Below are 57,671 nucleotides of genomic sequence, written 5' to 3'. Positions count from 1 at the left end.
CTGGCCGAGACCGCCGCCTACATCGGCACGGCGACCAACAACGTCGCCGAGTACCGGGGCCTGATCGCCGGACTGCGCGCCGCCCACGCCCTGGCGCCCGACGCGGCGGTGCGGGTGCGGATGGACTCCAAGCTGGTGGTCGAGCAGATGTCGGGCCGCTGGCGGATCAAGCACCCCGACATGAAGCCGCTGGCCCTGGAGGCCCAGAAGATCTACCCGCCGGGCGCGGTGCGCTTCGAGTGGATCCCCCGGGAGCGCAACAAGCACGCCGACCGGCTCGCCAACGAGGCGATGGACGCCGGCCGCCGGGGCGAGGAGTGGCGTCCGGGCGAGCCGTCCCCGGCCGCCGAGGCCACCGCCGAGCCGCCGTCCCAGGAGCCGGACACCGCCTCGACGGCCCGCGGCTGGGGCCCCTCGACGGGCACCCCGACCACCCTGCTGCTGCTGCGCCACGGCGAGACGGCGTTCACCGCGGAGAAGCGGTTCTCCGGCAGCGGTGGGCCCGACCCCGAGCTGACCGACGTCGGCCACGCCCAGGCCGCCTCGGCCGCCGCCGCCCTGGAGGGCGTCGGCCTCGGCGCCGTCGTCACCTCACCGCTGCGGCGCTGCCGGCAGACGGCGGCGGCCGTCGCCGAACGCCTCGGGCTCGACGTGCGCGTCGAGGAGGGGCTGCGGGAGACGGACTTCGGTGCCTGGGAGGGGCTGACGTTCGAGGAGGTCAGGCAGCGCCACCCGGAGGAGCTGCGGGCCTGGCTCGAGTCGGCCGACGCCTATCCGACGGGCGGCGGCGAGAGCTTCGCGAAGGTGGCCCGCAGGGTCGCCGTCGCCAGGGACAAGACGCTCGCCCGCTTCGCCGGCCGCACCGTGCTGGCGGTGACCCACGTCACGCCGGTCAAGACGCTGCTGCGGCTCGCGCTGGGCGCGCCGCCGGCCGCGATGTTCCGCATGGAGCTGTCACCGGCCGCCCTGAGCGAGATCGGCTACTACCCGGACGGCAACGCGACGGTGCGCCGGTTCAACGACACGGCGCACCTCGGCGTCACACCTCGCTGACCACCACGTCCAGCCGGCCGGGCGCGGCGTCGTCGGCCTCCACCCGGTAGCCGAGCTCCCGCAGCGCGTCGGCGACCCGGTCGGCCCGGCGCGGCAGCGGGCCGGCCTCCAACAGGTCGCGGACCAGCCGGCCCTTGGTGGCCTTGTTGAAGTGGCTCACCACCGAACGCTTCGGCACGCCGCCCACCAGCCGTTCCTGGAGCACCCGCACGGTCAGCGTGCGCGCCGCCAGCTCGCCCGAGGGGCGCCACAGCGCCGCGTAGGCGGCGGACCGCAGGTCCAACACGGGCCCGGAGCCCGCCACTTCAGGCAGGGCCTCGCCCAGGGGTCCCTTCCAGTGGCCGGCCAGCGGGCCGATCCCCGGCAGCCGCACGCCGCCGGAGCAGCGGTAGGCGGGGATCCGGTCGTTGATCCGCAGCACGCCCCACAGCCCGGAGAAGACCAGCAACGCCTTCCCCGCGCGCCGCTTCGCCGCCGGGCTCAACGTGGCCAGGCCGAGCGCGTCGTAGAGCACCCCGGTGTAGACGGCCCCCGCGGGGGCGGTGGGCGCTGTCCGCAGCGCGGCGTTCCTGGCGACCTCGGCGGACTGGCCCTCGCTGAGGCCCAGCACCTCCCTGGCCTTCACCGGGTCGCCCGCGCACAGCTCGACCAACTCGTCCACGACCCGGGCCCTGGCCTCGTCCAACTCCGGCAGCGCGAGCGACCCCCACGCCAGCGGCCGGCCCCTGAGCCCGTCGGCCTTGCCCTCCGAGGGCGGCAACAGCACCAACATGCCCCGCAGCGTACGCGGTCGGGGGACGGAGGCCGGCCGAGGTAGGGTTGTCCACACGGCGGACGAGCCGGCCGGGCGGTCGCGTTGGTGCCCCTACCAGGGCCCCACCGAGGAACGTCCGGGCTCCACAGGGCAGGGTGGTAGGTAACGCCTACCTGGGGTGACCCACGGGACAGTGCCACAGAAAGCAGACCGCCGGGACCGCGCGAGCGGGACCCGGTAAGGGTGAAACGGTGGTGTAAGAGACCACCAGCGCCCAGGGTGACCTGGGCGGCTCGGTAAACCCCACCCGGAGCAAGGTCAAGAAGGGACCGTCCTCGGACGGCCCCGCGTGAACGCCTGAGGGCTGCCCGCCCGAGGTTCACGGGTAGACCGCTTGAGGGTGATGGCGACATCACCCCTAGATGGATGACCGCCACCCGGCGCGCACCCACGGGCACGCACCGGGAACAGGACCCGGCGTACAGGCCGACTCGTCCGCCGCCTCCCTCTTCCCCCAGGTGGGACGCGGCGCGCCTGCGGCGTAGCGCGGCTCCACCCGGCGCATCGCCATGTGGTCCGCCCGCGGCGGGTACGCGAGCGGATTCGCGCGGCAGCTGACGCGCAGTCAGAGAGCCGCGCAAACATGACATAGATCACTCAGTGGATACTTCCCGTGTTCGCCCTTTGTCTCGAATGCCCGTTCGTCTCACCCTGTTCGGATCGCGCTGCGTCGCCTTAGGGTGACCGCTGGTCACGCGTGTGTGTGACTTGTGGAGGGGGTTCGAAAGTTGCGCAGGAGGGGGAACCCGTGTGTGTCACGACGCGTGACACGGGGCGGGGTAGCTCAGCTCGTCATCGGCGTCATGGTGGCCGGTCTGCTGCCGGCCACGGTGCTCGCGGTCGCGACGGAGGCGGCGGCCGAGCCGGCCGCTACGGAGACCGGGGAATCCGATCCGACCGTTCCGGAGGCGTCCGCCGAGGCGTTGGCACTGGCCGAGGCCCGGGAGTCTGGCGAGAGCGTCGAGGTGGAGTCGCTGCGGGGCGAAACCAGCGAGGTGTTCGCCACGCCTGAGGGGGACCTGGAGGCGCTGGAGTACCTGAGGCCGGTGTGGGCGCGTGTCGCTGGTGAATGGCAGCCGGTGGACACGGAGTTGGTGCTGCGTGACGACGGTTCCGTCGGTCCTCGGGCGGCCACCGCGCAGTTGACGTTCTCCGGTGGCGGCGCCGGTCCCCTGGTCGAGTTGGAACGCGGTGGACGGGCGCTGGCGCTGAGCTGGTCGGGAGAGTTGCCGGCCCCCGAGCTGTCGGGGGACACGGCGGTCTACCACGACGTGCTGCCGGACGTGGACCTTCGACTGGCCGCCCAGGCCGACGGGTTCAGCCAGCTGATCGTGGTCAACTCCGCCGAGGCGGCCGCCGATCCGGCGTTGGAGGAGCTGCGGCTGAGGCTGCGCGCCACGAACGTGGTAGTCGAGGTGACGGAGGAGGGCGGAGTCCAGGCGCTGGACGCGAACGCCGACACCCCCGTCTTCGAGGCACCCGTACCGCTGATGTGGGACTCCAGCTCCGGCGGCGGGGACACCGAGGGGCGCGTCGAGGCGGACGAGGACGAGGCAGCGGCCGTCGGCCCGCCGGGGGCGGGCGAGTCCAGCAACCTCGGCCACGTGGGCGCCGAGGTCGACAACGTGGAGGAGACGCTCACGTTGACCCCCGACGAGGAGGTGCTGCGGGGAGAGGAGACCGTCTACCCGGTCTACATCGACCCGCAGTGGCACAGCCCCCGTTCCTCGGCGTGGACGATGGTCTCGCGGTACTGGGCCGGCTCGCCGCAGTGGAAGTTCAACGGGGACTCCAACGCGGGGATGGGGTACTGCGGTTGGGCCACCTGTATGCCGCAGGACGTCAAGCGGTTGATGTACCGCCTTCCCACCTCGAAGTTCGCCGGTACCCGCATCACGTCCGCCGAGTTCGTGGTCCGCAACGTGCACTCCGCGTCCTGCACCCCGCAGAACGTGGAGCTGTGGCGTACCCGGGGCATCAGCGCCAACACCACCTGGAACAGCCAGAACAACAGCTCCTTCTGGGCGGAGCGCATGCGTACGGAATCCTTCTCCTACGGCTATCAGGGGTGCGCGGCGGCCGACGCCGAGTTCGACGTACGGTCTGCCGTGCAGTCCGCGGCGGACAACGGCACCGCGTCGCTGACCTTCGGGCTGCGGGCCGCCAACGAGTCGGAGCGGCTCACCTGGAAACGCTTCTCCGACCGGGCCCACCTGCGGGTGCTCTACAACCGCGTCCCGCCCCGGATCAAGCCGTCCCAGCTGGTCATGGAGTACGGCGGTGCTTGCAAGCCGGCGGACCGCGCGGCCGACGTGCGCACGCTGGGGCAGATACACGCCAACAACGTGACCGACCCCGACGGCGACCAGGTCGCGGTGGAGTTCGCCGCCCGATGGGACAGCGGCGACGGCCAGGGCAACGCGGTGCGTTGGGAGTCGGGGTTGAGCACGGCGAAACGCTCGGGCTCCGCCTTCTCGGCGCGGTTGCCCGGCAGCGTCCCTTCGGACGTTCCCGTCCAGTGGTTGGCGCGTTCGTACGACGGCTCCGCCTACAGCCCCTGGTCGAGCAGCGGCGGCGGGCACGCCTGCCACTTCGTCCACAACGTGTCGGTGCCGCAGGGGCCCGCCGTCTCCTCCCCGTTCTATCCGGCCTCCGACCCGTCCGACCCCTCGGACCCCTGGCACCGGGGCACGGGCCACTACGGCGAGTTCACCCTCGACGCCGTCGATGACGACGTGGACCGCTACTGGTACGGACTGAACGGCGACCCGCTGCCCCAGAACGAGGTGGCGACGACCGACGGCGGCCCTCGGATCGTGGACCTGGTCCCCGAGCGCCCCGGGCTGCACTTCGTCACCGCACAGGCGGTCGACCGGGCGGGGAACATCTCGGAGATCACCTCCTACCAGTTCCGGGTCCAGGCCGGCGGTCCACCGAGAGCGAGTTGGCCGCTCGACGACGCCACCGGCGCGGAGGAGGCAGCCGGTGCGGTGCCCGACCGGTGGGCGACGGTTCACGGCGGGGCGACGCTGGGAGGTGAGGGGGCCGTCGGGACGGCGTTGGAGCTGGACGGCGACACCGGCTATCTGTCGACGGACGGGCCGATCCTCGACACCAACCGCGCCTTCTCCGTCTCCGCCTGGGTGAAGCTCGATCGGAAGCCTACGAGTGCGGCGGTGATCGCGACCCAGGCCGGCACGCACCGACCGGGATTCGAGCTGTACTACTCGGCGGCGCAGGACAGTTGGGCGTTCAACCAGTACCGGGCCGACGCTCCGGACGACAACCGCACCGCCCGGGTGCTGGCCGCGGACGTGGAGGTGGTGGCCGGCGAGTGGACTCACCTGGTCGGCTCCTACGACCCCGGGGGCGGACAACTGCGGCTGTTCGTGAACGGCGAGTTGGCCGGCGCCACGGCCTACTCCGCCGCGTGGAACGCCCGGGGCCCGGTGCAGATCGGCGCGGGACGCTCGGACGACCAGATCAGGTCCCCGTTCCCGGGCGCGATCGACGAGGTCCAGATCTTCGACCTCTACATGGCGTCCCCCACCTCGCACGTGGCCCGGCTCTTCAACAAGGAGCGCCTCCACACCAGCGGTCGCCCGGCTGTGGCGCTGCTCGCGCTGGACGAGGCCGCCGGTGAGCGGCGGGTTTCGGCGGGCTCCGACGTGCTGGGCGCCGCGACGCGAGGCGGGGTCGAGTTCGGGGTACCGGGTGTGCACGGCCAGGCGGTGCGGTTCGACGGCACCAGCGGTTTCGGCGCCACCGGCACCGCGATGGTCAACACCGGCCGCAACTTCGCCGTATCCGCCTGGGCGCGGCTCGACCGGCTGCCGGACGGCGACGCCGTGGTGGCCACCCAGACCGGCACGGAGAAGCCCGGCTTCGAGCTGTACTACTCGGGGGCGCACGGGCGTTGGGGCTTCAACCAGTACAGCGACAACGCGGCCGACGCGACTCCGGTCGCCGTTCTCCAGCCGGACGGTGAGTCGGCGACGGCCGAGGAATGGGTCCATCTGGTGGGGGTGCACGACTCCTACGAGGGGACGCTGACGCTCTACGTCAACGGCGAGCCGGCGGGCAGCGTCCCCTGGGAGACCCCGTTCCACGCCAATCAGCGCGTCCAGATCGGCGCGGGGCAGCAGGGCGGGACCGTGGGCTCGTTCTTTCCGGGGGCGATCGACGACGTGCGGCTCTTCGACCGGGTGCTGACCGCGTACGAGGCGTGGCAGCTCTACCATCAGGCGCCGATCGTCCGTGCTCGTTGGCAGCTGGACCAGTTGGAGGCGGGGGACGCGGTGTCCTCGCCCGACGCCACGCCGTTCGGAAACGACCTGTTTCTGTGGGGCGGCGCGGGGGTGAGCCCCGGTTTCGTCGACGACGCCTCGCTCTATGTGGACGGCGGCGGCGGTTACGCCTACGTGCCGGAGGTGCCGATCGACACCTCGCTGAGCTTCACCGTGAGTGGTTTCGCCCGCGCCGCGTCGCCGCCGCGGGGCGCGGCCTCGGTGCTCAGCGCCGTCGGCCAGCGGGAGAGCGCCTTCGCCGTGCGATGGGTGCCCGATGGAGAACAGGAGGGATTCGGGCGCTGGGAGGTCAGCCTGGCCGACCGGGACCAGGCCGGCGCCGTGCAGACGAGGGTGTCCCACCAGCGCCTGTACGACGTGCGCGACTGGCGCCATCTGGCGCTGGTCTACGACGGGTTCGCCGCCGAGGCGCGCCTGTACGTGGACGGGGAGTTGGAGGAGCTGACCTGCTCCGACGACGCGGCGGAGAGTTGCGTGCCCGGAGAGTCCTGGGCACCCAACGTCTTCCCCTTCGAGGCGGGCAGCACTCTGCACGTCGGCCGGTCCCTCTCCGGCGGGGTGTGGCGCGAGGCGTGGCCCGGCGCGATCGATGACGTGTGGGCCGTGCAGGGTGCGTTGGCGCCCGAGCAGATACGTGAGTTGAGCCTGGGCCGACGCGACGCTCCGAGCGTCGTGCCGCCGCTCGCGGCTCCCGAGGAGTGACAGCACCACCCCGAAGGCTGCCCGGCGCGAGCCGGGCAGCCCTCCGTACTGCCTCATCCCGTGTTGTGAGTCGTCGAGGAGATGCTCAGGTGAAGGGCTTTGCGAGGTCGCGGCGTGGCAGCGGCTCCCCGTCTCGGCAGGTGTCGCTGTCGCTGGCGCTGCTGATGGTGGCGTCGCTGCTCCAGGCCGCGGCCATGCCGACCGCGGCCGCCCAGACCGGCGGTGCGCCCCCGGTCCCGGACGCGGAGGAGGCGGTGCCGGGGACCGACGGCCTGTCCGTCCTGCCGAGGCCGGAGAATCACGAGATACCGCCGCCGCCCGACCCGTCGGCGGACCGGCCGGAGCCCTCCGTGGTCGAGGTGCCACTGCCCGGCGGATCGGGGGAGGCGTTCTCCCTGCCCGTCGAGGAGTCGGCGGTGCGGCTGACGGCGCCTACGGTGGCCGCGCTGCCCCGGGAAGCTGGGCGGGCGGCGCCGACCGCCACGGTCGAGACCTTCGACGACGACGCGGCCGAGGCGGCCGGCGTCGACGGCGTCCTGCTCGGCGTGACGATTCCCGACGAGAGCGGCGGCGAGTGGGGGGCCAGCCCGTTGGCACCGGAAGCCCTCGGGCAGATCGGCGTCGAGCTGGACTACGCCGCGTTCGCCGACGCCTACGGCGGCAACTACGGCTCCCGGCTGACGTTCGTCCGACTCCCGGCCTGTGCCCTGGAGGAGCCCGAGAAGGCGGAGTGCCGGGAGCGGCAGCCGGTCCGCTCGGTCAACGACACCGAACAGCGGACGTTGACCGCCCCCGACATGGCCCCGGAGCCGGGGGAGCCCCTGGTGCTCGCGGCGGTGGCGGCGGACGAGGGCGAGCAGGGCGACCACACGGCGTCCCCGCTTTCGCCGTCGGCGAGTTGGGAGGTCGGTCTCAACACGGGTGACTTCACCTGGTCGTATCCGCTGTCGGCCCCCGACGTACCGGGCGGCCTGGTGCCCGAGCTGTCCCTCGACTACGCGGCGGTGGCCGTCGACGGTCGCACCGGCGGCACCAACAACCAGGGCTCCTGGGCGGGCGACGGCTTCGACTTCGGGGCCGGGTTCATCGAGCGCCGCTACATCCCCTGCGCAGAGGAGGGCGTGGAGAACGAGGACGGGTTCGAGGTCGGCGACCTGTGCTGGGACTACGACAACGCGGTCCTCTCACTGGGCGGCGGTGCCAGTGAACTGGTCCCCGACGGCACCGACACCTGGCGGCTGCCGCAGGACGACGGCACCGTCGTCGAGCGGCTGACCGGCACCAGCCGTGGCAACGGAGCCCGCGACGACGAGCACTGGCGGGTCACCGACCCGGAGGGGACCGAGTACTACTTCGGCTACCACCGGCTGCCCGGCTGGAGCAGCGGCGACGCGACCACCGACTCCACCTGGACCGTTCCCGTCTACGGCGACGATGCCGGTGACCCCTGCTACCAGTCGGCGACCGAGGACGCCTGGTGCCAGCAGGCGTGGCGTTGGAACCTCGACTACGTCGTCGACGCGCGTGGCAACGCCATGGCCTACTTCTACGACGAGGAGGAGAACTCCTACGGCCGGTTCCTCGACGAGACCAACAACACCCGCTACACCCGCGGTGGTGTGCTCGACCGCATCGAGTACGGCCACGACGGCGACGACCTCTACGCCGGCCAGCCGATGGGCCGGGTCAGGTTCACCAACGAGGAGCGCTGCCTGCCCGGCGGCGGCGCCGACTGCTCGGACATCGACGCCAATCCGCAGTACTGGTACGACACCCCCTGGGACCTGAACTGCGACACCGCCGAGGACTGCGACGCCGGCCGGCTGTCCCCCACCTTCTGGACCACCAAGCGGCTCGCCCGGGTCACCACCGAGATCCACACCGGCGGCGCGTGGAGGTCCGTGGACTCCTGGGAGTTGACCCACCGTTGGGGAACGGCGGACGTCGACTACCAGTTGCTGCTGGCCAGCGTGCAACGCACGGGTCACACCGCCGCCGAGCCCGTGTCGCTGCCGCCGGTGACCTTCGGCTACACCCAGCTGGTCAACCGGCTGGACGAAACGGGCGACGGCCGCGCCCCGTTCGTCAAGGGGCGGCTCTCCTCGATCGCCGACGAGGCCGGCGGCCAGATCGACGTCGGATACTCCGACCCGGTCTGCGAAACGGACGCGCTCCCCACCCCGCACACCAACACCACCCGCTGCTTCCCCCAGTACCTCGGCAACGGGCCCGACCAGGACCCGGACCTGGAGTGGTTCCACAAATACGTCACCACCGACGTGACACTCACCGACCGCACGGGTGGCGCACCCGACCAGGTCACCACCTACGACTACCGGGGCGGCGCGGCCTGGCACTACAACGATGACGGCCTCGTTCCGGACGACGAGAAGACCTGGTCCCAGTGGCGCGGCTACGGGCACGTCCGCGTCCAGACGGGCGGCCAGACCGAGAAGTCCAGCCAATCCGACTCCTACTTCCTGCGCGGGATGCACGGCGACCGCGCCGCTCCCTCCGGCGGCACCCGCACGGTCTCCGTCGAACTGGAGGCGGGGGAGGGCGACCCGATCACCGACCACGAGTCGGCGGCCGGCTTCCTCTACCGCACCGTGGACTTCGACGGGCCGGACGGGAAGGTGCTGGCCAAGACCGTCTCCCGCCCCTGGCACCACGAGACCGCCAGCGAGAGCCACGCGTGGGGCGATCTGACCGCCCATCACACCGGTATCGCTCGCGAGACGACGTTCGTCTCGCTCGACCAGGGCGCGGGAGAGGAGTGGCGCACCAGCCGGCGTGACCACACCTACGACACCGTGGCGGGGCGTCTCACCCGGACTCACGACCACGGTGATCTCGCGGACGACGCGGACGACCGCTGCACCCGCGTCGAGTTCCCGCCGGGCGATCTGCTGACCCTGCCCAGTCGTGTGGAGACCGTCGCCGTCGGCTGCTCCGCGACCCCCGACCGCGCGACCCAGGTGATCTCCGACGACCGACGCGCCTACGACGGCCTCGACTACGGCCAGGCTCCCACCGTCGGCGACGCCACCGCCCGGGCGGAACTCACGGGGCACGACGGCACCACGGCCACCTACCGCGAAAGCGGAGCCACCTTCGACTCCTACGGCCGGCCGCTGACCGTTACCGACCTGGCCGCCGACGTCACCGCCACCGGCTCCACCCTCACCCGCACGGCGCGGGACGACGGCCGCACGGTCACCACCGCCTACGAGCCGTCCACGGGCATCCCCGCCACTCTCACCGAGACCTCACCTCCGGCCGACCCGGACGACCCCGACACCGCACAGACCAGCGTCACCCGAGTCGACCCGCTCCGCGGCCTGCCGGTGCGGACCACCGACACCAACGACCGGGAGACCGTCCTCGCGCACGACGCGTTGGGCCGTTCCAGCCATGTCTGGCTGCCCGACCGCGACCCGGAGGACACACCGTCCCTTCAGTTCGACTACCGCTTCGCGGACGGCTCCCCGGTCGCGGTGCGTACCCGCACCATCGGCGTGGACGGCGGACAGGACTCCTCCTACGTCCTGTACGACGGCTTCCTTCGCGAGCGCCAGACCCAGAACCCGGGCCCCGAGGACGGGCGGCTGCTCACGGACACCTTCTACGACGAACGCGGTCTGGTCCGCCAGACGTTCGCCTCCTACTACACCCTCGGCGCTCCCCACCACCAGATATTCCAGCCCGACGACGCCGTGGGCGTGGAGACCCAGACCCGCCACCTCCACGACGGGTTGGGCCGGGAGACCGAACGACGACTCATGGCCGGCAGCGGAGACGGTGGTGAGGTACTCGGGGTCACCGAGACCCACTACTTCGGGGATCGCACCACCGTCATCCCGCCCGAGGGCGACACGGCCACCACCACGCTCTTCGACGCCAGGGAACGCACCACCGAGCTGCGCCAGCACCACGAGCGCGCCCTGGACGCCGCGTTCGACGCCACCCGCTACGCCTACACCGCGCGCGGAGAACTGGCCCGCGTCACCGACCCCGCCGGGAACGAATGGTCCTACGACTACGACCAGTTGGGGCGCCGCACCCACACCCACGACCCGGACGCCGGCACCACCATCTCCACCTATGACGACCGCGACCAACTCACCACCCGCACCGACGCCCGCGAAGCGACGCTCACTTACCGCTATGACGGTCTCGGTCGCCGCACCGCGCTCCTCGACGGCCAGGGCGAAATGCTCGCCGACTGGGAGTACGACACCCTGCCCCGCGCCCAAGGGCAGCTGGCCGCGGCCACCCGCTATCACGACGGCGAGGCGTACACCTCCCGCGTCCTGGAATACGACGCGCTCTACCGGACGCTCCGCAGCGAGATGACCATCCCGGACTCTGAGGGCGCCCTCGCCGGCTCCTACGAGACCGCCACCGCCTACGCCGCATCGGGCCTGCCCGAGTCCCACAGCTACCCGGCGGCCGGCGGCCTGGGCGCGTTGACCCTGGAACCCCGCTACGAGGAGGGGACGCGCCGCCAGATCGGGCTGGACGGTTCGCAGGGGCTCTCCACCCAGACGACCTACAGCCTCACCGGCAAGCCCCTGCAGTTCGCGTTGAAGCACCACCGTGCCTTCGACGAGGCCGTCTGGGCCACCAACACCTACGAGTGGGGCACCCAGCGCCTCAAGACCGCCCGCATCGACCGGTTCGCGATGTCCGGGGTCGACCGTTTCGAGACGTATTCCTACGACCAGGCGGGCAACGTCCTGTCCGTCAACGACACCTCGCGCGACGGCACCGACAACCAGTGCTTCCAGTACGACCATCTGCGTCGGTTGACCGAGGCGTGGACACAGGACACGGCGGAGTGCGCCGGTGATCCGGCGGACGCCACGATCGCCGGCACCGAGCCCTACCACCACTCCTACACCTACGACCTGGCCGGCAACCGGCTGACCGAGACCCTCCACGAGCAGGACACCACCCGCACCTACGCCTACCCGGAGGCGGGCGGGCCCCAGCCGCACACCCTCACCTCCGTCGTGGACGAGGCGCCCGGCGTGCGTTCGCTGGAGGAATACGGCTACGACGCGGCCGGCAACACGGTCAGCCGACAGGTCGGCGGCGACACCCAGGAGTTGACCTGGAACGACGAGGGACGCCTGACGGAGGTGACCGACGCCGACGGCGCGAGAACGGAGTACGTCTACGACGCCGACGGCAGCCGCCTCATCGGCCGCACGCCCACGGAGACCACCCTCTACCTCGGCCACACCGAGGTCGTCCTCCCGACCGGAGCCTCCGCCGCCCAGGCGACCCGCTACGTGGACGCCGGCGGTGGACACATGGTCATCTTCGAGAACAACGGCGACCTCTCCTACACCCTGGCGGACCACCACGGCACCGGCCAGATAGCCGTCGACGCCCGATCGTTGGCCATGGAACAGCGCCGGACCCTGCCGTTCGGCGCCATCCGCGGCCCCACCCCGAACGACTGGCCCGGCACCAGGGGCTTCGTCGGCGGCACCTCCGACACCTCCACCGGGCTGACACATCTGGGCGCCAGGGAGTACGACCCGGCGACCGGCCGTTTCATCTCCCTCGACCCGGTCATGGACCTCACCGACCCACAGCAGATCCACGGCTACACCTACGCCAACAACAACCCGCTGACGTACTCGGACCCGACCGGCCTGTTCTTCGGGGACCTTGTCCGCGGCATCAAGAACGCGGTCCACAAGGTCGTCAAGGGGGCCCGAAGCAGCGCCAGCCGTGCTCTTTGGAGTCCGCGTAGCGCCTCCAACGCCTCATACAGCTCAAGCTCCTGGCACGCGTCACACAGTGGCTCAGCCACCTCAGGTTCCTTCCAACAGGTCTCCCGGTCCCAGCTTGCCGCTCTTCCGATCAATCCGTTGGCGCCGATCGTCGACCCGCTTCTGGACGCCAAGGAAAACCTTGTCGAAATGGGCCAGTCCGCAGTGGAGTTGTTCCTTCCGGACCCTGGTGCGCTGCTCGATGACTGCCAGGAAAGCTTGCTGACGTGCGCCATGGGGCTGGTCATGGAGGCCCCTCAGGGCAAAGGGCTAAAGTTCGTCGACCGCCTCCTGGAGAACGCGTCCGAACTGGGCACGACATTGCGCCGCAACGTGGGCGACGCGTGTAACAGCTTCGTGGCCGGCACCCACGTCCTGATGGCCGACGGCACCACCCGCCCCATCGAGGACCTCCGCATCGGCGACATGGTCTTGGCCACCGACCCGGAGACCGGCGAGACCAGCCCGCGTACCGTCACCGCCGAGATCACCAGCACCGGAACCAAGCACCTCACCGCCCTCACCCTCGCCACCGAGAACGGCCCCACCACCCTCACCGCCACCGACGCACACCCCTTCTGGAACCAGACCACCCGCGCCTGGACCGACGCCGCAGAGTTGACGGCCGGCACCCAACTCACCGCCCCCGACGGCACCACGGCCACCGTCACCACCCTCACCCAGCACACCCGAGCCAGCACGGTCCACAACCTCACGGTCGAGGGACTGCACACGTACTATGTGCTGGCGGGACAGACTCCGGTGCTCGTTCACAATTCGAGTGGAATCTGCGGAACTGCGGCGCTGGAGAACGGGGACTGGCAGCATATTCTGGACCGTCACCGGCCCGGTGGCGCGCTGGTCGACGACGAGGCGGGTATCTTCATCGGCAAGGAGAAGAAGGTCCGTCAGAGGATTGCTGACACCATCAATCGTGGCACTCCCAAGCCGAACACGCCAGACCCTGCTACTGGCGCAGCGCGGCCCGGCCAGATATACGAATGGGACTTCGGTGACACCATCGGCAGGGCTGGTCCGGCAAACGGGGGCGGATCCTTGACTAGGATCCGTGTGATCGTGAATGACGGAAGAGTCGTGACCGCCTTCCCGTTCTAGGTGAGAGAGTTCCTACAAGGAGAAACCATGATTCATCTTTCCTTCTCTCTCCCAGACCCGGGTTCACCCTGGCGGAAGACCTGGGAGGGGGCCAAGCAGGGCGATCCTGCAGGTCTCGCAGAGGTTGACCTTCGTTACAAGTACTTCGGTGTCAATGTCGAGATGCTCGTAGATAACGTGGATGTGATCTCAAAGCGAAGATTTGTGACGCTCGTGGATCTGGCCCTTGCGCTTTCTCATGTGAAGAGGCGTATCTCATCAGGAGAAGATGCGGCGTTCGGTTTCACAGAGAGCGAAGAGGTTATCCATCTGCATCGCGATAGCGATCTAATTGTCTTGACCTCATCGAAACAGCTCTGGCGGCTTACTGTCGAGCATGAAGAGCTCGCGAGTGTTTTCTCCAGCTTTCTTCGAGAGGCGCATTCGCGTCTGACTTCAGAAATCCCTGGATTGGCTATTAATCCGGTGATTCAGAAAATTCTGCCGTAATAGCTCGGACTGTTCTCGAGGCGAATGTAGAGTGGCCGGAATTTGATGTATCGGCATCTGTTTCTGCGTGCGGTGCGATGCTCGAGTCAAAGGATGTTGCTGTGCTGGAGTATCGAAGTCAAATACGTGACTTCGAAGCATACGCGAATGACCAAATGGATGTCCCCTTGGAGATTGTCGTGCGTCCGGGAGGCGGAACGAGAATTCCGCAAACGGGAGGCTTGGTCGACGCTATCGACCAAGGGCGAATCATCGTAACGCCGCTGGATGAACTATGAAAAACGACCGACTCAAATTGGAACTCGTCTTCGATCGAGCGCTCGTCGATGGCTACGAATGCGACATCCTCCCGGTGTTTGCCCGCGCCCTGAGGCGCTCGGCACCGCAGTGGAGTTCTCGCGTACTCGTGTGGAGTCCCAATCCCAGGGAACGTGAATTCATCGACCTCGATAAGGAGGCGGAAAGCGGCTCAAGTGCGCTCCGCAGCCAGGTTCGGAACCGCACGCGATGGGTGGGGGTTCTGCTGGTGAATACCATGCTGTGCCTGGGTGTTGGCAGGTGTACCCGACGCGCATGAGTCGGGGTGAAAGTTTCTCGACTCCAGGTCTTTCTTTCCTGTGGTTGGGGTATGGATGGTGATTGTCGACGGGTGTAATGATGTCGCGCTGAAGACGTCGGGGTTTACCGTTGTGGATTCGCTCCTCATGCTTGTTCAGTTGCGTCGTGAAAATCTCTCTCGGCGCATCGATCGTGGGAACTTTACGGGCTCACGACGTGATCAACGCCAGAAGTGTGCGAGGGGCAGTGGAGCTGTCCTGCAGTTTCTCCGACGTGGTTTCGGTGATTTCCCTGGGTATTTTGATAAGCGGCCGGAGGTGGTCATCCCGTAATGGTGTTTCGTGACGTCGTATCCCCCTGCCCGTGTTGCGGTTATCTCGTCCACCTGGAACCGCCAGGGTCATCAATGATTTGCCCGATCTGCTACTGGGAGGATGACCTTCTGCAGTTGCGTTGGCCGCTATATGCTGGCGGGGCGAACAGGGTAACCCTAGCGGATGCTCAGCGGAACTACCTGGGTCTCGGTGTCAGCGATAGGTGCTTCAGCGATCTGGTTAGGGCTCCAAGGGAGACTGAAGTGCAGGATGCAGGATTTAGAGTTGTAGATCTTGAGCGAGACAACTTCGAGCTTACGTTTGTGCAACAGGCGCCGTGGCCCAGTGATCGAACGGCGCTCTATTGGTGGCGGCCCCATTTCTGGCGCATAGGTATTTGACGGTGTGCCCGAAACGTCCGTGGGTCGGTGTGAGAATTCCTCGGCTTCGGTTCTTTCTTCCTGGGAGCGGGACAGGCTTGGCTTGCAGCAAGACGATGATCCTCATCCGGTCTCAGGTGTTGGCGATGAAGATGAAGAGGTGGCAGAGGTCCGGCTGCGGACAACGGCGAAGCGCTCTTCGCCGATCAGGTCGGCGTTCGGTCAGACCAGGTCACCGGCCGCGCCTGGGGCGCCAAGGGACAGACTCCAGTCGTCCGCCGCACTGGGAAACGGTTCTCCGTGAACGCGATGTCCACCTGGTCGTCGACCGGCACTCGGCTCACCGCTCGAAGAGCGTCTGGGCTTGGCTCGCCGACCACGAGGACCGGGTCGAACCGCACTTCCTGCCCCCGTACTCACCCGAACTCAACCCGGATGAACTGGTCAACGCAGACCTCAAGCACAGCCTGCCGAGACAGCACCGAGCCAGGAATCAGGCCGAACTCGCCGCCGAGACCCGCCGCTTCTTCCGCAGACGCCTGCGTCAACCGCACATCATCCGCGGCTACTTCGGCGGCCCCACGGTCCGTTACGTCCTGAACGGGAACCCATGAGTTTCTGATCAATAGACCACGACGCCCTGCCCCGCCGCTACGCGGCGGAGGCGCCGGAGCGGGAGATGGCGGAGCGGGTCACCGGAATCTCGTGGCGGGCAAGTCGCCTGCGCGAGAGCTGATCGAGATCACTGGCTGGCGAGCATGGTGTCCTCGTCGAATCCCAGCTCATCCTCGATCTGCAGCTCAACTGCGGCGTACCAACGCAGTGGGGCGGGTTTGCCGTGGTCTTCGGCCAGGGACCGCAGGAAGCTCTGTGCCTCTTCGGTTCCGATGGCGCCGAGGGCTTCCAGCGCTTTCACACTGCTTGAGTAGAACGGGGTCTCTTGAGGCCAGGTCCTGTCGAAGTAGGCGATCACCGTCGAGGTCGCGGCGGGGTCGGCCAGATCGCCGAGGATTTCGACCAGGCCCTCCTGATTGGCGGCAGTCGGGGCCGCCTGAAGCACGGGACGGAGGACGTCGACCAGACCGGGGGGTGCAAATTCTGCCGCCAGCAAGGCGAAGCGGTTGAAAGTCGCCCATTCCTCCTCGTTGGTCAGAAGCCTCAACCAGCCCACGATGCGCTGCGGGGCATCAGGAAAGGATTCCCGAATGCGCTCAGTCTCGTTTTCTCCCAGGAATCCGCGTGGTAGCGACGCGTCAATACGCGAGATCTCTTCCCAGTCCTGGCCAGAGCTCGTCACGGTCATCGCCCTGCCAATTCGAGGAGGTTGTGGCTGATGATATTGGAGTTGAACACGTCTGCCGACCCCTCGCGAAGACCGAAGTTCAACCCTTCCCGCTCAAGTTTCACGTGGACGAACTCTGTGCTCGATCCGATCTCGTCAGCGAAATTCAACGGGATATCTAGAAATGGTGGCCAGGTTATCTCCCGAGCCGCGGCCTGCCTGGATGAGAGCATCCAGGGTTCCGGGCTGCATCTGGTATTCCACCAGGTTAGTGTACATGTTCCCCTTGCGGCCGGTGAGTGAGAGATACTTGTTTCTCAGTCGGTCTACATACCCGCGATGCTGTGTGACGAAGTTCTCTCCTCTCGGTGTGATTCCGCCGTTCGGACCCAACTGGTCGAACTCCCGCTGGGCGGTTTGGAGTTTGGGCCAGTACGTGTGCAGCGCCTGACCACAGAGGCTGTAGGAGTCCTCCAGCTTGGTCAGGTTGTCCGGCACGCCGTCGAACTCACGGCGGAACGCGTCCGCCGACAGCCCCGCCCACTCCAGCATGGCGCGTTCGCCCGCCATGCCGCGGATCTTGCCGAGCGCCTCGCCGACATCGTCGGCGAACTCCTCCAACTCATCCGCCAACTCCCGGACCTCGTCCGGATCCCCCGGCGTCGGATCGCGGTCCATGTCCACCGGTGACCAGTCAGACGGTCGAGCCACGATCCCCCCAAGGTTGAACCCCCGCAGCATGCGAGATGCTACTCAGAGCGAGCACCGGGAGCAACGGGCGCCAATTGCTTGTCTGGTGACGAATGCCCAGGCCAAAAGAGGTGAGTCGGACCGGTCTCGCCTATGAAGTAGGGCCGGACCGCGAGGGGCTCCGCAGACGGAGCGGCCAGTGACGAGGTTCGGTTCGATCACGAGCCTGGGGATAGCACAGGACGTTGGCCAGTAGCTGCGAGTCCGTCCTTGGTCGCCGAGGCGGGGCCCTTGGGGGAAGCTGTACGTCCGCTCCCGACGCGAAAGCGGCTTCGGGTCGGTCGGTGTTGATGAGGAGGGGAGGCGGCGACGTGCCGGCGCGGTGGGCACATGGTCATCTTCGAGGACAACGGCGACCTCTCCTACCCGTTGGCGGACCACGACGGCACGGGCCAGATAGCGGTCGACGCCCGGTCGCTGGCCATGGAGCAGCGCCGGACCCCGCCGTTCGGCGCCATCCGCGGCCCCACCCCGGACGACTGGCCCGGCACCAGGGGCTCCGTCGGCGGCACCTCCGACACCTCCACCGGGCTGACGCATCTGGGTGCCGCAACGGAGTTGGTCACGCTGGGGGCCAACTCGCCGAATGGGACGCGGCCTCGGGCGGCTTCCCGTTCCCCGTCCACCAGCAGCCGACCCCACAGTCCCACAAGAACGTGCCGCCGCTGCTCGCCCCCGGCCAGCTGGGCATCCCGGCGCGCCGACACCCCCCGCCGGCCCCCACACCTGCCGGCCACGCCCGGAGGCGCGGCCCCGGCGCCGCGGTCGCGCCCCGGTCGCGCCGCGTCCCGCCTGGGGGAAAGCGTCGGTCAGTCGCGCTCGACGGCCGGGGTTCCGGCGAACGCTCCCGAGTGGCGGCCGACCGCGTCGATGCGCAGGGTCGCCGTGGCCTCGTGGGCGGCCAGCCCCTCGAACGCGGAGATCCGTTCGACGGCCGGGGCCAGGGCGGCCGTGCCCTCCTTGGCCGTTCGTTGGTAGGTCAGCGGCTTGAGGAACCGCGAGACCGAGAGGCCGGCGTTGTAGCCGGCCGTCTTGCCGGTCGGCAGGACGTGGTTGGTGCCGGCGATTCCCTTGTCGGAGTAGGCGACGGTGCTCCAGCGGCCGAGGAACAGCGAGCCGTAGCAGGTGAGGCGCTCCAGGTAGTACTCGTCGTCGGCGGTCTGGATCTCCAGGTGTTCCGGCCCCCACACATCGCTGACGGCGGCGGCCTGGGCGGCGTCCCGGGCGACCACGACCGAGCCGAAGTCGCGCCAGGCGGCGCCGGCGATCTCGCGGGTCGCCAGCGTCTCCAACTGGCGCTCGACCGCCTCGATCACCTTCCGTCCGAACGTCTCGGAGGTGGTGACCAGCGCGGCCGGCGAGTTCGGGCCGTGCTCGGCCTGGCCGAGCAGGTCGGCGGCGACCCACTCCGGGTCGGCGGTCTCGTCGGCGATCACCGCGACCTCGGACGGTCCGGCGAGCAGGTCGATGCCGACCCTGCCGAACAGTTGGCGCTTGGCCTCGGTGACGAACGCGTTGCCGGCGCCGACGAGCATGTCGACGGGGGCCTCGTCGAGCAGCCCGAACGCCATCGCGCCGAGGGCCTGGACACCGCCGAGGGCGAACACCCGATCGGCGCCGGAGAGGTGGGCGCCGTAGAGCACAGCCGGGTGCGGGCCGTGCTCGCCCGAAGGCGGCGTGCAGGCGAGCACGGTGGGCACGCCCGCCGCCTTGGCGACTCCGGCGGTCATGAAGGCGCTGGCCAGCAGCGGGAAGCGGCCGGCAGGCAGGTAGGCGCCGACCCGGTTGACCGGGACGTACCGCTGTCCGCACACCACCGAGGGGGCGAGTTCCATCTCGAAGTCGGTGAGGTGCTCGCGCTGGGCGACGGCGAAGGCGTTCGTCCGCTCGTGGCCGAGCTCCAGAGCGGCCCGCACGTCGGCGGGGAGGGCGTCACCGGCGCGACGCAGCTCCTGGGGGCCGAGCTCCAGCATTCCGGTCCAGCCGTCGAGTTCCCGGGAGTACCGGCGTACGGCGTCGAGGCCGTGGCGCTCGATGGCGCGCAGCATCTCGGTGACCCGCTCGATGACCTTCGGGTCGCGCTGGGCCGGCGGGCCGTCGACGGTGGGCTTCTTCAGCCAGGTCAGCGGGCCGAGCTGGGCCGCCTCGAAAGGGGTGATCTGCATGGCGACCAAGCTAGGCACCTCCGTGGCACAGGACTAGCCGGTAAGAGCTAGACGCGGCATAGGGAAACCCTCTGTTCCCGCGTCGTGGCAGCTCAGAGGGGGGATGCGAGCGGGCCTCACCCGACGCTGGTCGGCCGGGGTGTTCAGTGGGGCAGCCGGGGTCGGGGTTCTCCTCCGCGGACCTCGCTGATCGCGTCCTCGGCCAGCCGGGCGAACTCCCGGGTCGCCCGGGACAGCGGACGGCCGCGCTTCCGTGCGAAGGCGATCGTGTCGAAGAGGGGTTCGGCGAAGGAGACCGTGTGCAGGCCGGGCGGAAAGGTGGGGCTGGTCATCAGGGCCGAGCTCACCACCGTGTCGCCGATGCCGGCGGCGACGAGTTTCAGGGCCGCCTCGACATGCTCGATCTCGATCAACGGCTCGATCCGCACCCCGGCGAGCTGCGCCCGGTCGGCGAGCTGGCGCCGGGTCGGGTCCCGCCAGCCGAAGTGGGCGTCGTAGAGCACCAGGCGGCGCCGGGCGAACGTCTCCATCGTCATCGGTTCCGCCGCGTGTTCCGGGTCGGCGCTGACGTAGACCACCTCGTCCTGAAGCAGTGGCGAGACGAGCAGGTCCTGGTCGTCGACCGGCAGCACGACCAGTCCGGCCTCGATCTCCCCCGCCGAGATCGCCGCGGCGGTCTCCGCCGAGTTCTGGCCGACGAGGCGCACCCGGACGGCGGGGTAGCGGCGGTGGAAGGTCTGCACGAGGTTGCTCAGCAGGTAGTAGTCCGCGTTGCGGAGCACGCCGAAGGTCGCCGTCCCGCCGCTGAGCGAGCCGAGCGAGTGGACCGCCCGGGTTCCCTCGTCGGCGGCCGCGACGCTCTCCCGCGCGTAGGGCAGCAGCTCCGCGCCGGCCGCCGTCAGCGACAGCTGGCGGGAGCCGCGGACGAACAGCACCGCGTCGAGCTCTTCCTCCAGGCGACGGATCAGCTCCGACACGGAAGCCTGGGCGATCTCCAGAGACGTCGCCGCCGCGGTGAACGAGCCCAGGTGTTCGGCGGCGACAAAGGCTCGCAGCTGGTTGAGGGTCATCTGTCTCTCTCGTGGCCGTGCGTTTCGTATGATGTGCCGAAACCGGGCAAAGGGTAGCTATCTGTCGTGAGGTGGTCACCCCCGAAAACGGCGGTGGCCGTCCCGCGACAGGACAACCCTATGGCTGGCTCAGCTCTGACCGCCTACCCCTGTGTGCGGGACGGATCTAGCGTTCCACGCCAGCGCTGTCGGCTGGCGGTGACGTCGCGGATCCGGACGTTCCAGCCCGCCGCGGCGGACCACGGGAACCGACTTCAGCGGACAGGGACGGGCGATGGCGACAACGACACCAGCCAATTCGAGGAAGGCGACCGTGGCCGGTGCCATCGGTAACTTCATCGAGTGGTTCGACTACAGCATCTACGGCTTCATGGCGGTCACCATCGCGGGTGTCTTCTTCCCGAGCGACGACCCCACCGCGGGGCTGCTCGCGACGTTCGGGGTGTTCGCGCTGCCGGTGATCACCCGCCCGCTCGGAGGCGTCGTCTTCGCCCGCTTCGGCGACCGGATCGGCCGCAAACGCACCCTCGCGCTGGTGCTCATCCTGATGTCCCTGTCGACCGGTGCGATCGGCCTGATACCCAGCTACGCGGCGATCGGCGTCGCCGCCCCCGTCCTGTTGGTGATCGCCCGCATCGTCCAGGGGTTCTCGGCCGGCGGTGAGTACGCGGGCGGTGCCGCGCTGATCGCCGAGAGCGTGCCGGCGAGGCGACGCGGGATGATGGTCAGCCTCATGCCCGCGAGCACCGGCTTCGGCCTGCTGGCGGGGTCGCTGTTCGCGTTCGCCCTCACCTCGTCCCTGACGGACGCCCAGATGGAGAGCTGGGGCTGGCGCGTCGGGTTCCTGATCGCGATCCCGATGGGCATGGTCGGGCTCTACATCCGGCTCCGGCTGGAGGAGACGGCCGCGTTCCAGGAGATCGCCGAGTCGGACGACGTCGCGGGCTCCCCGGTGCGCGAGACGCTCCAGGCCCAGTGGGCCAACGTCCTCAAGGTCGCCGGCATCGCCCTGGGCCAGACGGTCTGCTACTACGTGGTGCTGGTCTACACCCCGACCTTCCTGCGCACCGAACTCGACTACAGCGAGAGTGACGCGCTCCTCACGACCTCGCTGGCCATCGCGGCGTACGTGCTGACCATCCCGGTGGCGGGGCGGCTGTCGGACCGCCTCGGTCGCAAGCCGCCGCTGTTCGTCGGTTCGGTCGCCATGCTGGTCTTCGTCTTCCCCACCTTCCTGCTCTTCGACGGCGGCAACCTGGCCGTCATCGGTGTCCTCCAGGCCCTCGTCGGCGGGCTCGCGCTCGGCTGCTACACCGGGCCGCTGGTGTGCGTCTGGGTCGAACTGTTCCCGACCCGGGTGCGCTACACCGGTGTCTCGCTCGGCTTCAACCTCTCCGTCATCGCCTCCGTCTCCTCGCCGTTCGTCCTGACCTGGCTCATCAGCAGGACGGGCAGCGACCTGATGCCGGCCTGGTATGTGGCGGCAGCCGTCGCGGTCTCGTTCCTCACGCTGTTCGTGCTGCCGGAGACCGCCCCCGCGAAGGGCGGCCACGACCACATCACCCCCGCCTCCCAGCAGCAGCCCGACAGCGCGTCCCGCACCGAGCGCGACGCGCCGAGGTCCGGGCTGCTCCGCCCGTGACCCCGGAACCGCGGGACCGTCGAGCGGCCCCCGCACCCGTCCGACGCGCGGGCGAGGCGGGAGCGGCCGGCCGGACCCGGAGACCCCGACAGGAAGGACCCGCACGTGTCCAGCCCTACCGCAGACGGAGCACGCCCCGGCGGTGACCTCGTTCCCGAGCAGGTCTCCGGCCTGCCACCGGGGCCACGACGGGTCTGGGTGGAGGTCCCGCGTCCTGAGGGACACCCCTCGGCGTGGTGCTACTCCGACCGGCGCTCGTACCGGCCGGGAGACGTCGTCGCCCTCCATGTCTCCGCGACCCGGTCCGACCTGGAGATGCGGATCTACCGCGACGGGGCGCACGAGGAGACCGTGCACACCGAGCGCCTCACCTCGGTCGACTTCCAGCCGGTGCCGGCCGACGCCTACCAGTCCGGGTGCGGCTGGGCCGTCACCACCACCTGGACCGTCCCGGCACGGGTGGACCCCGGCCCCTACCTGGTCGAGTTCCGCGACCCCTCCGCGCCCGCCACGGACCGTCCGCTGGGTCACCACTTCCTGGTCGTCCGCGCCCCCAGCCCCCGGCCCGACGCGCTGGTCCAGGTGCTCGCCACATGCACCTGGTCCGCCTACGACGACTGGGGCGGCGCGAACCACTACTTCGGGCTGCACCCCGGCACCGCTCGCGGGCGCTCGCCGGTCCTCTCCAGCCAACGGCCCTGGGCCCGGGGGCAGGTCTGGCTTCCCGAGGGGGCTCCGCGCATGGTCGGCGGCACGCGTCCGCGCGGGCCGCGGCCGCCCCGCTACGAGTTCGCCGAGTGGGCCTACCTGCACGGCTACGCCAAGTACTACGCCGCGTCCGGCTGGGCGACCTACGAGCGGCACTTCTTCCGCTGGGCCGAGGCCAGGGGCCACCAGGTCGACCTGCTGGTCCAGGAGGACCTGCACGCCGACCCCGCGGCGCTGACGCCGTACCGGTGCGCGGTCTTCGCCGGCCACGACGAGTACTGGACGGCCCGGATGCGCGACCATGTCGACCGCTATGTCGAAGGCGGCGGTCGGGTCGCGCGGTTCGCCGGAAACTTCATGTGGCAGATCCGGCTCGAAGACGACGGCGCCTCCCAGGTCGCCTACAAGTACGACGCCTCCCGTCGCGACCCCGTGGCCGGCACCGCGGCACACCACCTGCTCACCGGCGCCTGGGAGGACCCCGAGGTGGGCAACCCGGGGGCGACGACCTTCGGGGTCAACGCGCTGCGCGGGATGTACGCCGGCTTCGGCGCCTTCGCGCCACGCTCCTCGCGCGGCTACACGGTCTTCCGCCCCGAGCACTGGTCCCTGGAGGGCGCCGGACTCGGGTACGCCGACACCTTCGGCGACGAGGCGGCCGTCTTCTCCTACGAGGTCGACGGACTCGACTACGAGTTCCGCGACGGGCTGCCGTACCCGAGCGGCACCGACGGGGCGCCGGCCGGCCTGGAGATCGTCGCGATGAACTGGTCCACCGCGGCCGAGGACGGACGTGCCGTCGACCGGAGCCACTTCATGCTCGGTGACGGCGACGCCCGCTACCGGGCGGACATCGCGGGGGAGCCCTACACCGAGCGGAACCGCCGCCGGTTCGCTCGGGGGGCGGGCATGGTCGTGTCCTTCCCGCGCGGCGCGGGGGAGGTCTTCACCGCGGGCACGTGCGAGTGGGTCAACGGTCTGCGGACCGGTGACCACGCCGTCTCCACCGTGACCGGCAACGTCCTCCGGCGATTCCTCGGAGCCGGCGCGGACGGCTGACCGGCGGAGCGCCCCCGCACGGGAGGCCGCGCCCGACGCGGCGTTCGGCGAGGAGGTCCTCCTCGCCCCCGCCGGTGGCCAGGCCCCGGTACGTGCCGTCGATGGCGTCGAGGTGGATCTCGACGCAGTGCTCGAGGGCGCCGGAGGGACGCGCGGGCGGCGTCGAACCCGGGCGAAGGCGCGCCGCGACCCGATGCTCCATGCGGTAGAGCTCGTCGATGACCTGGTCCCGGTAGCCCGCGTCCGGGTACGTCCCCGCACACGGCAGCCGGCTGGCCTCGCTGGCGTGCGGAAGACGGGGAGGGGAGGGCACAACAGGCCGTGTAAATAAGGGAGTTGACTCGGGTCTGCCGGGTAGGCTGAAGGTGAGCACTGTGGTTCAGGCGGCTCGTTCCTGAGGGGGGCCATGCGCTTCACCGTGGCTGTGCGGGGGGACGGTGCGGACGGAGTCCTGGAGCTGCGCCGGTGGTTGGCCGCGGAGCCGGAGTTGCGCGGCCGTGTGCGTTCGGGGCAGCCTGTCGTTCGGCGGCGGGACGTCATGGGTACGGCTTCGGACGCGTTGACCGCCGTGCTGGAGCCCGGGGGCGTCGCCACGGTGTTCGCCGGGGCGCTGGTCGCCTGGCTCCACAGCCGCCGCAGCAACCAGACCGTCACCGTCACGCGCCCCGACGGCACGGAGATCACCGTGTCCTCGACCCGTGTCCGGTCGCTGGACGCGGCGTCCGTGGCCGAGCTGGTCAGGCAGTTGGCGGCCACGGACCCACCCGGCGACTGCGACTCCGACTCGGGCACCGACGCCGAAGGGGACCCCGGCGGGGCGATGACCGGGCGCACGGCGTGAACCACGAGGACGGCTCGGACACCGGCGATCTCGCCCTGCGAGGTGCCCACGCCATCCTCGTCGGTACGGGCAGCCACGTGCCGGAATCGCGGCTGTTCGACCTGCCCGCAGTGGACAGCACGCTTGACGACGTCGCGGGCGCGCTGGTGGACGTCTGCGGCCTGGCGCCCGAGCGCGTGCACCGGGTGCCGGCGGAGGCTGACGCCATGGCCGTGACCGACCTCGTCGAACGGGTGACCCTCAACGCCTCGGGGCCGGTGCTGCTCTACTACGTGGGGCACGGCCTGCTGGGGCCCGGCGACGAGCTGTACCTGGCCACCCGGGCGAGCGTCTCCGAGGAACGCGTCGGCCAGGCCGTGGCCTACCGAACCGTCAGGGATCTGCTGGGCAACGCCACGGGCGGCAGCGTCGTGATCCTGGACTGCTGCTTCTCCGGGCTCGCCTCGGTGTCGGCCGACGGTTCGGCCAGGGACCCCTTCGTCTCCGCGCGCCCGGGCGGCAGCTTCCTGCTCACCTCCGCCTCCTACTACGCCCGTTCCTTCGCGCCGGAAGGCGCGCGACACACGCTGTTCAGCGGGGAGTTGCTCAACCTGCTGCGGGCCGGCGACCCCGCGGGCCCGGTGCGGCTGTCCCTCGACCACGTGCACACCGCCCTCGAACGCCGCTTCCGCGACGGGCCGGTTCGGCCGCGTCGGCAGAGCGAGGGCGGCATCGGTCGCGTCGCCCTGGCGCGCAACGCGGCCTACCGGCCCGCCGCCGGGCCGGAGACGGCGCCGCCCGCGGACGTTCCGTGCCCCTACCCGGGTATGGAACCTTTCCGCACCGAGGACAGCGCCCACTTCCACGGCAGGGAAGACCTCACCGACCGCCTGCTCGACGCCGTCCGCGCGCCGGCGGCGGGCCCGCTCGTGCTGCTCGGCCCGTCCGGAGCCGGCAAGTCCTCCCTGCTGCGCGCCGGACTGCTCGCCGGTCTCGCACAGCGGCACGAAGCCGGCAGTGCCCTGGTCCCCTGGCCCGCGCTGCTGCTCCCGGCCCCCGGCGAGCGCCCGCTGTACGCTCTAGCCGCCCTGTGGGCGCGGGCCACCGGCCGGCCGGTCGACGAGGTTCGGCAGGAGCTCGCGCGGGGCCGCTTCCCGGGGGCGCTGCCCGGCTACCGCGACTGCCGGCTCCTCGTGGTCGACCAGTTCGAGGAGGTCTTCACGCGGTGCCAGGACGCGGACGAGCGGGCGGCGTTCATCGACGTGCTCGCCGGCGAGGTGTCACGCGACTCCCCACCCGGGCCGCGCGTGGTCATCGGCCTGCGGGCTGACTTCTACGGCCGTTGCCTGAGCCATCCCGCTCTCGCCCGTGCCCTGGAACGTGGCCCGGTGGCGGTTCGCCCCATGGACGACGATGCGCTGCGGGCCGCCGTCGAAGGCCCGGCGCGTGCGGTCGGGTTGACGCTGGAGGACGGGCTTACCGACCGCCTGCTCCACGATCTGAGGCAGGGCCGGGCGGACGACGCCGCGACCCCGGACGCGGCTCTGGCGCTGCCCTTCCTCGCTCATGCCCTGCGGGAGATCTGGGTGCGCCGCAGTGGCGCGACGCTCACTCTGGCGGGGTACCAGGCCACCGGGGGGATCTGGCAGTCGATCGCCACGACGAGCGAGGAGCTGTACCGTTCTCTCGATCCGCGGCGGCGACGGGCGTTGCGCCGGATGCTGCTGCGTATGGTGCACATCACCGGTGACGGCGGCGATGTGGTGGCCCGCCGCCGGGTGCGCGCGGGAGCGCTGGTGGAAGGGCTTCCCGATGCCGAACGGTCGCTCACGGAGGACGTCCGCGACCGGCTCGCAGCGGCCAGGCTGATCATCGTCGACCGGGACGGTGCCGAAATCTCGCACGAGGCGCTGCTACGGGCCTGGACGAGGCTGCGCCGCTGGGTCGAGAGGGATCGCGTCGGCCTGCTGCTGCGCCAGCAGTTGGAGGACGATGCCGACGCCTGGAAGGCGGCGGGACGGGACTCGTCCTTCCTCTACCGCGGCTCCCGGTTGGCAGCCGCGTCCGCCTTGGACGATCCGAACGCGGACGGGCGACCTCTCCGCCGTGTGGACCGGGCGTTCCTGCGGGCCGCACGCGAACACGCCGAGCGGGAACGCGCCCGGGACCGAAGGCAACGGCAGAGCCTGCAACGACGGTTGCGGACGGCTGTGGTGGCGTTGTGCCTGGCCCTCGTGGCCACGGGGGTGGGCTTCCAGCAGCGGAACGAGGCTCAGGAACAGCGGGCGGACGCACAGGAGCAGCGTCGGATCGCCACCGGCCGCGCCCTGCAGGCCGAGGCCGAGAACCTGCGCGACAGTGACCCGCGCACCTCGCTGCGGCTCAGCCTCGCCGCGCTGCGTGTCAACCCGACCGAGGAGGGACGCGAGGGACTGACCGCGACGCTTCAACGCACGCACCTGGCGGGGGGTTCGAGCTTCACGTCCGACGGGGTGGACATGTCCGTTTTCAGCAGCAACGGTCGTCTGCTCGCCACGGCGACCCCCTACGGCGACGACACCGCTGTGCACCTGTGGGACACCGCCGACGCCACCCGCCCCCGCCATCTCACCGCCGTGGACGCACACTCTCTCCCGGCCGACAGCCTGGCTTTCAGCGCTGACCAGCGGCTGCTGGCGGTCGTCTACAGCGCCGGGGAGGAGCCGGACGAGGACGTCGAGCCGCGGGCCGGCGGTGTCACTGTGTGGAACGTGGCGGACCCGGCGGCCCCCGCGCGGCTGCTCGACCTGCCCGACCTGGACGATCCACGAGGTGCGGCCCTCAGCCCGGACGGCACGAGGCTGGCCGTCGTGGCGGGCGGCGCGCGGGGCACCCTGACGTCGTGGGACGTCTCGGACCCGGATGCGCCGCGTCAGCTGCACGCACCGGTGAGCGCGTTCGACTCCGACTACGTGGAGTTCGCCCCGGACGGCAACACGTTGGTGACCGGATCCGGCATCGTCACCGCCGAGAGCCCTCTCACCCCCGAGTCGATCACTCACCGCACCGGCTGGACCCTGTGGGACGTGAGCGAACCCGGTCGTCCGGTGGAGATCACCGAACGCAGGGGCTTCGGGAACAAGGCCACCTTCCATCCGGCCGGCTCCGTCCTGGCCGTCGATTACGACAACACCGTCACTCTGTGGGACGTCACGGACCCGCCGAACGCCGAGTCCCTGGCGACCCTTGGCCACCGGGACACGGTCACGGATTTCGCCTTCGGCCCCGACGGCAGCCACCTCGTCACGGGCGCGCTCGACGACACGGCGACCCTCTGGGACGTCGGCGACCCGGAACGTTCCCAACAGGTGACGACGCTCAACGGCCACTCCTCGCCCGTGATGAGCATGGCCTTCGACGACGACGGACGCGGCGTGACGCTCGCCGACCACGACGGGGGACTGACCCGTTGGCTGACCACCCCTTCCGCCCCGGCCCTCGGCGCGACAGCCGACACCGGCGGTCGGTCTCCGAACGCGGCGGCGTTCAGCCCCGACGGCACCGTCTTCGCCGTGGCGGGCTACGACGGCAGCGTGTTGCTGTGGGACACGACCGAGCCCACCGCCCCCCGTGCGCTTCCGCCGCTGCCGGTCGGCAACGAGGCCGTTCACGCCGTCGCCTTCAGTTCCGACGGGGCCCTGCTCGCGGTAGGCACCCAGGCGGGCGACATTATGGAGCACGGAAGGGTCGAGCTGTGGGACACCTCCGACCCCTCCGCGCCGTCCCGGCTTGCCGTCCTGCCGCAGGTATCCGGCGTCACCGCCCTGGCCTTCAGCCCGCGCGCGGCGGTACTGGCGGTGGCCGGCGCCAGGTTCCTCGAGCCGGCCTGGGTGGGCCTGTGGGACACCGGAGAGCCGGCCGAGCCCGCGCCGTTGACCGCGGAGGACCCCTTGGCCGCGACCAGGGACGCCGACCTCAACCTGCCGTCCCTGGCCAATACCCCCGTCGTCTTCAGTCCGGACGGCACGGCGCTGGTGTTGCCGGGCTCCGTCTGGGACGTCACCGACCCCGGGGAGCCCGCTCTGCTGCCGACCGAGCGGGGGGACTACACCATGCCCGCGTTCTCCCCGTCCCAGGCCGCCTTCGGGCCCGACGGACACCTCCTCACCTCGGACAACAGTGGCCGGCTGGCCCTGTGGTCGCTCCGGCCCGGACCCCGACTCGTGTCCGCACTCCCGTCCGCAGACGATGACTTCGTCATCGTCGGGTACCACCCGGATGGCGCTCTGGCCGCCAGCGGCGGCTGGGGCGGACGGGTCACGGTGTGGGACGTCTCCGATCCGACCCTGCCTGCTCGGGCGGCGACCCTGACCGACACCGTGGAGGACGTCACGGACGTGCGCTTCAGCCCGGACGGCACCACGCTGGCCGTCACCACGGCCGACGGGACCGTGGAGTTCTGGGACCTGGGGTCCCTTCCCGCCATCGCCGCGGACGCCACGGGCCACGCCTGCCGGCTGCTGGGCACCGGCCTGACCGTCGAGGAGTGGGAGCGGTACGCCCCGGGGCTTCCCTACGAACAGACTTGCCCCGGCTGACGTGCGTTCCTGGGCCACGGCGTGGCCCAGGAACGGTGACCTCTCGGACGACCCGGCCGTGTCCTGGGGGTGGGGCGTGCTAGGGACGGGTGTAGGGCCGCGTCATGACCTCCATGTTGTGACCGTCCGGGTCCTCGAAGTAGGCGCCGCGTCCGCCGAAGAGACGGTTGATCCGGCCGGGTTCGGTGTGGTGGGGGTCGGCGTAGTAGGTGACGCCGACGGCCTCCAGACGGGCGATGACGGAGTCGAAGCGCTCGTCGGGGACGAGGAAGGCGTAGTGCTGCGGCTGGATCGGCTCGTCCGTCTTGGCGTAGTAGTCGAGCGTGACGCCGTTGCCGAGGTCGATGGGGAGGAACGGCCCGAACGGGGCGCCGACCTCCAGGCCCAGGAGCGTGGCGAGGAACCCGGCGGACAGGCTCCGGTCGCTCGCGTGGATCACGGTGTGGTTCAACTGGACGCCGGCTGCCGCCGGTTCGGCGTCGCGCGGGTGCTGCTGGTCGTGGGGCATCAGTGAGGTGTCTCCGGTCTCGGGGTCCGCTGGGGAGGGGCGCCGCGTGCGGGCGCGGGCGGTCGGGACGCGGAGAGTCGGCGGGCCTCTGGCCCGCCTCGGGCTCACGCCGGGGCCGGGAACCTCACTCGTGCGTGGCCCATGGCCGACCCGGCAGTCACCCGACCGACCCTAGCGACCCGCGCCGCTGCCCGGCAACCCGCGTCCCGTGGGACATCCGCGCGGGAACTTCCGCCTGCCCGCGGGCCGTTCAGGACAGGAGGCGCGGCGCGACGGCCGGTGACGTGCGGCTCCGCGGGTCCCGGCGGCGGGCCCGCCGCTCCTCGCGCGGGGCCGGGTCGGCGGGCCGGAACCCGTCGTCGAAGCCGCCGCCGCGAAGCATCGCGGCGCCGAGCGGGGTGAGGGTGTGCAGCACGCTGGCGCCGTGCCGGCTCGTGGTGAGGAGGCCCGCGTCGCGCAGGGCGGTGGCGTGCCTGCTGGCCGAGGAGGCGGCGACGCCCGCGGCGCGGGCCAGTTCGCCGTTGGTGGCGCCTTCCGCGGTGGCGAGCAGAATCGTGGCGCGTGTTTGCCCCAGCAATGCGCTGAGGGCTTCGCCGGCTGGCTCCTTCCGCGTTTTCTGCGCCTTGGCTGAGACCTGCTGCCGGCTGGTTCTCGTCCCCCGCGCCTGCGGCGCCATCGTCCGGTCGTGCAGCAGCGGATACGCCAGCACGGGGGGCAGCCCGGAATCGGCCAAACTTATCGGGTTGTGCCAGCAGAAATACGAGGGAATCAGCAGCAGTCCGCGGCCGTTCAGATGGAGGTCCCGCTCCTCTGCCGGATAGTCCACACAAAGAATCGGTGGCTCCCATCGCATCGTGGGGCCGAGTCCGGCCAGCAGCGCGTCCATTCCGCCGTCCAGCAGGCGCCGGGCGAGAGCGGACCGTTCCGCGTCGATGCGCGCCTGGATACGCTCGGCGAACGGGACGATCGCGGCCTCGTGGTACGCGCGCAGGGCGGCGACGAGGTCCAACCGCACGGTTAACTCCGGGAGTCGGGCCGCCCACTCGGGCGCGCCCACCACCCGTTCGAGGAGGGCGACCTCCGCCGACACCCGCTCCGGTGGCGTGGCGAGTATCGCCTCAATTCCGCTGTCAAGGCCCTCCTCGGCCTGTGTCGGAGTCAGAAAGTCCGGCAAATACGCGGCCCTCGGAAACAGCGGCAGCAACATGCCGGTCAGGGCGCGTTCGAGTCCCTGCCGCCTCAGCCGTGTCCGTGCCGCGTGGTGCCAGTCCGCGTACGCCCACCGTCCGCGTCGTCCCTGGAGTCGATGCAGACTTCCGGTGATCTCCCACAGCGGGCTCACGGTGCCGGCGATCCGAGTCCGGGCGAGATCGGCATCGGTGAAATGTACGCGTAACATCCCGGGTCCCCCGTGGTCAGCGCTTTTGCGCCTGGAAGAAACATTGTCACCTGCAATCGCTTCGCTGGGCAAGAGTGGGTCGGGCGTGAGGGCGACGCCGCGACCCGCTCCTGTGGCGGCCCCTCGCGGGCACGATGTCGGCTTGCGTTCACGGGGGTGTCGGTGCGACAGCGGGAAGTACGCGCGCTGAGCGGTTCCGGCGTTCCTCGTGGCGACGGGGGCCGCGGCCGCGCGTTCCAGCCCCTGGCCGCCGTCCCGCCGGCGGGTGCCGGGTGGCGATGACCGACCGCTGCGCCACCGCGCCGGCCGACGAGGCGCGCGTGCGGGAGGTGCCGCCTTCGAGGACCGAGCCGGTGCGCGTCGCCCTGATCGACGATCACCCCGTGGTGCTCGCGGGCATTGAGTCCTGGTACGCGGCCTCCGACCGGCCCATCGAGGTGCGCGGCAAGGGCCCCGACGTGTCGGTCGCGACAGCCGGTCCCGGCCGCGCGGCGGAGGTCGTCGTCTTCGACCTCCAACTCTCCAGCGGTTCACCGGCGTACAGCGCGCTGCGACATCTCGTCGCCGAGGAGCGGCAGGTGATCGTCTACACCATGCAGGACAGCCAGGAGGCGGCGCTGAGGTGTCTGGACCTGGGGGCCGTCAGCTATCTGACCAAGGCGGAGGGGGAACGGCACCTGGTGGCCGCCACGCTGGCCGCCGCGGACGGCGTGCCGTACACGCCCCCGGCGCTCGCCGGAGCGCTCGGCAGCGACGTCACGAGTGGCCGTCCGACGCTCACCCCGCGCGAGATCGACGTGCTTCTGGAGTGGTTCCAGTCGGAGTCCAAGGTCATGGTGGGGGAGAGCCTCGGCATCTCGGTGCGCACGGTCAACACCTACCTGGAGCGGGTGCGCATCAAGTACGCCAACGTGGGCCGCCCGGCCACCACCAAGGCCAACCTGGTGGCCAAGGCGATTCAGGACGGGCTGATCTCGTTGGAGGAGCTCTGACGGTCACACGCCGCCTCGACCCACAGCCTGCCCTCGCCGTGCAGCGTGCGCACCCGCACGCGGGCGTCCCGCCGCGCGGGCAGCGGGATCTCCGAGGCGGGCGCGTCGATGACGACGCTGAGCCGCACCGTCCCGTCACGGCGTACCACGGTCGCCCTGGCGGTCCGCTGGGCCGCGGTCAGGGCGGCCAGGATCGGTTCCGTCAGCGCGCGGCGGACGTCCCGCGGGACGGCGACCGGCGCTCCCAGGACGGCGAGTTGGACGTCGACGCCGTGCCGTTCCGCCACCGCGACGCCGGCCCTCAGCTCGTGCACCAACGGGTCGGACGCCTGGTCGCTCTCCGCCAGCAGCCTGCGCAGCCTGGCGGCTTCGAGGGAGCACCGCCGCCTCGTCTCCTCGTCCTCGGGGCTCAGCGAGCCGTCGGCGAGCCCGGTGAGCAGCGGGATGACGGCGGCGCGCAGAGCCTGGTACCGCGCCTGGTGGTCGGCGTGCACCTGGGCGCCGATGGCGGCCTGGGTCCTCACCCGCTCCTGTTCGTGCGTGGCGGCGCTCGCGGCGGTCGCGCAGTTCCGCACCAGCCGGGCCAGGATCGCGGCGGAGACCTGGAACGTGCAGATGACCAGCGCGCTCACGCACATGCCGACGGCGTCCGTCCGGCTGGGGAAGCCGGCCAGCAGCAGTTGGAGCAGGGTGAGGCACAGGTGGGTGCCGAGGAACGCCAGGGTGGCGGGCAGGCCCCGGCGGTGGAGGAAGAGGACGCCGAACCAGCCGATCTCCAGGAACGTCCAGTGGTAGGCGCCCATGTAGTACTCCGCCGGCACCTGGCTGGTCGCGGCGACCGATCCGGCGAGTGTGCCGACGAGCGCCGCCGTGCTCCACCAGCGCGGGCGCCGGCGCCCCGTCAGTTCCAGGAACACGTCCACCGCGATGACGAGCGTCAGCAGGCCGAAGACGGCCAGCGCGACCCAGGCGTGCGGGTACGTCGGCAGGTGGCTGAGCATCTTGGGCAGCGCCAGCCCGAAGTGGATGACGGTGAGGATGACCAGCCCTCCGACCCGCAGCCCGTCACGCATGTGGGCGGTGATGTCCTCGGTCAGCGCGTGTTCAGTCAGGGAGTCGGACACAGGGCCACTCCAGCCGTACGCAGGTACCCCGCCCCGGGCGTGAGGTGACGGTGGCGATCCCGCCGACGGCGGTCATCCGCTCGACGATGGAGCGTTCCACCCCCCGGGACTGGCGGGGCAGGCGGGCGGGGTCGAAGCCGACACCCTCGTCGCTGAGCGTCACCACCACGGTGCCCCGGTCGCGTTCCGCGGTCAGGCGCGCGGACGTCACGCCCGCGTGCCGGGAGACGTTGCGCAACGCCTCCCCGAGGCCGCCGCGCAGCGCCGCGGCGACGGGACGCGACACGGAGCCGAGCGCGTCGGCGAGCCGGGTGTCCACGGTGACCGGGTGCTGGCGTGCCTCGGCGCGCAGCTCGGTGGCCAGCTCCACCTCCCCGGTCAGGTGCCCCATGGACGCCAGCCGTTCGAGATCCGACGCCGCCTGACGCCGCAGCACGTCGGCGTCGATCGAGGAGCCGCGCGCCGCCGCCATCATCAGGGTGGCGCACGCCGTGTCGTGCAGGGTCGCCAGATACTCGCCCTCCGCCCTCCGCCTGGCCTGCGCCACCTCGTGCCGGCGGCGGGCCTCGGCCGCCGCCGAGGCGGCCCGGTCGGCGGCGCGACTCCTGCGGAGGACGAGCTGGTACAGCAGCCGGGCGAGCGCGGCCTGCACGAGCAGCCAGCCCAGTTGGGGAAGCGCGGACGTCCAGGTGCCCGGGTGGTCCACCACGAGCCCCACCAGGTCGGCCGTGAACAGCAGGAGCGCGGCGAGGGCCGCGAACACCGGGCGGTGGGTCAGCTGGTAGGTCACCACGATGATGCTGACGGCCACGAGTATCCAGGTGTTGCCGTGCAGGTCCTCGGTCTCGGGAACGGTGATCCCCTGGCTGAGGCACAGGCCGCTCACCAGCGTCAGGTCCGCGGCGAAGAGGAGGCCGGGGCGGCACCGTGACGCCGCGCACGTGAGGTGGCAGCCGCTCCACGCGGCGGCGACGCAGGCGACGGCCGCGGCGGTCGGCATCTGCTCCCGGGGCATCGCCAGCACGCCGAGCACCGCGCACGCACAGACCACGACCGCCCGCAGGCGGTTCGCGTACCGGTACGCGAACCGGGTGAACTCCCGCTCCGCCGGCCCGGCGTCAGGTCTCGGGGTGTTCAGCAGCGTGATCCCTCACCGTGGGGCTCGTTCCAGGCTGTCGGTCGAACGACCCTCACACCTGTGCGTCGTTGATGGGTAAGTTCCCTTTTTGTCATCGCCCTTGATCAAGCGTGACGTAGCTCTGACCGACATCGGACACGATCGATTTCCTGCCACGCGCAGGGTACTGACATGGGAGCTGGAAGCTTCAATCGGGGGAGTTCAGCGAGACGGTGCGCCGGGAGGAGGAGGGGGACGCCCCCCTCCCGGGCGTGAGGTGTGCAGCCGAAGCTCTCCGGGTTGAGGAGGCCGGCGGCGCGGAGCGGATCGCCCGCTCGCCGCCGTCCGGCAGTACCGCGGTCCGGTCGTGGCCGGGCGCGGTCGCGACCACTCACTCGACGAAGGAGAGCGGCCATGGTGCCCGACCTTGAGAACATCGCAGGGGTGAACCGGCATGAGACCGAGTACCTGTACGAGGAGATCTTCGTCAGGCAGAGCTATCTGCCGGGCCTGACCGACCTTCCCGAGGGCGCGGTGGTCTTCGACGTCGGCGCCAACATCGGCATGTATTCGCTCTTCGTCTCCGCTCTCCACCCCTCCGCCTCGCTCTACTCCTTCGAGCCGGTGCCGCCCGTGTGCGAGGTGCTGCGCCGGAACCTGGCGCGGCACAGCCCGGGAGCGACCGTCTTCGACCACGGACTGTCCGACGGCGACCGGCGGGAGGAGTTCGTCTTCTACCCCGGGTACACGGTGATGTCCGCGCAGCGCGACCTGGCCGACACCTCGGCCGAGAAGTCCTTCGTGCGGGACCGGGTCGCCCGCGAGGGGTACGGCGAGTCCCCGGAGATGCTGGACGAACTGCTCGACTACCGGTTCCGCGAGGAGTCCCACCGCTGCCGGCTGCGCCGGCTGTCCGACGTGCTGGACGAATGCGGCGTGGAGACGGTCGACGTGCTGAAGATCGACGTCCAGCGCGCCGAGTTGGACGTGCTGCGCGGCATCGACGACCGGCACTGGCCCGCGATCAGGCAGGTCATCATGGAGGTCCACGACGACGAGACGGCCGCCACCGCCGGCCAACTGGACGCGGTGACGGCGGTGTTGGAACGGCAAGGGCTACGGGTCACCCGGTCGCAGGACGAGCTGCTCAAGGGCAGCGACCGGCACACCCTGTTCGCGGTGAGGAGCGGGGGCGTCCCCGCCTCCGTGTGAGCCCCCCGTGTGAGTCCCCCGGGCGGGTCCCCGGGTGGGTTCCGCGCGCCCTCGCGTCGGTTTCCCGCGTGACTCCGGCGGAAGCCGGAACGCCCTTTGGGGGCACGCGGCCGGTGCGTCAGTACCTTTCACGTCCCGTGCGTACGAGGAGTTGAACAGTTGCCTCCTGCCTCTCCCCCTCTTGTCGTGCCACAGACCACGAGTTCTTCCCGACCCGTTCCCGCCTTCCGCGGGGAGGGGCTGGAAGTGGGGCTGCTGGGGTCGTTCGAAGTCAGCTACAACGGGCGTGCCGTGCCGATCGGCGGCCCCCGCCAGCGCACCGTGCTGGCCGCCCTCATGCTCTCCCCCGACCGGGTCATGTCCGTCGACTACCTGATCGACGAGGTCTGGAACGGGGCCCCGCCCAGCACCGGGCGCGCGCAGATCGCTATCTGTGTGTCGGCCCTCCGCAAGGTGTTCCGCACGGCCGGCGTCCCCCAGCAGGTGATCGTGACCGTCGCGCCGGGCTACAAGTTCGTCGCGGGGGAACACGTGGTGGACACCGTCGAGTTCGCCCGCCGGGCGGAGGCCGCGCGGCACGCCGCCGAGAACGGTGCGCGGGACCGGGCCATCGGGCTGCTGCGGGACGCGCTGCGGCTGTGGCGCGGCCCGGTGCTGGACGGCGTCACCTCGCGGGCCGCCGAGACGGAGGCGGTGCGCCTGGACGAACAGCGCCTGCTCGTCACGGAGCGCTACATGGCGCTGCGGCTGGAATCCGGTGAGCACCAGACGCTGCTGAGCGAACTGGGCGCCCTGGTGCGGGAGAACCCGCTGAGGGAACGCTTCCTGGCCCAGTTGATGCTGGCCCAGTACCGCGCGGGACAGCGCGTGGAGGCCCTGCGCACGTTTCGCGAGGGGCGCCGGGAGTTCGTGGCGGAGCTCGGGCTGGAGCCCGGCACGGAGCTCCAGCGGCTGCACCGCTCCATCCTGCGCGACGACTCGACCGCGGTGGGCCCGGCGGCCGGCCCCGCCTCCTCCGCGCGCACCACGGCCGAGCCGTCGGGTGGCTGGCCCAACCCGGCGCAACTCCCGTCCAACATCAGCGCGTTCGCGGGACGTGAGGAGGAGCTGGCCGAGCTCGACGGGCTGCTCGCGGAACGCTCGGACAACGACCCCGTGGGCATCGGCTTCGTCACCGGCGCCCCCGGCGTCGGCAAGTCCGCCCTGGCGATCCGCTGGGCGCACCGGGCCGCCGCCCACTTCCCCGACGGCACGCTCTACGCCGACCTCCAGGAAGCCGACCGCCCGCTGTCCCCGCTGGTGGTGCTCCAACGCTTCCTGCGCGGCCTGGGCGTGGAGGCCGAACGCATCCCCGGCGGCCTGGAGGAGTGCGCCGCCCTCTACCGCACCGTGCTCCGGGGCCGGAGGACGCTGGTCATCCTGAACGACGTGGCGTCCCTGCGCCAACTGCGCCCCCTGCTGCCGGGCAACGGCAGGTCCTGCGCCCTCGTCACCGGCCGCACCCAGCTCCAGGGGCTCATCCACAGCGGCAGCCCGCTGCGGCTGTGCCTGGGCCCGTTGCGGCCTGAGGACTCGGTCATCCTGCTGAGCGGCGTGGTCCAGGGCCGGCGGCTCGTGCGCCGCCTGACGCTGGCGGCCAGGCTCGCCGCCCTCTGCGACCACCATCCGCTGGCGCTGCGCGCGGCGGGCGAGCGGCTGGCCAGCAAGCCGCACTGGACGCTGGCCGACCTCGTGGCCCGGCTGGAGGACCCCGGCAGACGGCTGAACGAGCTGAGCCACGGCGAGCACTCCGTCCGGGCGCGGCTGGAGGGCGGCTACCGGGCGCTGGACGCCGCCGCCTCGCGCGCCTACCGGGTGTTCGGCGCCCACGGGAGCGCGGTCCTCGACGTGCCGACGGCGGCGGACCTCCTGAACGTCTCGCTCTCCGAGGCGGAGGACACGATCGAACGGCTCCTGGACGCCCACCTGTTGGAGGTCGTCACGGGCCGCGAGGGCGCGGGCGGCCACCGCTACCGCTTCCGGGAGCTGCCACGCCTGCACGCGCGCGAGGCGGCCCGGTCGGCGGGCCGCCGCCATGCCGGATCGATAGGGGGCCGATAGCCGCCATGCCTAACGTCCGTGCAGGAGATCCAGGCCCGAGCGACGGAGGAACACAAAGGTGACGGTGTCGATGCCCGCTCGGTCCGACGGCCGCCCGTCCGCTGCCGCCCCACGGGGAACGCCTCCCGGCGGCGGTGACGGGAGCGACGGCCCCCGCACCGAGGAGCCGGCCCCGGTCGGCATCCGGTCGCTGGGGCCCTATCTGGGCGCCTACTGGGGAACGCTGGTGGTCGTGGCGGTGCTGTCGCTGCTCCAGACCGCGGGCACCCTCGCGCAGCCGCTGCTCACCCGGGAGCTGCTGGAGAACATGGAGAACGGCCACGGCATCGGCCGCTTCGTGATCGCCCTGCCGGTGATCCTGCTGCTGGTGGCCGTCGTGGGCGGGGTCCGCGACTACTTCCTGCAGCGCACGGCGGAGGGCATGGTGCTGACCGCCCGGCGCAGGCTCGTCGCGCGGCTGCTGCGGCTGCCCATCGCCGAGTTCGACCGGCGGCGCACCGGGGACCTGCTGTCCCGCGTGGGCGCGGACACGACGCTGCTGCGCGCGGTCGTCACCTCCGGCATCTTCGAGGCCGCGACCAGCGTGATCATGGTCGTCGGCTCCGCCGCCGCCATGCTCCTGATCGACCCGCTGCTCTTCGGGGCCACCGCGCTGGGCATCGCCGCGGGCGTCGCCGCGGTGGTGGGGCTCGCCCGCCGGGTGCGCGGCGCCTCAGGTGAGGTGCAGAACCGGGTGGGGGAGATGACCTCCGCGGTGGAACGCGCCGTCTCCGCTGTGCGCACGATCCGGGCCAGCCGGGCGGAGGAGCGGGAGGCCGAGACCATCGACGCCACCGTCAGGGGCGCCTACACGGCGGGTCTGCGCATCGCCAGACTCCAGGCGATGATCAACCCGATCACCTCCACCACCATCCAGGCGGCCTTCCTGGTCGTCCTCGGCCTCGGCGGCGCGCGGGTCGCCAGCGGCGCGATGAGCGTCGGCGACCTGGTCGCCTTCATCCTGTTCCTGTTCACCCTCTGGTTCCCGCTCGGCCGCGCGCTGAGCGCCTACACGCGGCTCCAGAGCGGCCTGGCCGCCCTGCACCGGATCGAGGAGGTGCTGGTCCTGCCGGAGGAGAGCGGTACCGACCGGGCCGCCGCCCTCACCGTCCGCGAACGCGTCGCGCCCGCCGGGGCCGAGGCCGGGGACGAGACGCCGGCGATCGAGTTCTCCGACGTCAGCTTCGGCTACCCGACCGGGGAACCGGTGCTCAGCGAGGTCAGCTTCACGGTCGCCCGCGGCTCCAGGAACGCGCTCGTCGGCCCGTCCGGCGCGGGCAAGACCACGCTGCTGTCCCTCGTGGAGCGCTTCTACGACGTCACCGGCGGAAGCCTGCGGGTGCACGGCGACGACGTGCGCGACATCCCCCGCTCCGAACTGCGCCGCAGGCTCGGCTACGTGGAGCAGGAGGCTCCCGCGCTGGCCGGCACGCTGCGCGACAACCTGGCGCTGGCGGCCCCCGGCGCCACCGAGGAGGAGATGCTCCGCGTGCTGGCCGGCGTCAACCTCACCGAGGTCGTGGAGCGCGACCCGCTCGGGCTCGACGCCACCGTCGGCCAGGCGGGCGTGCTGCTCTCCGGCGGGGAGCGCCAACGCCTCGCCCTGGCCCGCACGTTTTTGTCCGCCCCGCCGATCCTGCTGCTCGACGAGGCGACCAGCAACCTGGACGCGGGAAACGAGGCGGCGATGCGTTCGGCCATCGACACCGTCTCCACGGACCGGACCCTGCTGGTGGTGGCGCACCGGCTGGCCACCGTGGTGGACAGCGACCAGATCATCGTCCTCGAACGCGGTCGGGTCGTGGCGGTCGGCGGCCACGAGGAGCTGACGGAGACCAGCCCGCTCTACCGCCGGCTGGCCAGCCAGCAACTGCTCGTCAAGTGACGCCCCCCGCCCGGCGGTCGGGGCTGTCTCGGCACCGGCCGCCTGACCCCGGGGGCGTCACGCCCCGCGCGGTGGCGGGGCGTCCGTCTCCGGGAAGCTCAGCGTGCGGTAGACGGTGACGTCGCCGGTCAGCTCCTCGCACGCCTGGGCGGCGGCCGCCAGCCGGTGCGCGTACCCCGGGCCCGCCGGGTCCAGCAGCACCCCCAGGGTCGTCCCGCTGTGGCTGGTGACGACCCCCAGGCCGCCCACCTCACGGCAGACGTCGAGCAGCGGCTCCAGCGTCCACTTGTGCCGCAGCACCTGGTTGAGCTGCGCGCTGCGGGTGGCGACCGCCCCCACCGCCGCCAGGTCGTGGCGTGCGACGGCCCCGCTCAGCCGCTCCAGCAGGTCGGCGTACTCGCGTTTGTGGGCGGCGGTGAAGGGCTTGGGGATCCGGTTGAAGTCCACCGTGTCGACCGCGCCGCCCTCGTCGACGCCCACGACCGCCATCGGCGGCAGCGAACCCAGGCGGGCGAGCAGGCGCACACTGCGGTGCCGGAACGCCACGATCCCCGGGTACAGGACGCCGTCGGTCGGCTCGATGCGCGCCAGATAGCCCTCGATCCTGCGCGGCGGCATCGCCACCCCCAGCGCGTTGCCCACCGCCCGCGCGGTGGCCACCAGGTCGGCCGAGGAGCTCGCGAGCCCCTTGCCCTCCGGCAGCGTGCTGTCGATCGTCAGCCGGCCGCCGACCGGCCACGGCAGGTCGTCCAGGATCATCGACGTCAGACGCAGCGCCTTCTTCTTGTGCCTCGGCACGACCTCCAGGACCGCCGCCTCGTCACTCGCCCGGAACGTGGCCGTGGTCCACCGCGCGATCGGCAGCGTCACCAGGAAGTCGCCGTCCGCGCGCCCCGGCAGCACACCCTGGAGCAGCTCGCCGAACGTGCCGTATGTGCCGCTCACGCCCACGGCGCCCGCCCGCGGGCTCCTCGGGGCGTCCAGCACGCCGTGCTCGGCCCCGGCCGTCATGCCGGGACCTCCCCGGCGCCCGAGGGAACCCCGCAGCCGGCCCGCACCAGCGCGGCGCAGGAACCGGCCCGGGTGCTGACGAAGTAGTGCCCGCCGTCGGGCAGCTCACGGCACCGCACGCGCTCCGCGAGCTGGAGCCAGTCGCGCCAGCGCCGCCGCGCCCCGGCGGTCGCGGGGTCGTCCTCGGCGACCACCACCTCCAGCGGGGTACGGAGGCGGCCCCCGGGGCCGCGCCGGCGCATCGCGTCCAGATGGCGCTCCGAGCTCAGGACGTCGTGCCGGTACGCCGCCGCGACCGTCCGCGCCCGCTCCCGCTGGTATCCGTCCAGCTCGATGTAGGAGCTCTGGGCGCGCATCCGGGCCAGCACACCGTCGTCGTCCGTGCCCCGGACGGCCGCGTCCCCGCGTCGCGGACCGGGCTCCGCCAGCAGCAGCCCGCCGACGAAGACCAGCTTCGCCGCCCGCCCCGCGCCCTCCAGCAGCCGCGCGGTCTCCCACGCGTGGGCGGCGCCCGAACTGTGCCCCCACAGCAGAACCGGAAGGCCGACCCGGTCGCGGATCTCCGCGCACACCCGTTCGGCCACCTCGCGCACCCCGGCCAGTGGTTCGCCGTCCAACACCAGGTCGTGGCCGGGCAGTTCCACGCCGTAGACCGCGATGCCGTCGCCCTCCAACGTGCGGGCCAGCGTCCGGAAGTTGACCGCGTTGCCGCCCGCGTAGGGGAAGCACACCAGGCCGTGATGGGCGCCGGGCACCGTGGACAGGGGCTGGAGCAGTCCCTCGGCCGCCGGCTGCCGACGGCCGCCAGCTCCGCCGGTCCCGTCCCCGTTCTCCAGGGCCGCCGCCATGGCGCGCAGGACCGGGAAGCGCAGCAGCCGGCTCATCGACAGCGCCCGGCGCAGCTGGATCTGGAGCCGCACCGCCGCCAGCGACGTGCCGCCGAGCGCGAAGAAGTCGTCGTCCCTGCCGATCCGTTCCAGCGGCACGTGCAGCACCTCGGCCCAGAGGGTGGCGAGCCGCTGCTCGGCCGGGGTGGCGGGGGCGGAGACGGCGAGCCCGCCCTGTTCCAGGGGGCCGGCCAGCCGGGTCAGCAGCCGTTTGTCCACCTTGCCGTTGCCGGTCAGCGGGAGTCGGTCCAGCCGGTGGAAGGAGGCCGGGACCATGTACGCGGGCACCTCGGCGGACAGCTCGGCCCGCAGCTCCTCGGCCCCCGGCGCGGCCGCGCCCGGCTGGCCGGTGTGGAACGCGACGAGCCGGGGATGCGCGCTGGCCGCCCGGTCGATGACCACCGCGGCCTCCCGCACACCGGGGACGGCCAGCAGCCGGTTCTCGATCTCGCCCAGTTCGATACGGAAGCCGCGCAGCCTCACCTGCTCGTCCCGGCGGCCCAGGAACTCCAGCCGGCCGTCCGGCAGCCACCGACCGAAGTCGCCGGTGCGGTACATCCGGGCGCCGGGACGGAACGGGTCGGGCACGAACGCCTGCCGGGTGCGTTCCTCGTCGTTCAGATAGCCCCGGCCGACACAGACGCCGGAGAAGATGATCTCGCCGGGGGCGCCGAGCGGCAGCAGCGCCAGATGCTCGTCCAGCACATAGACATGGACGTTCGGCAGCGGGCGCCCCACCGGCACGAAGCCGGTCTCCGGCGGCCGCGTGAGCACCTCGTGCATCGTGTCGTCGGACACCTCGGTGGCGCCGTACGCGTTGACCAGGGGGATACCCGGGAACAGCGCGAACCAGCGCCGCACCAGCTCCTGACGCAGCGGCTCCCCGGTGACCGAGAGCGACCGCAGCGCGCCCAGCGTTCGCGGCTCCTGCTCCAGCCGGGTCAGCAGCACCTCCAGATACGAGGGAACGACCTGGGCCACCGTGACCCCGCCCGCCACGATCTCGGTCACGAACGCGTCCACGTCGCGCAGCACCTCGGCGTCCACGATCCGGGTACTGCCGCCGACCAGCAGCGGCGCCGTCAACTGCCACAGCGAGATGTCGAAGCCCTGGGAGGCGGTCTGCGCGACCACCGCGCCGGCCCCCTCCCCGGCCAGCCCCATGTCCTCGACCTTGGCGTACAGGTGGTTGAGCAGCCCCGCGTGTTCGCAGACGGCGACCTTGGGCCTCCCGCTCGACCCCGAGGTGAGATAGAGGTACGCGGCGTCCCGGGGCCGGGCCGGCACCCGGCGGTCCGCCGGGGCGCCGCCGCCCCCCACCGTCCCCCGTCGGCCGTCCTCGACGGGCAGCACCCGCCGGCCGGCCGCGATCCGGCGCGCCCACGCGTCGTTCCGCTCGTCCGCCAGCACGAGCCCGCAGCCGCTGGCCGCGAGGGCGGCCGCGGCCCTCCCGGCGGGCACGTCCGCACACGCCGGGAGGTACACGCCGCCGGCCTTCCACACGGCCAGCACCGCCACCGCCCAGTCGAAACCCCGCTCCGCCGCCACTCCCACGGTCTCCCCGGGGCCGAGGCCCGCGTCGAGCAGGGCGCCGGCGAGCCGGTCGGCACGCCCGTCCAGCTCGCCGTACGTCCAGGCGCGGTCCCGGTGGCGTACGGCGACCGCGTCCGGCACCCGCCGGGCGACGCGCGCGAAGACGTCGGTGAACGTGGCGTCCGGCCGCTCGGCACGGCGGCCGGACAGGCCGTACACCTGCGTCGCGACCTCCCGCTCCGACAGCAGGCCCACCCGGTGGTGTGGGCCCTCGGGGTCCGCCACCAGCGCGCCGAGCGCGGCGCGCAGATAGCCGGCCAGGCGTCCGGCGAACTCCCCGTCCAGGGCGCCCCGGTCGTACCCCACGTGCAGAAGCGGCCCCGACGCGTCGCCGCCCACGCCCAGCCGCAGCACGCAGCCGGCCGGGAGCCCGCCGCCCGCGCCCTGCGCCACCCGGGCGTCAAGCACGATCTCGGCCCCCGCGCCGCTCCCCGCGGCGGCCTTCCGCGCCTCGGCCACCGTGCGGACCAGCTCCCGCCAGGTGGAGTTCCCCACGGCCACCCGCAGCGCCAGGGCCGCTCCGCCCGCCCCGGCCGGCACGTACCCCACCAGCAGCTCACGCTCGGCCGTGACCGTGGCCAGCACCCGCAGCCGCAGGGCCAGCCACACGTCGGACACGGTCACACCCCACCGGCCGGCCAGCGTCTCCAGCTCCGGGACCGGTCCGGACAGCGGGCGGTCCACCCGGGCGGCGGCGCCCGGCCGCCGCGCGCCCGGCGCGACCCAGCGGGGTGCCTGGGTGAACCCTTCGGCACTCACCCGCCCGCACCGTCCGAGTCGCCGCCCCCCGCCAGTTCGACGCGCACCAGCCCGGCTGCCGCCTCGGCGCGCGCGCCGGCCTCGGCCGCCCCGGACCCGGTGGCCACCACGCAGCCCAGCCGGTCCCGGAAGCTGTGCGTGATCTCCACGCGCCGGCCGGGGACCGCGGTGCAGTGCGCGTGCACCACCCCCGGGGCGCGCTCCGCCTCGGCGAGCCCGTGCACGGCCGTGACCTCGCCCGCGCGCCGGGCCGTCACGAAGCGGACCGCCGCGTGCCCCGGGCCGCGACCCGCCGTCGCGGCCGGCTGACCGCTGGCCCGCGCGATCACCCGGTCGACCAGGTCGACACCGCGCGCGGCGAGGACCGCGGCCGGGATCATCCCCCCGGCGAGCCGGGGGTTGACCTCGATGACCACCGGCCCCTTCGGCCCGAGACGCAGCTCCACATGGGCCGCTCCCCAGCCGAGGCCCAGCGCGTCCAGCGCCCGCAGCGCCGTACGGCCCAGCTCCGTCTGCACCCCGCAGGCGACCGGGGCGGGGATGTCGTGGCCGGTCTCCACGAAGTACGGCTCGGCACCGAGCCGTTTGCCGACGACGGCGACCACCTCGCGGTCGAACGTCTCCACCGAGAACTCGGGCCCGCTCACCGCGCTCTCCACCAGGATCTCCCGGGGGACCGGCGCCCCGCGCTCGTCCACCTCGCGGGAGAGCAGCAGGTCCGCCCAACCGGCCACCTCGGCGCGGTCGGCGCACAGCCGCACCCCGACCGAGCCCGAGCCGCTGACCGGCTTGAGCACCACCGGGTACCCCAGCCGGTCCGCCGCCCGCGCCGCCTCCCCGGTCTCCGTCACGGCCCGGAACCCCGGCACCGGAACCCCCGCGGCGGCCAGCAGTTCGCGCTGCCGGTCCTTGCGGCGGCAGCCGGCGACGGCGTCGCCGTCCGGCGCCGGCAGCCCCAGCTTCCCGGCCACCTCGGCCGCGGACGCCATGAAGTACTCCGAGCTGCTGGTGACCCCGACCAGCCCGGCGCCCCGTTCCGCCAGCTCCGCGCAGGCCCTCAGCACCGCGTCCCGGTCGCCGGTGTCCAACCGCACGGTGTCCACCCCGTCCGCCGCCGCGTACGGATACCGCTCCGGGGAACCGGCCAGCAGCACGGGGCGCAGCCCGCGCCCTTGCGCCACCGCGCAGAACTCCCGTCCGCTGCCCGTGGTGTTGCTCTCCAGCAGCGCCAGCACCGGCGCGGTCCCGGCCGCGCCGGCGGCCGTCCCCGCGGTTCCCGCCGTCTCCTTCTCCGTGGTCATGGTGCCTCGTTCCCCTCCGGTCGGGCCGTCAGCTCCGCCACGGCCCCGTCCAGTCGCTGTCGTGCCACCGCCCAGGACTCCCGCCTCCCGCGCAGCCATCCGGCGTGGTCGACCAACCGGCGGCGCACCTCGTCGAAGGAAGTGTCGAACATGCCGGGCCCGCCTCCGTAGCGGTGCTCCGCCGTCACCTCGTCCAACGGCGGAACGCTGCCGGCCGGCAGGTCGGCGCCCGTCAGCCGGGTGGAGCCGGACTCGACGGCCCGGCGCACCGCGGCGCCCACGGTGTGGTGCGCGGTGCGGAACGGCACGCCCTGCCGCACCAGACGGTTCGCCACGACCGTGGCGGTCACGAAGCCCTCCTCGGCGCGCGCGGCCATGCGGGCGGCCACCGGTCGCCCGCCGCTCACCAGGACCTGGGCGAGCAGCACCGACTCCACCGTCCCCGCCAGCGCGCCCCACACCTCACTGACCGCTTCCGTGCCCACCTCGATCGAGTTGGTGAACGGGGTCGACTTCATCGAGGAGGCCGCGCCCGTCCAGACGCCGACCGCCGCCCCCGCCCGGCCCTTGACGTGTTCCAGCAGGAACGCGTTGCGCTTCTGCGGCATCGCGGAACTCCCGCCGACCAGCCGCTCGGGGAACGTGACGAAGCCGAACTCCTGGGTGCTCCACAGCTGGAGGTCGGTCGCCAGCCGGCTGAGCGTCAGCCCCACCCCCGCCGCGCCCGCCACCGCACGCAACGCCGTGTCACGGCTCGCCACCGCGTCCATCGCGTGCGCCACCGGCGCCTCGAAGCCCAGCAGCGCCGCCGTGCGGGCCGGGTCGATGGGCAGATCCGTGCCGGAGACCGCCCCGGCGCCCAGCGGACAGCGGTCCAGCTCCCCGAGCGTGTGGCGCAGCGCGGCGATGTCGCGCTCCAGCGCCGTGGCGACCCCGGCGAGGTAGTAGCCGTAGGTCACCGGCATGGCGGGCTGGTAGTGCGTGTAGACGGGCATCACCACCTCGCGGTACGCCCGAGCCCGGCACAGCAGCACGGCCTGGAGCCGCAGCGTCTGGCCGAGCAGCTCGGCCAGCTCGGCGCGCAGCCGCATCGCGGTCGCGGTGGCCTTGATGTCGTTGCGCGAACGGCCCGTGTGCAGCTTGCCCCCGGTCTCCGGTCCCAGCGCGGACACCAGATGCGCCTCGTACATCAGGTAGAGGCCGCGCGGCATGGGGCGGTGGTGCAGCTCGCGGAAGCCGTCGGCTCGCAGCCGGCCGACGTGGCGCAGCAGCTCCGCCGCGTCCCGCCCCGGCACGAGCCGCCGCTCGGCCAGCATCACGACGTGCGCCAGGTCGATCGTGGTCAGCAGCTCCAACTCGCCGTCGATCGCCGACGGTTCAGCGGTGCCGAACACCATGCTCCTGGTGCGCGCGCCCAGCGTCGCGGCCAGCCGCCCGGTGTCCGCCTGGTCCGGTTCCCTCGCCCCGCCGCCCGTCATGAGACCGCCCTGCCCGCCAGCGGCCGCTCGCCCGCGGTGCCGCCGGTGGCCTCCGCGTAGCTCCGCCGCCGCCAGGCCATCCGGGTCCAGCGCTCGCGGGGGGCGTCCGGCCGGGTGACCTCCAGCGGCTCGGCGGGCGGCGCGGAGAGCGCGAAGCCGTTCGCCGCCAGCCAGTCGTCGTCATAGACGGTGGCCTGGTAGCGGTACCCCTCGTCGGGCAGGAGCACCACGCACAGCTGGTCGGGGTGCGACTCCGCCCACCACCGGGCCGCCAGGTAGGCCGCCCCGCTGGTCGGCCCCTGGAACACCGCGTGCCGGGAGTGCAACTGGCGGGTCGCGAGAAACGCCTCGGCCGCCGTGCACCAGTGCACCTCGTCGAACGCGGTGTGGTCCAGGTTCGCCGGCCACAGGCTGTTGCCGAGGCCCCGCAACGGCCGAGGGCCGTCGGGCTGACCGAACAGCACGCTGTGGTGGGTGTCCACCCCGATCGCCCGGGTGTGCGGGGTGGCCTCCCGCAGCGTGCCCACCGTCCCGCACATGGAGCCGCCCGAGCCGACCGGCCCCACCAGCGCGTCCACCTGCCCCAGCGCCTTGCCCAGCAGCTCGGCCACGACGGCGTACGACCGGGGGTTGTCGGGGTTGCTGTACTGCTCGGGACAGAAGGTGTCCGGGTGCTCCGCGCGTATCTCCGCGAGTCGGCGCAGTCTCGCCTCCTGGAAGCCGCCCACCGGAGCCGGGGTCGCGCACACCTCCACCCGCGCCCCCAGATCGCTCAGCCGCCGGTGCAGATGCACGTCGATCGCCGGATCGCTGACCAGGACGAGATCGCGCCGCAACAGCGCGGTCTGCATCGCCAGCCCGAGACCGAACGTGCCCGACGTCGTCTCGACCACCAGGGTTTTCGGACCCAACTCGCCGCGCCGCAGCGCGGCACGCAGAATCGTACGGGCGGGCAGCAGCTTCATCAGGGTGAAGACCGCCCCATACAGATTCCTGCCGAGCCGCACGATGCGCGGCATCATCTGCGCCTCGGTAATTTCCTGGAACACCGGCATGGACACCGCCATTGTCTGATCCCTCGTGGGGAAAGGGCTACGGCCTTTGGGGCTGGGAAAAGAACTCGATGATGCTCTTGTTCACCGCCGCGGAGTCCTCCAGATACCCGTAGTGTCCGCAGTCGGCGATCTCTTCGAAAGTCGCTCCGGGAATGGCGTCGGCGACCTCCCGGCCCAGGGAAGCCGGAGTGATCAGGTCGTCGGCGAAAGCGAGCACATGGCAGGGCACCTCGATGGCCGCGTAGGCGCGCAGCCTGTTCTCCATCTTGCTGAGTTCGTTCTGCGCGCGGACCCCCGCCCCGCCGGGCGGCGCCAGTTCGAACAGGTCGAGCCAGTCCGCCATCGCGTGGTCGTCGGCCAACGTCCGGGGCGAGAGGTTGTGCAGCGCCCGCACCACGGCCCGGTACCGGGGCGGCAGCACCACCCCGGCGTCGTGCAGCTCGCACTCGGCCCGCGTCAGCGCGGCGCGCGTCCGGTCCACCCGGCCGCGCGTGGCCATCAGCACCACCTGTCGGAGCAGGTCGGGCCGGGCGAGCGCCAACTCCTGGGCCACATGGGCGCCGAGGGAGGTGCCCACCACCCGGCAGGGGCCCAGCCCCAGCCGCTCGACCAGCCCGACCACGTCACCGACCATGTCCGGGACGGTGAACCCCTCGGGGCACTCGGAACTCGGCGGCATACCCCTGTTGTCGAACGTGATCACCCGGTATCCCGCAGCGGTCAGCGCCGGCACCTGGTGCAGGTGCCAGACGTTGTGGCTGCCGCCCGTGCCCTGGATCATCACCACCGGCTCACCGGAACCGGTATCCCTGTAGTGGAGTTGAATCCCGTTCACCGATAGGGCGGGCAACGTTCTCTCCCTCGTGCGCCGTTTCCGTGCTGTCAGGCCGCCGGCGCGCCGGGGGCGTTGCCCTCCATCGTCGCGATCAGGCTTTTCGGGCGCATGTCCGTCCAGTTCTCCTCGACGAACCGAAGCGCCGCCTCGTGGCTCGCGTCCTCCAGCGCCACATTCCATCCCGCGGGCACCTCGGCGAAGGTCGGCCAGAGGGAATGCTGCCCCTCGTCGTTGACCAGGACCAGGTAGGTGCCCTCGGGGTCCTCGAACGGGTTGGTGCTCATGAAACGACGCCTCCTTGACGGGTATGCGATGACGGAGAATGAGCTTGAGTAGCGTTCCAGGGGGTCCTATCGGATCGATATCCGGCGGGGCCGCGACGGGGGGTGCCGCCCCGCCCGTCGCGGCCCGGCCGGAAGCGCGGGTTCAGGAGAGCTCCTGCCAATCGCTCTCCAACTGCTCGATCTCCCGCTGGTCGAGCAGCGACAGCGCCACGTCGGAGGGCGTCATGCCGCCCGCGTCGGGCCGCCGCGCGTGCTCCACCAGCGCTTCGAGGGCGTCGAACCACAGCTGCGCGAGCTGCCGGACGTCCGCCTCGTCGAGGATGTCCGGCACCCAGCTCCAGGACGCGACCAGCACCGGGCCACGGGGGCCGTCGTCGGTGCGGGCGACCAGGTCCAGCGGGTGTGTCATGGCCACCCGCGGATCGGTGGCGCCGAGCGCGCCGGCGGAGGCGAGCACCGTCCAGTCGGGGGTCCGGGCGGTCGCGGCGTCCTCGGCGTCGGCCGCGGTGAACCGGCCCAGGTAGTTGAAACTGATCTCGGGCGCCGGCAGCCCGGCGAACTCGGCGGCGCCCCGCGCGCTCATGTGCCGTACCAGGCCGTACCCGATGCCCTTGTCCGGCACCGCGCGCAGCCGCTCCTTGACATGCTTGAGCACGGCCCCGGCCGCCGGGCCGCCGGCCCACGCCTCCGCGCGGTCCCGCTCGTTCGCCAGGCCCGTCGCGAGCCGCACCGGATACCGGCTGGTCAACCAGCCCACCGTGCGGGAGAGATCGGCACCGGGAGAGACGGCCTCCTCCCGGCCGTGCCCCTCCAGGTCCAGCAGCACGGTGTCCGTGCCGCCGCGACGCCAGCGGGCCCACGCCAGGGTGAACGCCGCCAGCAGCACGTCGTTCACCTCGGCCCGGAACACCCTCGGCACGCGGGTCAGCACCGCCTCGGTGACGGCGCTCGGCAGCCGCAGACTGAGATGCCCCGCGCCGCCGTGCGCGTCCCGCTCACCGTTCAGCCGCCGGCGGCCGAGCGGCGCCGCCGGGCCCCGCAGCATCTCCCGCCACAGGGCGGCCTGTCCGGCGTACCGGGGGTTGCCGGCCGCCTCCGCGAGCCGCAGGGCCCAGCCGCGCAGGGACGTGCCGACCGGGGGCAACTCCGGCGCCCGGCCCGCCCGCGCGGCCCGGTACGCCTCCGCCAGGTCCGGCACCAGCACGCGCCACGACACCCCGTCGACGGCCAGGTGATGGATCAACACCAGCAGCACCCCCGGCTTCGAGGCGCCCTGGTCGAACCACACGAACCGCGCCAACCGCCCCCGCGCTGGGTCCAGCCGCTGCCTGGCGGCGCGGGTCTCCTCCTCCATCAGCGCGCGGAGGGACGCCTCGTCCCGCCCCGCCGCGTCCACCCGCGACACGCACTCCGGCGCGGACACCGCACCGCGAGGAGCGATCTCCAGGCACCACTCCCCGCCGTCCCGGGACAGTTGGGCCCGCAGCGCGTCGTGCCGGGCGAGTACGGCCCGCACGGCGGCCGTCAGCGCCGGGGCGTCGAGCCCTGCGGGGACCTGCACCAGCCGCGACTGGTTGTACTGGTCGACCGGCCCGCCACGTTCCAGGAACGCCCGCATGACGGGTGTCAGCGGCACCCGGCCGACCGCCGTCCCGGCCTCCTCGCCGGCGGTCCCGGCGGTGTTCGCGGTCTCGGTCACCACCGCCGCCAGCGCTGCGACCGTCTTGTGCTCGAACACGTCGCGCACGGACAGCCCGAGCCCCGCGCGCCGTGCCCGGGTGACCAGCTGGATGGACATGATGCTGTCCCCGCCCAGGTCGAAGAAGCTGTCGTCGACGCCGACCGCGTCCAGGTGCAGCACCTCGGCGTAGAGCCCGCAGAGGACCTTCTCGCGACGCGAGCGAGGGGCGCGGTCGCCGACCCGGGACGCGAAGCCGGGCGCGGGGAGCGCCCGGTGGTCGAGCTTGCCGTTGGGGGTGAGGGGAAGCGCGTCCAGCACGACGACGGCGGCCGGGACCATGTAGTCGGGGAGCGCGGCCCGCAGCCGGTCGCGCAGCTCGTCCTCGGTGACGGGGGCGTCGGCGACGGCGTAGGCGACCAGCCGCGGGGTGCCGGGGGTGTCCTCGCGGAGCAGGACGCGGGCCTCGGTCAGGGCGGGGTGGGTGGTGAGGGCGGCCTCGATCTCGCCGGGTTCGATGCGGTGGCCGCGGAGTTTGATCTGGTGGTCGGTGCGGCCGGCGTATTCGAGTTGGCCGTCGTGTCGCCAACGCGCCAGGTCCCCCGTCCGGTACATCCGCGTGCCCGGTGCCCCGTGCGGGTCAGCGACGAAACGCTCGGCCGTCAGTCCCGGGCGCCGGTGGTAGCCGCGGGCCAACTGCGGCCCCGCAAGATAGAGCTCGCCCAGGACCCCCGGCGGAACCGGACGCAGGCCGGCGTCCAGGACGTAGAGCCGCGCGCCCGGGAAGGGCCGCCCGATCGGGACGGGCCCGGCGGACGGCTCCTGCCCGGGGCGGAGGTGGTGGTCGCTGACGCTGACGGTGGCCTCGGTGGGCCCGTAGTCGTTGATCACCGTGACCCGCGGATGACGTGCCCGCCACTCGGTCAGGGCGTGCGGGAGGAGTTGCTCGCCGCCGATGATCAGCGTCCGGGTCGGGGAGACCGCCTCGGGAAGTGCGTTGAGCAGCGGCAGATGGGACGGGGTGATCTTGAGGAAGGTCGGCTGCGGGACGCCCTCCTCCAGGTCGGCGAGGTGGATCGTGCCGCCGCTGACGAGCGGGGTCCACAGCGCGGTCACGGTCAGGTCGAACGCCAGCGGGGAGTGCAGCAGCGTGGAGCCACCGGCGGGATAGGTGTCGCGGGCCCGCGTGAGATAGGTGGCCAGGGCGCGGTGCTCGACGATCACGCCCTTGGGGCGGCCGGTGGAGCCTGAGGTGTAGAGCATGTACGCCGGGTGGCCGGCCGTCAGGGGCGCGGCCCGCTCGGCGTCCGTGAGGTTGCCGTCGGCGTGGGCGTCGAGCCCCAGCCCGTCAAGCGAGGTCAGACGCAGCGCCGGGGCCGCGTCCGAGAGGACGTCGGCGGTGCGCTCGGCCGGGTGGTCCGGGTCCAGCGGCACATACGCCGCGCCGCTCTTCACCGTCCCCAGCAGGGCGACGATCAACTCCGGGCTCCGCGCCATGCCGACGGCCACGAACGACTCGGGGCCCACGCCCCGCTCCCGCAACCAGCGCGCGAGCCGGTTCGCCCGTCCGTTGAGCCCCGCGTAGGTCAGACTCCGCCCGTCGCAGGTCAGCGCCACCGCGTCCGGCGTGGCCGCCGCCTGCTCCTCGAACAGCGCGACGAGGTTTTTCGGTTCGTCCCGGGCGGGCTGACCGTTCCAGTCCTCCAGGATCCTGCGCTCCTCCTCCCCGGTGAGGATGTCGATGTCCGTGAGGGGCCGGTCGGGGTGCGCCGCGACCCCGGTGAGGAGGCGGACCAGACGGTCCACGAGGGACCTGGCGGTGTCCCGGTCGAACAGGTCCGTGCTGAACTCCAGCGACCCGTTGAGCCCGCGCGGCGCCCCCACGGCGTCACGCCGCTCCGACAGACTCAGCGACAGGTCGAACTTCGCGTGCGGTGACGTGAGCCTCAGCGTCTCGGCCGTCACACCCGGCAGTTCGGGAGCCCCGTGCCCCTCGATGTTGTTGAGGACGAGCATGACCTGGAAGAGGGGGTGGTGGGCGAGGGTGCGGGTGGGGTTGAGGTGCTCGACGAGGCGTTCGAAGGGGAGGTCCTGGTGGCTGTAGGCGTCGAGGTCGGTGTCGCGGACGCGGTTCAGCAGTTGGCGGAAGGTGGGGTTGCCGCTGGTGTCGGTGCGCAGGACGAGGGTGTTGACGAACAGCCCGACGAGGTCGTCCACCGCGTCGTCGGTGCGCCCGGCGACGGGGACGCCGACGGGGATGTCGGTGCCGGCGCCGAGGCGGGTGAGGAGGGTGGCCAACGCGGCCTGGAGCACCATGAACAGGCTGCTCCCGCTGTCCTGGGCCAGTGCGGTGAGGTCCCGGTGCAGCCCCTCCTCCAGCGTGAAGGTGAGGGTGTCGCCGGTGTGGCTGGCGACGGCGGGTCGGGGGCGGTCGGTGGGGAGGGGGATCTGTTCCGGCAGGCCGGCCAGGGTCTCGGCCCAGTAGGCGAGTTGACGCCCCGCGGCGCTCGCGGGGTCCTCGGAGGAGCCGAGGACGTCGTGCTGCCAGAGCGCGTAGTCCGCGTACTGCACCGGCAGCGTTGACCAACGCGGCGCCTCGGAGCGGCGGCGCGCGCGGTAGGCGAGGGACAGGTCGTGTACCAACCGCCGCTTGGACCAGGCGTCGCCGGCGATGTGGTGCAACAGGAGCAGGAGGACGCTCTCCCTCTCGGAGAGCCGGAACAGCCAGGCGCGCAGGGGCGGTTCCCCCGCCAGGTCGAAGCTGTGGCTCGCGGCGCGGGTCAGCTCGTCGTCCAGGGCGCGTGTCGTCGTCTCCACCACGTCGAGCTCCGGCCGGGCCGCGTCGGCGGGGAGCACCACCTGGTAGGAACCCGCCTCGTCGTTGGCCAGCAGGGTGCGGAGGGTCTCGTGGCGCGCGACGAGGTCGTGGAGTGCCCGGCGGAGTGCGTGGTGGTCGAGTTCCCCGGTGAGGCGGAGCGCGGTCGGGAGGTTGTAGGTGGGGGTGGGGCCTTCGAGTTGGTGGAGGAACCAGAGGCGTTGTTGGGCGTGGGAGAGGGGGATGCGGTCGGGGCGTTCGCGTGGGGTGAGGGGGGTGCGGGCGGTTTCCGCCTGGTCGAGTGTGCTGCTGAGTTGGGCGATGGTGGGGGTCTGGAAGAGCTGTCGGATGGGCAGCTCCGTGCCCAGGGTGGTGCGGATGCGGCTGACGAGGCGGGTGGCGAGGAGGGAGTGTCCGCCGAGGTGGAAGAAGTCGTCGTCGATGGTGACGTGGGGGACTCTCAGTACGTCGGCGTAGAGGCCGCAGAGGATCTCCTCGCGCGGGTTGCGGGGTTCACGGCCGGTGCTGGTGGTGGTGTGGTCGGGGGTGGGGAGTGCGGCGCGGTCGAGTTTGCCGTTGGGGGTGAGGGGGAGCGCGTCGAGGATGAGGAGGGCGGCGGGGACCATGTAGTCGGGGAGTACGTCGCGGAGATGGTCGCGGAGCTCGTCCTCGATGACGGGGGTGTGGGTGACGGCGTAGGCGATGAGGCGTTGGTCGCCCGGGGTGTCCTCGCGCAGCAGAACGGTGGCCTGGGTGACGGCCGGGTGGGTGGTCAGGACGGCTTCGATCTCGCCGGGTTCGATGCGGTGGCCGCGGAGTTTGATCTGGTGGTCGGTGCGCCCGGCGTACGCGAGTTGGCCGTCGTGTCGCCAACGCGCCAGGTCGCCCGTCCGGTACATGCGGGCGCCCGGTTCCCCGTGCGGGTCGGCGACGAAACGCTCGGCCGTCAGCCCCGGACGCCCGTGATAGCCACGGGCCAACTGCGGTCCGGCGACATAGAGCTCGCCGGTGACCCCGGGGGCCACGGGATTCAACGCGTGGTCCAGGACGTACACGGCCGTGTTGGCCACCGGCCGCCCGATGGGCGGACCGCCCGGGGTGGCGCCGTCGACCTCGGCTGCGGTCGCCCAGATGGTCGTCTCGGTCGGGCCGTAGAGATTGGTCACGGACAGGGCGACGTGGCGCAGTTCCGCCGCCAGCGCACCGGGGAGCGCTTCCCCGCCCACCAGGGCGTGCCGCAGCACCGGGTCCACGGCGCCGAGGGAGGTCAGCTCACGCCAGAGGCTGGGGGTTGCCTGGAGGTGGGTGGCCCGGGTGTCGGCGACCAGGCGGCGAAGTGCCTCGGGGTCCCGTGTGGTGTGCTTGTCGACGAGCGTGACCCGCGCACCGGCCAGCAGGGGCAGGAAGATCTCCAGCCCGGCGATGTCGAAGCTGACCGTGGTCACCGAGAGCAGATGGTCGTCCGCCGTCACGCGGAACCGGTCCTGCATCGTCATGAGGAAGTTGCCGAGACCGCGCAGCGGGACGACGACCCCCTTGGCCCGGCCGGTGGAGCCGGAGGTGTAGATGATGTACGCCGGGTTGTCCGGCGTCGGCCGGGGGCCGTCGCGGTCGCCGGGGGCGAGCGGCCGGGCCGGGGCGGACGACAGCGCGTCGGCGACCTCCGCGTCGTCCAGCAGCACCGTGGGCACGCCGGCCAGGAGGCGCGGGGCGGTCTCCCCGGTCGCGAGGGCCAGGACGGTCTCCGCGTCGCCGAGCATGTACCCGATGCGGTCGGCCGGGTAGTCGGGGTCGATGGGGAGGTAGGCCGCCCCGGTCTTCAGCACGGCCAACATGCCGACGACGAGGTCGAGCGACCGGGGCAGGGCGACGGCGACGAAACGTTCGGGGGCCGCGCCGCGTTGGGCGAGGAGCCGTGCCAACCGGTTGGCGCGGGCGTCCAGTTCGGCGTAGGTCAGGTGCCGACCCTCGAAGGAGAGCGCGGGCGCGTCCGGCGAGGCCGCCGCCCGCTCCTCGAACAGCTCGACGACGGACCGGGAGGGAAGCTCCCGCACGGGGCCGCTCCCGTCGACGAGGAGTCGCCGGCGCTGCTCCTCGCCCAGCACGTCGAGGCGGTCGAGGGGGGTGTCGGGGGAGTCGGTGACCGCTTCGAGGATGTGCAGCAGCCGTTCGGTGAGGGCCCGGACAGTACGGGCGTCGAAGAGGTCGGTGCTGAACGTGACGCCGCCGGTGATGCCTTCCGGCGTCTCGCTCGTGGGCTCGTCGAAGAAGAACGACAGGTCGAACCGCGCCGCAGGCGACTCGTTGGCCACCAACCGGGCGCTCAGCCCCGGCAGGCGCAGCGTCGGCTGGTCCGTCTCCCGGGTGTGCGGATTGCGCACGGTGAGCATGACCTGGAAAAGCGGGTGGTGCGAGAGGCTACGGGCGGGGTTGAGGTGCTCGACGAGCCGTTCGAACGGGAGGTCCTGGTGGGTGTAGGCGTCCAGGTCCGTCTCCCGCACCCGGCGCAGTAGCTCCCGGAACGTGGGGTTGCCGCTGGTGTCCGTGCGCAGCACCAGCGTGTTGAGGAAGAAGCCGGCCAGTTCCTCGACCGCGTTGTCCGTGCGCCCCGAGATGGGCGTGCCGATGGGGATGTCGTGACCGGCGCCGTGCCGGGAGAGCAGCGCCGCGACGGCGGCCTGAAGCACCATGAACACGCTGCTGTCGCTGCTCCGGGTGAGCGCCGTCAGACGTTCGTGGAGGCGCGGCGGAATGGTGAACGTGACGACCTCGCCGCGGTAGGAGGCGGTGGCGGGCCGGGGCCGGTCGGTGGGCAGGTCTAGCTGCTCCGGAATGCCGGCCAACGTCTCCCGCCAGTAGTCGAGTTGGCGGGCGATCCCGCTGTCGCCGTCACTCTCGGAGCCGAGGACCTCGTGTTGCCAGAGCGCGTAGTCGGCGTACTGGACGGGAAGCGGCGCCCAGCTCGGCGGCCGGTTCCGACAGCGGGCCGCGTAGGCGGAGGAGAGGTCCCGGGCCAGCAGGGCCCGCGACCACGCGTCGCACGCGATGTGGTGGAAGAGCAGGAGCAGCACGTGCTCGCCGTCCGAGAGGCGGAACAGGCGGACGAGCAGCGGGACTTCGGTGGCGAGGTCGAAGGTGTGCGTGGAGGCGTCCGCGAGGTGCCGCGCCAGCTCCTCCTCGTCGGTGTTGACGGTGGTGAGGGTGAGGTCGGCCTGTTCCGGGGTGAGGATGGTCTGCCTCGGGCCCTGGTCGTCCTCGGTGTAGAGGGTGCGGAGGGTCTCGTGGCGTGCGACGAGGTCGTTGAGGGCCTGGCGGAGTGCGTGGTGGTCGAGTTCTCCAGTGAGGCGGAGTGCGGTGGGGATGTTGTAGGTGGGGGTGGGGCCTTCGAGTTGGTGGAGGAACCAGAGGCGCTGCTGGGCGTAGGAGAGCGGGATGCGCGCGGGGCGTTCGCGGCGCGTGAGGGGGGTGCGGGCGGTCCCCGCCTGGTCGAGCGCGCTGCTCAGCTGGGCGATGGTGGGGGCCTCGAAGAACTGGCGAATCGGCAGTTCGGTGTTGAGGGTGGTGCGGATGCGGCTGATGAGCCGGATGGCGAGGAGGGAGTGTCCGCCGAGGTGGAAGAAGTCGTCGTCGATGGTGATGTGGGGGATGTTGAGGATGTCGGCGTAGAGGCCGCAGAGGATTTCCTCGCGTGGTGAGCGGGGGGCGCGGCCGGTGGGGTTTCTGGTTCCTGCTTCCTCGGGGGTGGGGAGTGCGTCGCGGTCGAGTTTGCCGTGGGGGGTGAGGGGGAGTGCGTCGAGGGTGAGGAGGGCGGTGGGGATCATGTAGTCGGGGAGGTGGGCTGCTGTGTGGTCGCGGAGTTCGTCTTCGGTGACGGGTGCTTGGGTGACGGTGTAGGCGATGAGGCGTTGGTCGCCTGGGGTGTCTTCGCGGAGGATGACGGTGGCTTGGGTGACGGCGGGGTGGGTGGTGAGGACGGTTTCGATTTCGCCGGGTTCGATGCGGTGGCC

31 protein-coding genes and 1 other RNA gene (1 of these 32 running past the window's edge) are annotated in these 57,671 nt (G+C 71.8%); 15 read left to right on the top strand and 17 right to left on the bottom strand.

Going from position 1 to position 57,671, the window contains the following annotated elements; all coding sequences use genetic code 11:
* On the top strand, positions 1 to 1,053 hold the 3' portion of the coding sequence (locus tag CRP51_RS03445; RefSeq protein WP_097229475.1) for a bifunctional RNase H/acid phosphatase. Its footprint begins 102 nt before the window's first position; only the last 1,053 of its 1,155 coding nucleotides appear in the window; its start codon lies off the left edge, out of view; it ends in the stop codon at positions 1,051 to 1,053.
* On the opposite strand, the gene yaaA is transcribed toward CRP51_RS03445, so the two are convergent.
* Positions 1,040 to 1,825 carry a peroxide stress protein YaaA gene (gene yaaA / locus CRP51_RS03440; protein ID WP_097229474.1) on the bottom strand — a complete coding sequence of 262 codons (786 nt, stop codon included), beginning with the start codon at positions 1,823 to 1,825 and terminating at the stop codon, positions 1,040 to 1,042. The two genes, CRP51_RS03445 and yaaA, sit on opposite strands and share 14 nt — an antisense overlap.
* A 63-nt stretch (positions 1,826 to 1,888) precedes the next feature.
* Here yaaA and rnpB point away from each other — a divergent pair.
* From rnpB to CRP51_RS03415, 6 genes are all read left to right on the top strand, one after another.
* An RNA gene (gene rnpB / locus CRP51_RS03435) (RNase P RNA component class A) lies at positions 1,889 to 2,305 on the top strand.
* Between the two features lie 365 nt (positions 2,306 to 2,670).
* A complete protein-coding gene (locus tag CRP51_RS03430; RefSeq protein WP_097229473.1) occupies positions 2,671 to 6,876 on the top strand; it encodes a LamG-like jellyroll fold domain-containing protein in 4,206 nt (1,401 codons plus the stop codon).
* 140 nt (positions 6,877 to 7,016) lie between these two features.
* A complete protein-coding gene (locus tag CRP51_RS03425) occupies positions 7,017 to 13,778 on the top strand; it encodes a polymorphic toxin-type HINT domain-containing protein (RefSeq protein WP_097229472.1) in 6,762 nt (2,253 codons plus the stop codon).
* Positions 13,779 to 13,805: 27 nt separating this feature from the next.
* Entirely contained in the window at positions 13,806 to 14,267 is a 462-nt protein-coding gene (locus CRP51_RS28420; protein ID WP_141514535.1) for a hypothetical protein, read from the top strand.
* Positions 14,268 to 15,156: 889 nt separating this feature from the next.
* Positions 15,157 to 15,540, top strand: coding sequence for a CPCC family cysteine-rich protein (locus CRP51_RS03420; protein WP_097229471.1), 384 nt, complete (start codon positions 15,157 to 15,159; stop codon positions 15,538 to 15,540).
* 95 nt (positions 15,541 to 15,635) lie between these two features.
* A complete protein-coding gene (locus CRP51_RS03415; protein ID WP_342749009.1) occupies positions 15,636 to 16,133 on the top strand; it encodes a transposase in 498 nt (165 codons plus the stop codon).
* 128 nt (positions 16,134 to 16,261) lie between these two features.
* On the opposite strand, the gene CRP51_RS03410 is transcribed toward CRP51_RS03415, so the two are convergent.
* The 4 genes from CRP51_RS03410 to CRP51_RS03390 all read right to left on the bottom strand — a co-directional run bounded on the left by CRP51_RS03410 (position 16,262) and on the right by CRP51_RS03390 (position 20,786).
* The gene (locus tag CRP51_RS03410) at positions 16,262 to 16,822 is read right to left on the bottom strand and encodes a hypothetical protein (protein WP_097229470.1); all 561 of its coding nucleotides are present in this window, start codon (positions 16,820 to 16,822) and stop codon (positions 16,262 to 16,264) included.
* A 135-nt stretch (positions 16,823 to 16,957) separates the two neighbouring features.
* Complete coding sequence (locus CRP51_RS03405) at positions 16,958 to 17,542, bottom strand: WXG100 family type VII secretion target (RefSeq protein WP_170970421.1); 585 nt, start codon at positions 17,540 to 17,542, stop codon at positions 16,958 to 16,960.
* Positions 17,543 to 18,360: 818 nt separating this feature from the next.
* Entirely contained in the window at positions 18,361 to 19,716 is a 1,356-nt protein-coding gene (hisD, locus tag CRP51_RS03395; protein WP_097229467.1) for a histidinol dehydrogenase, read from the bottom strand.
* A 143-nt stretch (positions 19,717 to 19,859) separates the two neighbouring features.
* Complete coding sequence (locus CRP51_RS03390) at positions 19,860 to 20,786, bottom strand: LysR family transcriptional regulator (RefSeq protein WP_097229466.1); 927 nt, start codon at positions 20,784 to 20,786, stop codon at positions 19,860 to 19,862.
* A gap of 313 nt (positions 20,787 to 21,099) precedes the next feature.
* Here CRP51_RS03390 and CRP51_RS03385 point away from each other — a divergent pair, with 313 nt between their 5' ends.
* From CRP51_RS03385 to CRP51_RS03370, 4 genes are all read left to right on the top strand, one after another.
* Positions 21,100 to 22,428 (top strand): MFS transporter, encoded by a 1,329-nt coding sequence (locus tag CRP51_RS03385; RefSeq protein ID WP_170970420.1) that lies wholly within the window; start codon positions 21,100 to 21,102, stop codon positions 22,426 to 22,428.
* 105 nt (positions 22,429 to 22,533) lie between these two features.
* Positions 22,534 to 24,195: a N,N-dimethylformamidase beta subunit family domain-containing protein gene (locus CRP51_RS03380; protein WP_097229464.1), complete on the top strand. Its 1,662-nt coding sequence runs from the start codon at positions 22,534 to 22,536 to the stop codon at positions 24,193 to 24,195.
* 406 nt (positions 24,196 to 24,601) lie between these two features.
* A complete protein-coding gene (locus CRP51_RS03375) occupies positions 24,602 to 25,036 on the top strand; it encodes an effector-associated constant component EACC1 (protein WP_097229463.1) in 435 nt (144 codons plus the stop codon).
* Complete coding sequence (locus tag CRP51_RS03370; RefSeq protein WP_097229462.1) at positions 25,033 to 29,592, top strand: caspase, EACC1-associated type; 4,560 nt, start codon at positions 25,033 to 25,035, stop codon at positions 29,590 to 29,592. Before CRP51_RS03375 ends, CRP51_RS03370 begins: the two co-directional genes overlap by 4 nt.
* 79 nt (positions 29,593 to 29,671) lie before the next feature.
* Here the strand turns inward: CRP51_RS03370 and CRP51_RS03365 are convergent, their stop codons facing one another.
* A complete protein-coding gene (locus tag CRP51_RS03365) occupies positions 29,672 to 30,100 on the bottom strand; it encodes a VOC family protein (RefSeq protein ID WP_097229461.1) in 429 nt (142 codons plus the stop codon).
* A 250-nt stretch (positions 30,101 to 30,350) separates the two neighbouring features.
* Positions 30,351 to 31,499, bottom strand: a complete 1,149-nt coding sequence (locus CRP51_RS03360; protein ID WP_097229460.1) for a helix-turn-helix domain-containing protein — start codon at positions 31,497 to 31,499, stop codon at positions 30,351 to 30,353.
* 278 nt (positions 31,500 to 31,777) lie between these two features.
* On the opposite strand from CRP51_RS03360, the gene CRP51_RS03355 reads away from it, so the two are divergent.
* Entirely contained in the window at positions 31,778 to 32,491 is a 714-nt protein-coding gene (locus CRP51_RS03355; RefSeq protein WP_097229459.1) for a response regulator transcription factor, read from the top strand.
* Here the strand turns inward: CRP51_RS03355 and CRP51_RS03350 are convergent.
* Together CRP51_RS03350 and CRP51_RS03345 are read right to left on the bottom strand one after the other, a co-directional pair.
* Entirely contained in the window at positions 32,458 to 33,615 is a 1,158-nt protein-coding gene (locus tag CRP51_RS03350) for a cytochrome C oxidase subunit IV family protein (RefSeq protein ID WP_141514533.1), read from the bottom strand. The two genes, CRP51_RS03355 and CRP51_RS03350, sit on opposite strands and share 34 nt — an antisense overlap.
* The gene (locus CRP51_RS03345; protein ID WP_342749008.1) at positions 33,596 to 34,630 is read right to left on the bottom strand and encodes a sensor histidine kinase; all 1,035 of its coding nucleotides are present in this window, start codon (positions 34,628 to 34,630) and stop codon (positions 33,596 to 33,598) included. Before CRP51_RS03345 ends, CRP51_RS03350 begins: the two co-directional genes overlap by 20 nt.
* A 516-nt stretch (positions 34,631 to 35,146) precedes the next feature.
* Here CRP51_RS03345 and CRP51_RS03340 point away from each other — a divergent pair.
* The 3 genes from CRP51_RS03340 (at position 35,147) to CRP51_RS03330 (ending at position 39,968) form a co-directional block, all read left to right on the top strand.
* Entirely contained in the window at positions 35,147 to 35,944 is a 798-nt protein-coding gene (locus CRP51_RS03340) for an FkbM family methyltransferase (RefSeq protein WP_097229456.1), read from the top strand.
* A gap of 246 nt (positions 35,945 to 36,190) precedes the next feature.
* On the top strand, positions 36,191 to 38,044 hold the full coding sequence (locus tag CRP51_RS03335) for an AfsR/SARP family transcriptional regulator (RefSeq protein WP_097229455.1): 1,854 nt from the start codon (positions 36,191 to 36,193) through the stop codon (positions 38,042 to 38,044).
* 70 nt (positions 38,045 to 38,114) lie between these two features.
* Positions 38,115 to 39,968, top strand: a complete 1,854-nt coding sequence (locus CRP51_RS03330; RefSeq protein ID WP_097229868.1) for an ABC transporter ATP-binding protein — start codon at positions 38,115 to 38,117, stop codon at positions 39,966 to 39,968.
* 57 nt (positions 39,969 to 40,025) lie between these two features.
* On the opposite strand, the gene CRP51_RS03325 is transcribed toward CRP51_RS03330, so the two are convergent.
* The 8 genes from CRP51_RS03325 to CRP51_RS03290 all read right to left on the bottom strand — a co-directional run bounded on the left by CRP51_RS03325 (position 40,026) and on the right by CRP51_RS03290 (position 57,662).
* On the bottom strand, positions 40,026 to 40,979 hold the full coding sequence (locus CRP51_RS03325; RefSeq protein WP_097229454.1) for a GHMP family kinase ATP-binding protein: 954 nt from the start codon (positions 40,977 to 40,979) through the stop codon (positions 40,026 to 40,028).
* The gene (locus CRP51_RS03320; RefSeq protein ID WP_097229453.1) at positions 40,976 to 44,218 is read right to left on the bottom strand and encodes a non-ribosomal peptide synthetase; all 3,243 of its coding nucleotides are present in this window, start codon (positions 44,216 to 44,218) and stop codon (positions 40,976 to 40,978) included. The genes CRP51_RS03325 and CRP51_RS03320 overlap by 4 nt, the downstream gene beginning before the upstream one ends.
* On the bottom strand, positions 44,215 to 45,519 hold the full coding sequence (locus CRP51_RS03315) for an ATP-grasp domain-containing protein (RefSeq protein ID WP_097229452.1): 1,305 nt from the start codon (positions 45,517 to 45,519) through the stop codon (positions 44,215 to 44,217). The genes CRP51_RS03320 and CRP51_RS03315 overlap by 4 nt, the downstream gene beginning before the upstream one ends.
* Positions 45,516 to 46,997, bottom strand: coding sequence for an argininosuccinate lyase (gene argH, locus CRP51_RS03310; protein WP_097229451.1), 1,482 nt, complete (start codon positions 46,995 to 46,997; stop codon positions 45,516 to 45,518). The genes CRP51_RS03315 and argH overlap by 4 nt, the downstream gene beginning before the upstream one ends.
* On the bottom strand, positions 46,994 to 48,064 hold the full coding sequence (locus tag CRP51_RS03305) for a cysteine synthase family protein (RefSeq protein ID WP_097229450.1): 1,071 nt from the start codon (positions 48,062 to 48,064) through the stop codon (positions 46,994 to 46,996). Before CRP51_RS03305 ends, argH begins: the two co-directional genes overlap by 4 nt.
* A 25-nt stretch (positions 48,065 to 48,089) precedes the next feature.
* Positions 48,090 to 48,902: an alpha/beta fold hydrolase gene (locus CRP51_RS03300; protein WP_097229449.1), complete on the bottom strand. Its 813-nt coding sequence runs from the start codon at positions 48,900 to 48,902 to the stop codon at positions 48,090 to 48,092.
* Positions 48,903 to 48,934: 32 nt separating this feature from the next.
* Positions 48,935 to 49,171: an MbtH family protein gene (locus tag CRP51_RS03295; RefSeq protein ID WP_097229448.1), complete on the bottom strand. Its 237-nt coding sequence runs from the start codon at positions 49,169 to 49,171 to the stop codon at positions 48,935 to 48,937.
* Between the two features lie 142 nt (positions 49,172 to 49,313).
* Positions 49,314 to 57,662: a non-ribosomal peptide synthetase gene (locus tag CRP51_RS03290; protein WP_281259631.1), complete on the bottom strand. Its 8,349-nt coding sequence runs from the start codon at positions 57,660 to 57,662 to the stop codon at positions 49,314 to 49,316.
* Positions 57,663 to 57,671 lie beyond the last annotated feature (9 nt).

It is taken from the genome of Streptomyces zhaozhouensis (assembly GCF_900230195.1).
In the GTDB taxonomy this organism is placed as follows: Bacteria; Actinomycetota; Actinomycetes; order Streptomycetales; family Streptomycetaceae; genus Streptomyces; species Streptomyces zhaozhouensis.
This window is presented reverse-complemented; position numbering and strand designations above follow the sequence as displayed.

What these genes read in the sequence shown, in the direction of transcription:
- yaaA (WP_097229474.1), bottom strand. Translation starts at nt 1,825, where the DNA reads ATGTTGGTGCTGTTGCCGCCCTCGGAGGGCAAGGCCGACGGGCTCAGG.
- CRP51_RS03430 (WP_097229473.1), top strand. Translation starts at nt 2,671, where the DNA reads ATGGTGGCCGGTCTGCTGCCGGCCACGGTGCTCGCGGTCGCGACGGAG.
- CRP51_RS28420 (WP_141514535.1), top strand. Translation starts at nt 13,806, where the DNA reads ATGATTCATCTTTCCTTCTCTCTCCCAGACCCGGGTTCACCCTGGCGG.
- CRP51_RS03420 (WP_097229471.1), top strand. Translation starts at nt 15,157, where the DNA reads ATGGTGTTTCGTGACGTCGTATCCCCCTGCCCGTGTTGCGGTTATCTC.
- CRP51_RS03415 (WP_342749009.1), top strand. Translation starts at nt 15,636, where the DNA reads ATGATCCTCATCCGGTCTCAGGTGTTGGCGATGAAGATGAAGAGGTGG.
- CRP51_RS03410 (WP_097229470.1), bottom strand. Translation starts at nt 16,822, where the DNA reads ATGACCGTGACGAGCTCTGGCCAGGACTGGGAAGAGATCTCGCGTATT.
- CRP51_RS03405 (WP_170970421.1), bottom strand. Translation starts at nt 17,542, where the DNA reads ATGCTGCGGGGGTTCAACCTTGGGGGGATCGTGGCTCGACCGTCTGAC.
- hisD (WP_097229467.1), bottom strand. Translation starts at nt 19,716, where the DNA reads ATGCAGATCACCCCTTTCGAGGCGGCCCAGCTCGGCCCGCTGACCTGG.
- CRP51_RS03390 (WP_097229466.1), bottom strand. Translation starts at nt 20,786, where the DNA reads ATGACCCTCAACCAGCTGCGAGCCTTTGTCGCCGCCGAACACCTGGGC.
- CRP51_RS03375 (WP_097229463.1), top strand. Translation starts at nt 24,602, where the DNA reads ATGCGCTTCACCGTGGCTGTGCGGGGGGACGGTGCGGACGGAGTCCTG.
- CRP51_RS03365 (WP_097229461.1), bottom strand. Translation starts at nt 30,100, where the DNA reads ATGCCCCACGACCAGCAGCACCCGCGCGACGCCGAACCGGCGGCAGCC.
- CRP51_RS03360 (WP_097229460.1), bottom strand. Translation starts at nt 31,499, where the DNA reads ATGTTACGCGTACATTTCACCGATGCCGATCTCGCCCGGACTCGGATC.
- CRP51_RS03355 (WP_097229459.1), top strand. Translation starts at nt 31,778, where the DNA reads ATGACCGACCGCTGCGCCACCGCGCCGGCCGACGAGGCGCGCGTGCGG.
- CRP51_RS03345 (WP_342749008.1), bottom strand. Translation starts at nt 34,630, where the DNA reads ATGCCCCGGGAGCAGATGCCGACCGCCGCGGCCGTCGCCTGCGTCGCC.
- CRP51_RS03340 (WP_097229456.1), top strand. Translation starts at nt 35,147, where the DNA reads ATGGTGCCCGACCTTGAGAACATCGCAGGGGTGAACCGGCATGAGACC.
- CRP51_RS03330 (WP_097229868.1), top strand. Translation starts at nt 38,115, where the DNA reads ATGCCCGCTCGGTCCGACGGCCGCCCGTCCGCTGCCGCCCCACGGGGA.
- CRP51_RS03325 (WP_097229454.1), bottom strand. Translation starts at nt 40,979, where the DNA reads ATGACGGCCGGGGCCGAGCACGGCGTGCTGGACGCCCCGAGGAGCCCG.
- CRP51_RS03315 (WP_097229452.1), bottom strand. Translation starts at nt 45,519, where the DNA reads ATGACCACGGAGAAGGAGACGGCGGGAACCGCGGGGACGGCCGCCGGC.
- argH (WP_097229451.1), bottom strand. Translation starts at nt 46,997, where the DNA reads ATGACGGGCGGCGGGGCGAGGGAACCGGACCAGGCGGACACCGGGCGG.
- CRP51_RS03305 (WP_097229450.1), bottom strand. Translation starts at nt 48,064, where the DNA reads ATGGCGGTGTCCATGCCGGTGTTCCAGGAAATTACCGAGGCGCAGATG.
- CRP51_RS03295 (WP_097229448.1), bottom strand. Translation starts at nt 49,171, where the DNA reads ATGAGCACCAACCCGTTCGAGGACCCCGAGGGCACCTACCTGGTCCTG.